At 38.1% G+C, this 45,213-nt stretch carries 48 protein-coding genes and 1 riboswitch (1 of these 49 cut by a window edge); of the genes, 32 read left to right on the forward strand and 16 right to left on the reverse strand.

What is annotated here, in order from left to right; genetic code table 11:
• The 3 genes in view from AC1D0Y_RS22575 to AC1D0Y_RS22585 are tightly spaced (at most 39 nt apart) and all read left to right on the forward strand, a layout consistent with a single transcriptional unit that may run on beyond the window.
• Positions 1-247: the 3' portion of a low molecular weight protein-tyrosine-phosphatase gene (locus AC1D0Y_RS22575; RefSeq protein WP_216143111.1), read on the forward strand. It extends 227 nt beyond the left edge of the window; 247 of the gene's 474 nt are visible here — the last part of the coding sequence; the start codon falls outside the window, past its left edge; it ends in the stop codon at positions 245-247.
• Positions 248-286: 39 nt separating this feature from the next.
• Positions 287-625, forward strand: coding sequence for a hypothetical protein (locus AC1D0Y_RS22580; RefSeq protein ID WP_028410141.1), 339 nt, complete (start codon positions 287-289; stop codon positions 623-625).
• Positions 626-639: 14 nt separating this feature from the next.
• Positions 640-1,479, forward strand: a complete 840-nt coding sequence (locus AC1D0Y_RS22585) for a YihY/virulence factor BrkB family protein (RefSeq protein ID WP_013055130.1) — start codon at positions 640-642, stop codon at positions 1,477-1,479.
• A 230-nt stretch (positions 1,480-1,709) separates the two neighbouring features.
• Here AC1D0Y_RS22585 and AC1D0Y_RS22590 read toward each other — a convergent pair whose 3' ends face one another.
• Complete coding sequence (locus AC1D0Y_RS22590) at positions 1,710-3,629, reverse strand: heavy metal translocating P-type ATPase (protein WP_060746124.1); 1,920 nt, start codon at positions 3,627-3,629, stop codon at positions 1,710-1,712.
• Between the two features lie 224 nt (positions 3,630-3,853).
• Positions 3,854-4,003 carry a BH0509 family protein gene (locus tag AC1D0Y_RS22595; protein WP_013055132.1) on the reverse strand — a complete coding sequence of 50 codons (150 nt, stop codon included), beginning with the start codon at positions 4,001-4,003 and terminating at the stop codon, positions 3,854-3,856.
• Positions 4,004-4,211: 208 nt separating this feature from the next.
• On the opposite strand from AC1D0Y_RS22595, the gene AC1D0Y_RS22600 reads away from it, so the two are divergent.
• Both AC1D0Y_RS22600 and AC1D0Y_RS22605 read left to right on the forward strand, forming a co-directional pair.
• The gene (locus AC1D0Y_RS22600) at positions 4,212-4,529 is read left to right on the forward strand and encodes an ArsR/SmtB family transcription factor (protein ID WP_013081523.1); all 318 of its coding nucleotides are present in this window, start codon (positions 4,212-4,214) and stop codon (positions 4,527-4,529) included.
• Positions 4,530-4,544: 15 nt separating this feature from the next.
• Complete coding sequence (locus AC1D0Y_RS22605; RefSeq protein ID WP_028410138.1) at positions 4,545-5,471, forward strand: cation diffusion facilitator family transporter; 927 nt, start codon at positions 4,545-4,547, stop codon at positions 5,469-5,471.
• Between the two features lie 14 nt (positions 5,472-5,485).
• Here AC1D0Y_RS22605 and AC1D0Y_RS22610 read toward each other — a convergent pair whose 3' ends face one another.
• Positions 5,486-6,670 (reverse strand): MFS transporter, encoded by a 1,185-nt coding sequence (locus AC1D0Y_RS22610; protein WP_013081525.1) that lies wholly within the window; start codon positions 6,668-6,670, stop codon positions 5,486-5,488.
• Positions 6,671-7,050: 380 nt separating this feature from the next.
• On the opposite strand from AC1D0Y_RS22610, the gene AC1D0Y_RS22615 reads away from it, so the two are divergent.
• Together AC1D0Y_RS22615 and AC1D0Y_RS22620 are read left to right on the forward strand one after the other, a co-directional pair.
• Positions 7,051-7,539, forward strand: a complete 489-nt coding sequence (locus AC1D0Y_RS22615) for a phenolic acid decarboxylase (protein WP_060746125.1) — start codon at positions 7,051-7,053, stop codon at positions 7,537-7,539.
• Positions 7,540-7,728: 189 nt separating this feature from the next.
• On the forward strand, positions 7,729-8,112 hold the full coding sequence (locus tag AC1D0Y_RS22620) for an OsmC family protein (RefSeq protein ID WP_028410135.1): 384 nt from the start codon (positions 7,729-7,731) through the stop codon (positions 8,110-8,112).
• Between the two features lie 145 nt (positions 8,113-8,257).
• On the opposite strand, the gene AC1D0Y_RS22625 is transcribed toward AC1D0Y_RS22620, so the two are convergent.
• A complete protein-coding gene (locus AC1D0Y_RS22625) occupies positions 8,258-8,674 on the reverse strand; it encodes a pyridoxamine 5'-phosphate oxidase family protein (protein WP_060746126.1) in 417 nt (138 codons plus the stop codon).
• 200 nt (positions 8,675-8,874) lie between these two features.
• On the opposite strand from AC1D0Y_RS22625, the gene cax reads away from it, so the two are divergent.
• The gene (gene cax / locus AC1D0Y_RS22630; protein WP_016762856.1) at positions 8,875-9,930 is read left to right on the forward strand and encodes a calcium/proton exchanger; all 1,056 of its coding nucleotides are present in this window, start codon (positions 8,875-8,877) and stop codon (positions 9,928-9,930) included.
• 178 nt (positions 9,931-10,108) lie between these two features.
• Positions 10,109-10,909, forward strand: coding sequence for a YfkD famly protein (locus AC1D0Y_RS22635; RefSeq protein ID WP_025752771.1), 801 nt, complete (start codon positions 10,109-10,111; stop codon positions 10,907-10,909).
• Positions 10,910-10,944: 35 nt separating this feature from the next.
• Here AC1D0Y_RS22635 and yfkAB read toward each other — a convergent pair whose 3' ends face one another.
• Complete coding sequence (gene yfkAB / locus AC1D0Y_RS22640; RefSeq protein ID WP_034263747.1) at positions 10,945-12,063, reverse strand: radical SAM/CxCxxxxC motif protein YfkAB; 1,119 nt, start codon at positions 12,061-12,063, stop codon at positions 10,945-10,947.
• Between the two features lie 203 nt (positions 12,064-12,266).
• Between yfkAB and AC1D0Y_RS22645 the strand changes: the two genes are divergently transcribed.
• The 7 genes from AC1D0Y_RS22645 (at position 12,267) to AC1D0Y_RS22675 (ending at position 22,563) form a co-directional block, all read left to right on the forward strand.
• Positions 12,267-12,452 carry an SE1561 family protein gene (locus tag AC1D0Y_RS22645; protein ID WP_013081532.1) on the forward strand — a complete coding sequence of 62 codons (186 nt, stop codon included), beginning with the start codon at positions 12,267-12,269 and terminating at the stop codon, positions 12,450-12,452.
• Between the two features lie 163 nt (positions 12,453-12,615).
• Complete coding sequence (locus AC1D0Y_RS22650; protein ID WP_286128294.1) at positions 12,616-14,157, forward strand: fumarate hydratase; 1,542 nt, start codon at positions 12,616-12,618, stop codon at positions 14,155-14,157.
• Between the two features lie 94 nt (positions 14,158-14,251).
• Positions 14,252-15,061 (forward strand): delta-lactam-biosynthetic de-N-acetylase, encoded by an 810-nt coding sequence (pdaA, locus tag AC1D0Y_RS22655; protein ID WP_060746130.1) that lies wholly within the window; start codon positions 14,252-14,254, stop codon positions 15,059-15,061.
• A gap of 162 nt (positions 15,062-15,223) precedes the next feature.
• Complete coding sequence (rlmD, locus tag AC1D0Y_RS22660) at positions 15,224-16,609, forward strand: 23S rRNA (uracil(1939)-C(5))-methyltransferase RlmD (RefSeq protein ID WP_060746131.1); 1,386 nt, start codon at positions 15,224-15,226, stop codon at positions 16,607-16,609.
• Between the two features lie 341 nt (positions 16,610-16,950).
• Positions 16,951-18,300 (forward strand): FAD-binding oxidoreductase, encoded by a 1,350-nt coding sequence (locus AC1D0Y_RS22665; protein WP_060746132.1) that lies wholly within the window; start codon positions 16,951-16,953, stop codon positions 18,298-18,300.
• Positions 18,301-18,499: 199 nt separating this feature from the next.
• Positions 18,500-18,580, forward strand: a riboswitch (glycine riboswitch).
• A gap of 158 nt (positions 18,581-18,738) precedes the next feature.
• The gene (locus AC1D0Y_RS22670; RefSeq protein ID WP_060746133.1) at positions 18,739-20,079 is read left to right on the forward strand and encodes an amino acid permease; all 1,341 of its coding nucleotides are present in this window, start codon (positions 18,739-18,741) and stop codon (positions 20,077-20,079) included.
• Between the two features lie 342 nt (positions 20,080-20,421).
• Complete coding sequence (locus tag AC1D0Y_RS22675; protein ID WP_477707933.1) at positions 20,422-22,563, forward strand: cache domain-containing protein; 2,142 nt, start codon at positions 20,422-20,424, stop codon at positions 22,561-22,563.
• Positions 22,564-22,987: 424 nt separating this feature from the next.
• Here AC1D0Y_RS22675 and AC1D0Y_RS22680 read toward each other — a convergent pair whose 3' ends face one another.
• The 4 genes from AC1D0Y_RS22680 to AC1D0Y_RS22695 form a co-directional block, all read right to left on the reverse strand.
• Complete coding sequence (locus AC1D0Y_RS22680) at positions 22,988-23,104, reverse strand: YfhE family protein (protein WP_013055148.1); 117 nt, start codon at positions 23,102-23,104, stop codon at positions 22,988-22,990.
• A 102-nt stretch (positions 23,105-23,206) separates the two neighbouring features.
• The gene (locus AC1D0Y_RS22685) at positions 23,207-23,767 is read right to left on the reverse strand and encodes a GNAT family N-acetyltransferase (RefSeq protein ID WP_013055149.1); all 561 of its coding nucleotides are present in this window, start codon (positions 23,765-23,767) and stop codon (positions 23,207-23,209) included.
• Between the two features lie 255 nt (positions 23,768-24,022).
• Positions 24,023-25,150: an amidohydrolase gene (locus AC1D0Y_RS22690; protein WP_028410125.1), complete on the reverse strand. Its 1,128-nt coding sequence runs from the start codon at positions 25,148-25,150 to the stop codon at positions 24,023-24,025.
• A gap of 61 nt (positions 25,151-25,211) precedes the next feature.
• Positions 25,212-26,114, reverse strand: a complete 903-nt coding sequence (locus AC1D0Y_RS22695; protein WP_050688500.1) for a TIGR01777 family oxidoreductase — start codon at positions 26,112-26,114, stop codon at positions 25,212-25,214.
• Positions 26,115-26,211: 97 nt separating this feature from the next.
• Here AC1D0Y_RS22695 and recX point away from each other — a divergent pair, with 97 nt between their 5' ends.
• The gene (gene recX / locus AC1D0Y_RS22700) at positions 26,212-27,021 is read left to right on the forward strand and encodes a recombination regulator RecX (protein WP_060746134.1); all 810 of its coding nucleotides are present in this window, start codon (positions 26,212-26,214) and stop codon (positions 27,019-27,021) included.
• A gap of 155 nt (positions 27,022-27,176) precedes the next feature.
• On the opposite strand, the gene AC1D0Y_RS22705 is transcribed toward recX, so the two are convergent.
• Positions 27,177-27,830 carry an SDR family NAD(P)-dependent oxidoreductase gene (locus tag AC1D0Y_RS22705; RefSeq protein WP_060746135.1) on the reverse strand — a complete coding sequence of 218 codons (654 nt, stop codon included), beginning with the start codon at positions 27,828-27,830 and terminating at the stop codon, positions 27,177-27,179.
• 82 nt (positions 27,831-27,912) lie between these two features.
• Between AC1D0Y_RS22705 and AC1D0Y_RS22710 the strand changes: the two genes are divergently transcribed.
• Positions 27,913-28,227, forward strand: a complete 315-nt coding sequence (locus AC1D0Y_RS22710; protein WP_028410121.1) for a YfhH family protein — start codon at positions 27,913-27,915, stop codon at positions 28,225-28,227.
• Between the two features lie 78 nt (positions 28,228-28,305).
• Here AC1D0Y_RS22710 and AC1D0Y_RS22715 read toward each other — a convergent pair whose 3' ends face one another.
• Positions 28,306-28,461 (reverse strand): small, acid-soluble spore protein K, encoded by a 156-nt coding sequence (locus AC1D0Y_RS22715; protein ID WP_016762865.1) that lies wholly within the window; start codon positions 28,459-28,461, stop codon positions 28,306-28,308.
• 135 nt (positions 28,462-28,596) lie between these two features.
• On the opposite strand from AC1D0Y_RS22715, the gene AC1D0Y_RS22720 reads away from it, so the two are divergent.
• The gene (locus AC1D0Y_RS22720) at positions 28,597-28,866 is read left to right on the forward strand and encodes a YfhJ family protein (protein WP_013055156.1); all 270 of its coding nucleotides are present in this window, start codon (positions 28,597-28,599) and stop codon (positions 28,864-28,866) included.
• Between the two features lie 63 nt (positions 28,867-28,929).
• Here the strand turns inward: AC1D0Y_RS22720 and AC1D0Y_RS22725 are convergent, their stop codons facing one another.
• Positions 28,930-29,910 carry a metal-dependent hydrolase gene (locus AC1D0Y_RS22725; RefSeq protein WP_477707934.1) on the reverse strand — a complete coding sequence of 327 codons (981 nt, stop codon included), beginning with the start codon at positions 29,908-29,910 and terminating at the stop codon, positions 28,930-28,932.
• Between the two features lie 239 nt (positions 29,911-30,149).
• On the opposite strand from AC1D0Y_RS22725, the gene mutY reads away from it, so the two are divergent.
• Complete coding sequence (gene mutY / locus AC1D0Y_RS22730; protein WP_028410119.1) at positions 30,150-31,244, forward strand: A/G-specific adenine glycosylase; 1,095 nt, start codon at positions 30,150-30,152, stop codon at positions 31,242-31,244.
• Between the two features lie 34 nt (positions 31,245-31,278).
• On the opposite strand, the gene AC1D0Y_RS22735 is transcribed toward mutY, so the two are convergent.
• Positions 31,279-31,503, reverse strand: a complete 225-nt coding sequence (locus AC1D0Y_RS22735; protein WP_014461827.1) for a hypothetical protein — start codon at positions 31,501-31,503, stop codon at positions 31,279-31,281.
• Positions 31,504-31,619: 116 nt separating this feature from the next.
• On the opposite strand from AC1D0Y_RS22735, the gene fabL reads away from it, so the two are divergent.
• The 5 genes from fabL (at position 31,620) to AC1D0Y_RS22760 (ending at position 35,863) form a co-directional block, all read left to right on the forward strand.
• Complete coding sequence (gene fabL, locus AC1D0Y_RS22740; protein ID WP_013055160.1) at positions 31,620-32,369, forward strand: enoyl-[acyl-carrier-protein] reductase FabL; 750 nt, start codon at positions 31,620-31,622, stop codon at positions 32,367-32,369.
• A gap of 97 nt (positions 32,370-32,466) precedes the next feature.
• A complete protein-coding gene (locus tag AC1D0Y_RS22745) occupies positions 32,467-32,760 on the forward strand; it encodes a gamma-type small acid-soluble spore protein (protein WP_013055161.1) in 294 nt (97 codons plus the stop codon).
• 189 nt (positions 32,761-32,949) lie between these two features.
• Complete coding sequence (locus AC1D0Y_RS22750; RefSeq protein WP_013081548.1) at positions 32,950-33,210, forward strand: YgaB family protein; 261 nt, start codon at positions 32,950-32,952, stop codon at positions 33,208-33,210.
• A 195-nt stretch (positions 33,211-33,405) separates the two neighbouring features.
• On the forward strand, positions 33,406-33,942 hold the full coding sequence (gene ntdP, locus AC1D0Y_RS22755; protein ID WP_028410117.1) for a nucleoside tri-diphosphate phosphatase: 537 nt from the start codon (positions 33,406-33,408) through the stop codon (positions 33,940-33,942).
• Between the two features lie 169 nt (positions 33,943-34,111).
• Positions 34,112-35,863, forward strand: a complete 1,752-nt coding sequence (locus tag AC1D0Y_RS22760) for an ABC transporter ATP-binding protein (protein WP_016762869.1) — start codon at positions 34,112-34,114, stop codon at positions 35,861-35,863.
• A 35-nt stretch (positions 35,864-35,898) separates the two neighbouring features.
• Here the strand turns inward: AC1D0Y_RS22760 and AC1D0Y_RS22765 are convergent, their stop codons facing one another.
• The gene (locus tag AC1D0Y_RS22765; RefSeq protein ID WP_013081550.1) at positions 35,899-36,987 is read right to left on the reverse strand and encodes an FUSC family protein; all 1,089 of its coding nucleotides are present in this window, start codon (positions 36,985-36,987) and stop codon (positions 35,899-35,901) included.
• Between the two features lie 549 nt (positions 36,988-37,536).
• Complete coding sequence (locus AC1D0Y_RS22770) at positions 37,537-38,835, reverse strand: glutamate-1-semialdehyde 2,1-aminomutase (RefSeq protein ID WP_028410116.1); 1,299 nt, start codon at positions 38,833-38,835, stop codon at positions 37,537-37,539.
• A gap of 202 nt (positions 38,836-39,037) precedes the next feature.
• Here AC1D0Y_RS22770 and AC1D0Y_RS22775 point away from each other — a divergent pair, with 202 nt between their 5' ends.
• The 6 genes from AC1D0Y_RS22775 (at position 39,038) to perR (ending at position 43,345) form a co-directional block, all read left to right on the forward strand.
• Positions 39,038-40,051 (forward strand): ABC transporter ATP-binding protein, encoded by a 1,014-nt coding sequence (locus tag AC1D0Y_RS22775; RefSeq protein ID WP_028410115.1) that lies wholly within the window; start codon positions 39,038-39,040, stop codon positions 40,049-40,051.
• Complete coding sequence (locus AC1D0Y_RS22780) at positions 40,044-40,835, forward strand: ABC transporter permease (RefSeq protein ID WP_028410114.1); 792 nt, start codon at positions 40,044-40,046, stop codon at positions 40,833-40,835. The genes AC1D0Y_RS22775 and AC1D0Y_RS22780 overlap by 8 nt, the downstream gene beginning before the upstream one ends.
• A 9-nt stretch (positions 40,836-40,844) precedes the next feature.
• The gene (locus AC1D0Y_RS22785) at positions 40,845-41,630 is read left to right on the forward strand and encodes an ABC transporter permease (RefSeq protein WP_028410113.1); all 786 of its coding nucleotides are present in this window, start codon (positions 40,845-40,847) and stop codon (positions 41,628-41,630) included.
• 92 nt (positions 41,631-41,722) lie between these two features.
• Positions 41,723-42,115, forward strand: coding sequence for an ion channel (locus tag AC1D0Y_RS22790; protein ID WP_028410112.1), 393 nt, complete (start codon positions 41,723-41,725; stop codon positions 42,113-42,115).
• A gap of 69 nt (positions 42,116-42,184) precedes the next feature.
• Positions 42,185-42,655: a thioredoxin-dependent thiol peroxidase gene (gene bcp, locus AC1D0Y_RS22795; RefSeq protein WP_060746136.1), complete on the forward strand. Its 471-nt coding sequence runs from the start codon at positions 42,185-42,187 to the stop codon at positions 42,653-42,655.
• 255 nt (positions 42,656-42,910) lie between these two features.
• Positions 42,911-43,345, forward strand: coding sequence for a peroxide-responsive transcriptional repressor PerR (gene perR, locus AC1D0Y_RS22800; RefSeq protein ID WP_013055172.1), 435 nt, complete (start codon positions 42,911-42,913; stop codon positions 43,343-43,345).
• Positions 43,346-43,367: 22 nt separating this feature from the next.
• Here the strand turns inward: perR and AC1D0Y_RS22805 are convergent, their stop codons facing one another.
• Positions 43,368-43,727, reverse strand: coding sequence for a YgzB family protein (locus AC1D0Y_RS22805; protein WP_014461817.1), 360 nt, complete (start codon positions 43,725-43,727; stop codon positions 43,368-43,370).
• A gap of 222 nt (positions 43,728-43,949) precedes the next feature.
• Here AC1D0Y_RS22805 and AC1D0Y_RS22810 point away from each other — a divergent pair, with 222 nt between their 5' ends.
• Positions 43,950-44,816, forward strand: a complete 867-nt coding sequence (locus AC1D0Y_RS22810) for a nucleotidyltransferase-like protein (protein WP_013055174.1) — start codon at positions 43,950-43,952, stop codon at positions 44,814-44,816.
• The last annotated feature ends 397 nt before the right edge of the window (positions 44,817-45,213 follow it).

Consider the following 45,213-nt stretch of genomic DNA (forward strand, 5'->3'; position numbering starts at 1 on the left):
AGAGGATGTAGCTAAATTTCATTATATTATTGGAATGGATGTCGAAAATGTAGGAAATCTGAGAAGGATGGCTGGACATACTAAAACAGGTTATATTGCAAGGCTTTTGGATTTTGTGCCCGATTTACATATTGAAGATGTGCCTGATCCTTATTTCACGGGAAATTTTGACGAAGTATATGACTTAGTTCAAGAAGGATGCAAGGCTCTTTTAGACGAAATTATAGAGAAGCATTTCTCGGAATAAGCGATACTTAAAAAATAAAAAACGGAGGAGAAACGACAAATGGGTAAACGCAATAAGCTAGTAGAAGGTATTGTCATTGGAGCAATTATAGGAGGAGCTATTTCTTTATTTGATAAAGAAACAAGAAGATCCGTCATTCAAGGAAGTAAAAAACTGAAAGACAAAACAACAAATCTTATTCAGCACCCTGAACTTGTAACGGATACTGTCAAAGAGAAATACGAAACCATTCGCACGACCATTGAGCAAGTTTCTGAAGATGTATCATTTGTAGCAGGAAAAGTAGAAAAGTTAAAAGAAACAACGCCTCAGGTGATGGAAATTGTAAACGATACAAAAGAAGCATTTGTGGAGAAGTATGGTGATGAACAAAAATAAATAAGGAGGCACATATGGCTGGAATGTACATGAATAACATCGTAAGGTTTGGCAAAGAACTGATGGGTCGCATTCATCGAGATGAGCTGCCCAGTTTATCAGCTGAATTGGCTTATTATTTGCTGCTCTCGCTATTTCCTTTTTTAATTTTCTTAATTACGCTGATTGGATTTTTGCCATTGGAATCAACAGACCTGCTTGACTTGGTCGAAAATGTAGCGCCACAGCAAACGCTGCACATGATTGAAAGCAACGTTTCCCATATCATTGGTTCTCATAATGAAAAGCTATTGTCCTTTGGTATCATTGCGACGATGTGGTCTGCTTCAAATGGAATTAATGCGATTGTAAGAGCATTTAACCGAGCGTATCACGTACAAGAAAATCGGCCTTTTTTAGTGGCGAGAGGTATGGCAGTTCTCCTTACTTTTGCGATGATATTTGTTATTATTGTAGCGCTTTTACTTCCGGTTTTCGGTCATATGATTGGTCTTTATTTATCGTCTACGTTTGGGTTTTCAGAAACCTTTCTCGCTTTATGGTCTGCTTCCCGCTGGATTATCAGCGGCCTCATTTTGTTTACTGTTTTTACGGGGTTGTATTACTTTGCTCCTAATAAAAAGCTGCTGATTCGAAATGTTGTAAAAGGAGCGGCTTTTGCTACGGTCGGATGGACAGTGGTATCGATGCTGTTTGCGTATTACGTAAATCATTTCAATAACTATACAGCTACATATGGAAGCTTGGGCGGAATTATTATCCTGCTTATTTGGCTGTACCTATCGGGGATGATTATCGTTATTGGAGGAGAAATTAACGCTATTTTCTACGACCGTCGAGTCAAATCTTCATAGTCACAAATTGGGATGAAATCATTCGCAAGATATGAGCATACTAACAAAGTGAAAGGGAGGTTTTACATCATGACAAAGCATACAAAAAAAGACGGAAGCAATACAAAGCAAAATAAAAAGAGCCAGCCAAAGCATAAAACAAGCAACAGCCAAAATGGACAAAACGGTTACCATTAAGGCATTGATTTCCATAATAAAAAGCCTAACAAATACGTTAGGCTTTTTTTGCGTTAAGATTTTAGCAAGCGAAGGCCGTTTAAGATAACTAAAATGGTGCTGCCTTCGTGACCTATAACACCAAATGGCATATCAAGCACTTGGAAAAAATTCGAACAAATTAATAAAAAGATGACGGCAATAGAAAAAATAACGTTTTGCTTCACAATTGAGTTCATTCGTCTGGAAAGAGCTACTGCATCCGAAATTTTTGATAGATCATTTTTCATTAAAACGATATCCGCTGTTTCAAGTGCCACATCCGTTCCTTCTCCCATGGCTACTCCAACGTTAGCAGTAGCCAGAGCAGGTGCATCGTTAATGCCATCTCCTACCATTGAAACGGTAGGGAATTTTTCTTTTAACGCTTTAATTTTATCTACTTTCGCTTCAGGCAAACATTCTGCAATGTATTCATCGACTGCACATTCTTTTGAAATGGCTTCGGCTGTTTTTTCGCTGTCTCCTGTAATCATGACGGTATGAATACCCTGCTCTTTAAGCGATTTAACAGCATCTACAGCTTCTGTTCGTACAACGTCTTTTAGCGCAAGCAATCCCACAATACCATGCTGGTCTTTTGCGTACACAATCGTTTTTCCTTCACTGGCAAGCGTAGATGAAATCCCATTTTCAAATTCACCTGCATCTTCTTTACCTACAAAATCTGCTTTTCCTATCTTCCACGTATCTCCTTGAAGAGACCCAATGACACCATATCCGGGAACGTCTTCAAGCGAATCTGGCTGAACGAGCATCAATTCCTGCTTGTTTTTCACAAAGTCAACAATGGATTGAGCAAGCGGATGATTGGACTGACGTTCAATTGATGCGATTTTAACAAGAAATTCCTGCTCGTTCATATCAGAACGGACAATGACATTTGTCACTTCGGGCTTTCCTTTTGTTAACGTTCCTGTTTTGTCAAAAGCGATTGCGCTTAAATGGCTTAACCTTTCCAAATGAACGCCGCCTTTGAACAAAATTCCTTTTTTTGCTCCGTTTGAAATAGCAGACAGCGAAGCAGGAGTGATAGATGCAACCAGAGCGCAAGGAGACGCTACAACTAAGAGAATCATTGCACGGTAAAATGTCTCGGTCCAGCTCCATCCAAGCACATAGTGTGGGAGAAATAGCATAACTGCCACAACCGATAGAACAATTTTTACGTATGTGCCTTCAAATCGTTCAATAAACAATTGAGAAGGCGACTTTTCACTTTGAGCCGTTTGAACAAGTTGAATGATCTTTTGAAACAGCGTCTCAGCGCTTGGCTTTGTCATTTTAATGGTAATGGCGCCTTTCACATTCACCGTGCCCGCGAATACTTCATCATCGAGCTGTTTTAGTACAGGAACAGATTCCCCTGTAATAGCAGCCTGATCAATCGTTGTTTGACCTGAGACAACAATCCCATCGGATGGCACTCGTTCACCCGGCTTAACTAACAGCAAGTCACCGATTTGTAAATCCGAAATGGATACAATTTCTTCTTGATCTCCAATCAGACGCGTTGCTTCTTGCGGCTGTAAATTCATCAAGGCGCTAATTTCTCGGTTGCTTTTATTCATGGTGTACGTTTCTAATGCACCGCTTAATGCAAAAATGAAAATAAGCATAGCGCCTTCTGTCCAGTAGCCAATTACAGCCGCTCCAACGGCTGCAATAATCATTAACATTTCGACATTCAATTCTTTATTTTCAATCGTTTCTTCAATGCCTTCTTTTGCTTTAGCAAATCCTCCTATCACGTAAGCTAATACAAAGAGCGTAATTGATACAGCAGTATCCTGCTGTTTTGACAGCAGCCAGCCGGCTAAAATCAGCACGCCGCTTAACAGTGCAGCAATGAGTTCACCATGTGTTTTTAATACGTTGACAGCAGAAGATGTTTGAGGCGTTTGTTCTTGTTTTTTAGGTAACGCATTTTCCATACAAATCCTCCTTGAACGATAATTGAGAAGAATAATCACAATCATTACCCCTAAAAAAACACGAAAGCTGCCATCTCAGCGATAGCAGCACATTTTTTCAGTTCTTCTCTTTTAAATTGGGATATTTAGTATAGTATAGCACGGAACAAGCAAGGAGGTAACGACTAACGCTTAAAAAATAAAAACAGAATGCAGCTGGACGTCTGCATTCTGTAAAAAACGTACTACATATCTAAATGTTCTTCATAATATTTATAAGCGGAAGTGTAAATGTGCTCGATATCGGCATCCGTCATGTACATTAAGGTTTCACGGTCAATCCCCTTCATTGTTTCAATAAATGTAATCATGTTTTTGCGTTCTTGTCTGCTCATTTATTATTCTCCTCTCCATCTGTTTTAATACAGTTTATTATATTTAATTGTATTATATAACAGAAAAAGTATTTTGTGTGGATTTTTTTTAAAAATAGGCAAAAAAATTTAGAAAGACGTAAATAATTGACTATATAGAAAAAGGTGTTTTATAATTTATATATGAACATATGCTCATATACTTGCATATAATGAACGGAGAGATGTTATGAAAAAAGATGAACATTCGTTTTTATCGCCTCAAACAGTAGAAGAAGCGTCAAGAATACTAAAAGCTATTTCAGATCCTACGAGAATGAAAATTCTTTATTTGCTATTTCAAGAAGAGTGTTCAGTCGGTCATATGGTTGAAGTGCTTGGTGTTTCACAATCAGCTATTTCACATCAGTTAACACATTTGCGTCATTTACGTTTAGTAAAATATCGCCGTGAAGGGAATACGTATTTCTATACGTACGATGATGAACACGTGGTTGGAATACTGCATCAAGTAATTCAGCACGTAGAATGCGCACATAACGAATAGAAGGAGGGGCTTTGCATGAGTCATGATCATCACCACCATCATCATGGTCACCATCACCATTTTGATACACAGCGTGAAGGCAACAAAAAAGGTCTGTTAATTGCACTCATTATCACAGCGGGTATTATGGTTCTTGAGTTTGTTGGAGGGCTTTTTACAAATAGTTTAGCGTTATTATCTGATAGCGGACACATGCTTTCTGATACAAGCTCACTTGCTCTTAGTCTTGTAGCGATATGGTTTGCTAATCGAGCTGCATCGGCTAAAAAAACGTACGGTTATTATCGTTTTGAAATATTAGCGGCTCTTTTTAACGGAGTGGCACTGTTTGTAATAGCAGGATTTATCATCTATGAAGCCTATCAGCGCGTATTAGAGCCGCAGTCTGTAGCAAGCGGCAGCATGATGCTGATTGCTACTGTTGGTTTACTCGCTAATTTAATCAGCGCCTGGTCACTTATGAGACAAGGCGATGTAAAAGGAAACGTAAATTTACGCAGCGCTTACTTACACGTATTGGGAGATGCTTTAGGATCTATTGGAGCTATTGTAGCGGGACTTCTTATGATGGTGTTTGGATGGTATATTGCTGATCCTATTATTTCTGTAGTTGTGTCTGTATTAATTTTAAAAAGCGCTTGGGGCGTGCTTGCTCATAGCGTTCATATTTTGATGGAAGGCTCTCCTGAAGGGGTAGATCACAGTGAAATAAAAAACCTTCTTGAAAACATTGAAGGAGTCAAAGATGTGCATGATTTACACATTTGGACCATTACTTCGGGACTGGACTCATTGAGCTGTCATATGCGCGTAGAAGATGAAAAAGATTGTCAGCAAATTTTGCAAAAAGCCATCGATTTAGTACATGATCACTGCGGCATTGAGCATACCACGATACAAATTGAAAAATCAGCTCTTCAGCATCGAACGCTAAAAGTTTAAAAACAAGCGAGAACCTATAGGTTCTCGCTTGTTTTTTGTTGCATAGGCATCTTTTGTCCGAATACAAAAAGAATAATAAAAATAAAGCCAAGCATCCCGCTAATAATATTAAAAAAGCTGATATGGTGAAAGAACTGAATAAACGTGCCGCCTATGTAAGGGCCGGCAAGGCTTCCGATACTAAAAGCAATGCCGCATAGTAAATTACCTGTAGGCAGTAGACGAGCAGGAATCAAATCCGTCATATAGCTGATTCCTAAACTAAACGTCGAGCCTACAACCATGCCAGCTATAAATAAACAAGCTACTAATGGAATAGCTGTCTCTTCCAAGAGGCTTGCTGTAAAAAACGTAACGGCTCCAATTGATAAAATCCATCCTAATACCAATTTCCGTCCAAATTTATCGCTCAGTATTCCGAGAGGAAGCTGAAATACAATAGCTCCAACTGCAAAGGAAGTCAAGAGGAGTGAAATAAACTCTACTTGCAAACCAATTCGTAAGCCATATACAGGAAAGCTTCCGTTCAGTGATGATTCTAAAAATCCATATCCAAAAGGCGGCAAAAAAGCAATCCAAGCATACTTAGCCGCCTTAGAAAATCGTTTAGCCGTTTCTTTTAATGAATTAACCTCCACTTCCTGTAGGGGAAATTCATTTTTTATCAAAAATAAAAACACCCACGTTATGAGGCAGAGAGCTGAAGAAATCATAAAAGGAAGCGCTTGATTAATTTCAATTAACGGCGTCATTAAAGGACCAACAGCAAAACCAATACCGAAAAAAAGCCCGTACAATGAAATGTTTCGACCTCGTTTATCAGCAGGTGAAGACGATGTAATCCACGTTTGAGTACCAAAGTGCAGCGCGTGGTCTCCTATTCCAATAAATAAACGGAGCACAAACCAAAAAACAACAGATTTCCACAAGGGAAACAAAGCTAAAGACACAATAACTAAAAGTCCGCCTGCTGCGATAATTGGTTTATATCCGTATCTGCGAAGCGGCCCTTCCATGAAAGGAGAAATAAATAAAATGCCTAGGTACAATCCCGTTGCGTTTAATCCGTTTATAGTAGAAGAAAGACCGTCTTTCTCAAAAATAATAGCAATTAAAGGCAGCAGCATACCTTGGCTGAATCCAGAAATGGCGACAAGGCTAACTAAAATCCAGAAACGTTGTTTATGAGTAGCACTCATAGCACTCAACCTCTTTTTATCAATATTTTGTCAATCCAACTGTTTAATCGTACAAGGAAAACGCTTTATTGACAAGGATGTAGACGTGTTGTGCTGTTAATTTGACATCTTTTTATAAGGGAAGTAGAATAAAACATGTAAATAGTTACATGTTTTAATTTACAATTAAAAAGCAGTCGCTAGAATACACACAGTGCTTAAGAAAATAGCGACATTCACAATCAATGTCGGTACAGCGATTGTCATTGGTCATACAGGAAGTGCGAAATACAAACGCTTACAAAACTGCGTTTTTCTAGGCACTGCTGTGAGACGCTTAGATCGGATCGCGTTGTGTCAGACATATACGAAGTGTTATAAATCAAAGGAGCGATATAAAAATGGAAAAATTTATTGGAAATCATATGATTTACACGTACGAAAACGGATGGGAATATGAAATTTATATCAAAAACGAAAATACAATCGATTATCGTATTCACAGCGGAATGGTGGCAGGACGATGGGTTCGCGACCAAAAAGTAGATATTGTGAAATTAACAGAAGGTGTATATAAAGTATCGTGGACTGAGCCGACTGGAACAGATGTATCTTTGAACTTTATGCCTGATGAAAAACGGATGCACGGCATTATTTTCTTCCCAAAATGGGTACATGAACATCCTGAAATTACCGTGTGCTATCAAAATGATCATCTTAATTTAATGCATGAATCCCGTGAAAAATACGAAACATATCCGAAATACGTTGTACCCGAATTTGCTGACATTACATTTATCAAAAATGTCGGAGCGAACAATGAGGAAGTTATCGCTCAAGCGCCTTACGAAGGAATGACAAATGATATTCGCGCCGGAAAATTAATTTAACACAGAGTCATAAAAAAGGCTGAGACAAAAGTAGTTTAGTTGAAGGAAGATCCGAACGATGAATCGAGATTCTTGATGGGGAATCAAATTCGTTCGGATTTTTTTATGGTGACGGTGTAACAAGTATCCGTATTGAGAGTAGTTGGTTATATAAAAAGCGGTTTATAATGAAGTAAAGGAGTGAAGGAAATGGAATTCAACATGAAAAAAGAGGCGGGATTTACAACAAATCTTCCTTATGGAGAGCTACATATCGCCGGAGATGAAGAGTATGGCTTTCGTCCGTATCAGCTCATGGTATCGTCCATTGCTGTTTGCAGCGGAGGCGTGTTAAGAAAGATTCTAGAGAAAAAAAGGATTGCTTTTTCCGATTTACGCATCCAAGCTGATGTGACGCGAAATGATGAAAAAGCGGGGCGAATCGAAAAAATTCATTTGCACTATATCATCACAGGAGAAGACCTTCCATTAGACAAAATTGAAAAATCAATTGAGCTAGCACGAAAAAATTGTTCGATGCTACAGTCGGTTATTGACAGTATTGAAGTGACAGAAACCTTCGAAATTAAATGAGGTTGGGACAAAAATATTTTAGTTGAAGAAGATCCGAACGATGAATCAAACTCGTTCGGATTTTTATGGTGTTGTTACAAGCGGTTCAGCTCTTTGCTCCCATTTGTTCGTCTTCAGATGGAATGGACTTAGCTACGTCTCAATCTCATATTTCCTTCGGTTTGCTGCCGGCTTTATCAAAATAGCGCATGCGTTCAGGAGTCAGCTGAAGAAGCAAATAACTTGGGTCATCTGGGCTTTTAATCCACTCTTTTAACTTTTCATTCCAAAATTTCTTTTTTAACTCTTCGTTTGTTTCTACATTTACTTTCGCTTCTACCTCTACATATGGATCACTCCAACCTTGCCCATCATAGCCCAACAAAATATGAACGTAAGGGTTTTTTTCTAGTTCTTCGACTTTATGGGTATCTTTATTGGTGGCGGTGTAGAGCACAAGGTCTTCATGAAAAAACATCATAAAGCGTGAATAAGGTTTTCCATCTTGAATTGTAGCTAACGTTCCAATTGTATAGTCATCCAGTACGGATAAAATTTGATTTTTCACATCATTATTGCTCATTTTTTCACTCCTTATTATATCTTTTTACCCTTGGTAGTTTGGCTGATTTTTAACTATCTTAATCAAAAATCAATTAAGGGTTTATCATTTATAAAAATAGGTTAAAAATACTAACATTGACGGTGAGTCTATACAAATTCCATTAATTTGATATGATTGATTTTGTTGTCAAAAAATGAATAAGGTAGGTGTACATATCGATGATCAATCGGATTTTTCTAATAGCGGTTATTCTTGGGGTGCCGCTATCTGTTATTGGGCACATGATGCACTGGTCAGATGTTCTTATGTTTATTATTTACTGTTTAACAATCATTGCCCTCGCAGCTTTTATGGGGAGAGCAACAGAGAGCTTAGCTGTTGTAGCTGGTCCTCGAATAGGCGGTCTATTAAATGCTACGTTTGGTAACGCTGTAGAATTAATTATTTCTATTTTTGCTCTAAAAGAAGGCCTTACAGCTGTGGTGCTTGCATCGTTAACCGGTTCTGTATTAGGAAATCTCCTTCTTGTAGGCGGTCTTTCATTCTTCATCGGGGGATTAAAATTTAAGCGCCAAGAATTTAATGTCTATGATGCAAGACATAATTCTGGATTATTGATCTTTGCCGTTATCGTTGCGTTTGTTATTCCTGAAGTGTTTGCTAGCGAAATGGACGAAGCGAAGACCATGTCCCTGAGTGTCGGAATCTCCATTATTCTCATCATCTTGTACTTAGCGGCGTTATTTTTTAAGCTGGTAACGCATCGAGGGGTGTATCAGCATAAAAGTGAAGAAGTGGAAGAACATGAAGAGCCAGAATGGTCAATGTGGAAAGCGATTACTGTTCTCTTTTTGTCTACGTTAGCTGTAGCTTACGTATCCGAAAGCTTGGTTAGTACAATCGAAATTGTATCCGAAAGTTTTGGGTGGAGTGAGCTGTTCATCGGGGTCATCATTGTAGCGATTGTTGGAAACGCAGCAGAGCACGCTTCCGCTATTATTATGGCTGTTAAAAACCGCATGGGTGTAGCTGTTGAAATTGCTGTTGGATCCACTTTACAAGTCGCGATGTTTGTAGCACCAATATTAGTGTTAGTTTCGCTGATGTTCGAAAACCAAATGTCTCTTGTCTTTACTTGGCCTGAGTTGATTGCGATGGTAACGGCCGTATTTTTAACTATTGCTATTTCTAATGACGGAGATACAAACTGGTTCGAAGGTGCAACTCTTTTAGGTGCTTATATTATTATGGGAATTGGTTTTTATCTTATTTAAAAAAGAAGAGGCTGGGACAAACATATTTTAGTTGAAGGAAGAATCCGAACGATTAATGGTTCGGATTCTTTTTGTGTAAGTAAATAGAAGAATTTCCCTTTTAGTATTCAGGATAAAACAGGAGATGTTTGAAAAAACTATGGTTGCATTCATTAACGATGTTGAAAGGAGTTTCTAGATGTTACGTAAATTGCTTTTATTTGTGTTTACCATCATTATTTCATTTTCATGTTCAACGAAGATCGCCATTGCGAAAACAGCTCAGCCTACCATCAACGTGCCTTCTTCAGCTTTAAATATTTCAAAAGAAAATACGTATCCAAATGCTAGTCAAGATACGCCATATTTGCAGCCGAGTGAGTTTACAAAAGAGCTCATTGAAACATCAAATGTGAAAATTGAAAACCCTGATTTAATTCGTATATTAAATGAATCAAACATTTCTAAAACTCCATGGGCAATTGGTTTTAGAGCAACTATCTTTTTAGGACAGTGGCCATTAAATTACGAATCAACAGAAACAAACGTTAACTGGCAGCACCAGCGAATCAATACAAATCATTATGATAACAGAGCAGGAAAAACTCAGTACAAAATGATGTACAGCCAGGAAAATCAAAGCCATATAAAAGGCGGATTAACAGCAAAAGTACCTCAGCCTGATCATGTGAAACAAATGATGCTAATTGAAGCAGCTAAAAAAACAAAGCTCACTTTATCATTTCAAACGTTTGTAGGTGCCGGAACGAAAAAAGACCAGGTCTATAACGTAGCTCCTAAAAAAGTAGGTTATCTGTATGCGTATACGCCCGCTGTAAGTGAAAAAGGAAAAGTAACATATGGAGAAGTGTATGTAACGGTAAAAGGAAGCAAGCGTTCGATTGTAGTGAGAAATGTAACGTCTCAAGGAATTGGAGCATGGATTCCAGTACAAGATTATGTTTCCTTAAGCTTTGGGGCTTACGATCAGCCGAGATAACAAAAAAGAGATTCCAGTGGTGGAATCTCTTTTTGTTATTTTGTGATATTCGCTTGGAGTTTGCTAAAATCAGTATCTTGATAATAGCTGTTTTTCACCAAAATATTAGGTCCCAAACAAGACACTGCTGAACAATGACAGCTAAGTTCTTTAGAAATCGTGCTTTGCTGCCACGTATCAAAAGCGTCTGTAAGCTTTGTATCTTGAATGTTGCCAAGAGGAGGTGTATCACCAAAATCGGTTACGATAATATCTCCGTCAAAAATATTTACATTTAGGCGAGAGCGCCCGTCTGGATCGTTTCGAACGGTTACATTTTTACTGCTATATAAGCGTTGTAAGAGCGTTAAGTCTTCCTCATTATTGCTGCATGCATAAAACGGCAGCGTGCCGAATAGCATCCACACATTTTCATCTCGAATATCAAGAAGGTGATGAATAGCTTGACGCATTTCAGGAAGAGATAATGTTTCTAGAGTGCTGGCAAAGTCACTTGGATACATAGGGTGTACTTCGTGACGCTGACAAAGCATTTCATCCACAATTTGACGATGAATCTTTTCCATATGAGGAAGCGTACGTTTATTTAACATCGTTTCAGCTGATACGGTTACACCTGCTTTTACAAGCGCGCGGCTGTTTTCAATCATACGGTCGAAATATTTGGCGCGCTGCTCATAAGTAGGCTTTCGCTCCATCATTGCAAAGCCAGCTTCCACAAAGTCATCCATCGTTCCCCAGTTGTGAGAAATATGTAAAACATCTAAATAAGGAATGATTTGTTCGTAACGAGCAAGATCTAATGTTAAATTTGAATTAATCTGTGTACGGACACCTCGTTCATGTGCATACTTTAATAAAGGCACCACATAATTTTTCACAGAAGATAGAGACATCATCGGCTCTCCGCCCGTAATGCTTAACGCTCGAAGAGTTGGAATTTCATCGAGACGTTTTAAAATTAAATCAAGCGGCAGTGCGTTTGGATCTTTTGGCTGCAGCGTATATCCAACTGCGCAGTGCTCACATCGCATATTACAAAGCGTCGTTGTGGTAAATTCAACGTTTGTAAGCGTGGGTTTGCCATATTGTTTCATATCTAAATACGCTTCCCACGGATCGAACTCCGGGGTAATTCGTTGTAAAGTGGCCATAAAAAAACTCCTTTTATTTTTCCGTAAAGTGAAATGATGATGAAAACATCTCACGGTCCGTCCTGCTAGACTAAATTATACGTCTCATTCAAAACGGACACCAGTGACTATTATGGATTTTATTGCTTTTAGTTGTCAAATATGAAAGTATTCGTTAGGATATAAAGAAATACGAATGAAAAGCTATATCAGGAGGGTTTAAAATGGGAAACGCCGTTCGAGATAAAGATTCACAAGTACGTTATTTAAAAGATCGTTTAAATATGTTTGTACACGTATTAGACTCTATGGAGCCTGAAAACACAGACCTAGAAGACATTGACCGTTTGATTACAATGATTGATGACCTCGAAGCAAAATGTGAGCAGTTTAAAAAAGATAAAGAATGAACAAAGGAAAAAGCGCTAGAAAAACTAGCGCTTTTTTGCTTGAAGTGGAAATCCTCCTATAAAGGTCTTTCGAAACAATTTTTGAAGGAGTATAATAAATTTTGAAAGTTGTACGACAGATAGATAAATACATACATTAGCGGGATATGGGAGGAATTAAGTGATGATTGAAGCTTTAAAACAAAGCATGTACGATTTAATTGTTGAAACATCTACAAAATTGCCAAAAGACGTTCGACGTGCTATCGCAAAGGCAAAAGCGCGTGAAAATGCAGGAACTCGTGCAGCAATGTCTTTAGCAACCATTACCAATAATATTAAAATGGCGGATGATAATTTATCACCAATTTGTCAAGATACAGGTATGCCAACATTTAAAATTAAAACCCCTGTAGGAGTGAATCAGCTTCAAATTAAAGAAGCGATTTATTGGGCAATTGAAGAAGCAACAAAGCACGGAAAGCTTCGCCCTAACTCCGTAGATTCGTTAACGGGAGAAAACAGCGGTAATAATTTAGGCGGCGGCACGCCGGTTATTAAGTTTGAACAGTGGGAAAATGACTATATTGATGCGCGTCTTATTTTAAAAGGCGGCGGCTGTGAAAATAAAAACATTCAGTACAGCCTGCCTTGTGAAGTAGAAGGTTTAGGTAGAGCTGGCCGTGATTTAGACGGAATTCGTAAATGTGTGATGCACTCTGTGTATCAAGCACAAGGTCAAGGCTGTAGTGCCGGCGTCATTGGTGTTGGAATCGGTGGCGACCGTACAACAGGCTATGAATTAGCAAAAGAGCAGCTGTTCCGAAACTTAGATGACGAAAATCCAAATGCTCAGCTGAAAGAATTAGAAGAGTATGTAATGGAAAATGCCAATAAGTTAGGAATTGGTACAATGGGCTTTGGCGGAGAAACGACATTACTTGGCTGTAAAGTCGGCGTTATTAATCGTATTCCTGCTAGCTTTTATGTGTCAGTTGCGTATAACTGCTGGGCTTACCGCCGTTTGGGCGTTAAAATCAATGCCGATACAGGAAGCGTTCAAGAGTGGCTATATCAAGAAGGCGAAGAAGTAGATTTTAATAAAAATGCAGGCGAAGAAGAGAAACAAAATGCGGATGAAACAAAAGAAGTTGTATTACAAGCACCTATTACAGAAGAGCAAATTCGTGAATTAAAAGTTGGCGACGTGGTGCGTATCAACGGTATGATGTACACAGGACGCGACGCTATTCATAAGTATTTAACAGATCACGATGCGCCAATTGATTTAAATGGACAAATCATTTATCACTGTGGTCCGGTTATGTTAAAAGATGAAGATGAAAAATGGCACGTAACCGCTGCAGGACCAACAACAAGTATCCGTGAAGAACCGTACCAAGGAGATATTATGAAGAAATTTGGTATCCGAGCGGTTATCGGTAAAGGCGGTATGGGTCCTAAAACGCTTGCTGCTCTTCAAGAGCACGGCGGCGTATACTTAAATGCAATCGGCGGAGCTGCACAGTACTATGCTGACTGTATCAAGAGTGTAGAAGGCGTTGATTTGATGCAGTTCGGTATTCCTGAAGCAATGTGGCATTTAAAAGTAGAAGGCTTTACAGCTGTAGTGACGATGGATTCACACGGAAACAGCTTGCATGCAGATGTAGACAAGTCTTCATTTGAAAAGCTTGAGCAATTTAAAGAACCGGTATTTAAATAAACATACGTCCGAAGCGTATGGTAAAAAGTAACGTTCATGAACGAGAAAATTGAGTGGATACTAAGCGTAAAATGACTTCCGAAAGGAGCTTCTTATGCGCCGGTTCACCTTTTTTCTCGTTTTTTTATTTGTGATGTCAACAGGCATAGCATCTGTTGAAGCACAAATGTATCCAAACACTCCGATCAGCTGGGGATTTCAAAAAAGCAAAAATCACAAGCCTGCATCCGCAGGTACAGCTTATGAACAAATTCTTGCTAAGTATGATGCTTTTTATCTCGGAGATACAACTAAAAAAAATATTTATTTAACATTTGATAACGGTTATGAAAATGGCTATACACCGCAGGTATTAGACGTCCTCAAAAAAAGAAAGGTTCCTGCGACGTTCTTTGTAACAGGACATTATTTAAAAGAAGAGCCTGAGCTAATTAAGCGAATGGTAAAAGAAGGGCATATTGTCGGCAATCATTCATGGCATCACCCTGACTTAACTCAAGTGGATGACAAACGTTTTAAAGAAGAACTGCAAAAAGTAAAAGATGAATACAAAAACATTACGGGTCGTGATGAAATGAAGTATCTTCGCTCACCTAGAGGCGTATTTAGTGAACGAACGCTAGCTCTTTCAAAGCAAGAGGGCTATACGAACGTATTTTGGTCACTTGCATTCGTTGACTGGAAAGTGAATGAACAAAAAGGCTGGCGCTACTCATATGACAATATGATGGCTCAAATACATCCAGGTGCGATCATGCTTTTGCATACTGTTTCAAAGGATAACGCAGATGCATTAGATCAAGCGATTGTAGATTTAAAAAAGAAGGGCTATACGTTTAAAAGCATTGATGATTTAATGAACGAACGCAAACAAATGAAGAAAAGTTCTTCTAAAACGAAATAAAGATAAAAACCGATGGGAATGTTTCTCCTGTCGGTTTTTTGCTGTTGAAGTGTTATAATATGCGTTGATGTCTTTTTTAAAGCGATACGGTCTACTAGGTTTTAAGCAGCTAAGGACCGTTAATAACTATACAAAGAATTTAAACTAATCGGAGTTGGTCTCATGAATAAACCAAAAACTGAAATGAAAGTTCAAAAAGGACAAACGTTTCCGTTAACGATAAAAAGGCTCGGTATTAATGGAGAAGGCGTAGGATATTTTAAGCGCCAAGTCGTCTTTGTGCCGGGAGCACTACCAAATGAAGAAGTGGTTGTAGAAGCAACAAACGTTCAGCGTAATTTTGCCGAGGGGAAAATCAAGCGAATTCGCAAAAAATCTCCTCATCGCGTAGAAGCACCCTGTCCTATTTACGAGCAGTGCGGAGGCTGTCAGCTTCAGCATTTATCGTATGAAGGTCAGCTAGAATCTAAGCGCGATATCGTTTTGCAGGCGTTCGAACGTCACAGTTCATTAAAAAAAGTAGAAGAGAAAACACGCCAAACGATTGGCATGGAAGATCCTTGGCGCTATCGTAATAAATCCCAGTTTCAAGTGGGTATGGACAAACAAAAAGTCATCGCTGGTTTGTACGGACTGAACTCTCACCGCTTGATTGATATTGAAAACTGTCCCATTCAGCATAAAGCTACAAATCACGTGACAAAAGAAATAAAACGAATTTTACAAGACCTTCAAATTCCTATTTACAATGAGCGCAAACGCCGTGGTATTGTACGTACTATCGTATCTCGAGTAGGATTTGAAACGGGTGAAGTGCAAATTGTCTTGATTACGGCTAAACAAGACATTCCGAAAAAAGAGCTGCTGATTAAAGAAATTCAGCGTCGCCTACCGGAAGTGAAATCGCTCGTACAAAACGTAAACGGCCAAAAAACATCGCTTATTTTTGGAGACGAAACGTTTACTCTTGCTGGAAAATCAGTGATTCAAGAAACGTTAGGGGACATTTCATTCGAACTTTCAGCTCGTGCATTCTTCCAGCTGAATCCTCTTCAAACCGTGAAGCTATATGACGAAGTAAAAAAAGCAGCTGCGTTAACAGGCAGTGAAAAAATTGTAGATGCTTACTGCGGAGTAGGGACAATTGGCTTATGGCTTGCTAAAGATGCCAAAGAAATTCGCGGAATGGATACGATTGAAGAATCGATTGCAGACGCAAGAAAAAATGCCCAAGATCATGGGTTTGAGCATGCTACGTACGTAACGGGTCCGGCTGAGAAATGGATGCCGCAGTGGGTAAAAGAAGGCTGGAAGCCAGACGTTATCGTCGTTGATCCGCCGCGAACAGGCTGTGATGACAAGCTTCTAAAAACGATTTTACAAGTGAAGCCAAAGAAAGTGGTTTACGTTTCTTGTAATCCATCCACATTAGCCAAAGATGTGCAGCAGCTGTCGAAGGCTTATCATGTTGATTACATTCAGCCTGTTGATATGTTTCCGCATACGGCGCACGTGGAGAATGTGGTGAGTTTGACGTTAAAAAAATGAATAGAAAAAGAGTAAAGGGCAGATTAGATTCTGCTCTTTTTTCTTTGAGCTGTACTCTTATTAAATGGAGAAAGTTGTTAAAATTCAACATCTGTTCTTTTAGTGTAAAAAAATATCTTAGTATAGTGAGATGAAATTCCCATAAAGTTTAGTCATGGAAAGTGTTACGTCGCTAAAGAGAAATTACATAAGAGGGTTAATGCCTTTAAGATAAACTATAGTGACGTCTTTTATACAAATAATAAACGCAAACTCTATCCCAAAACCCAAACCTTTAACCACATCGATAATACTATATTAATAAAACTACTAAAAAGTATGTACAAAGGGGAAGAGGTTAAATGGACTCAATGTTTTTAAAAGGACTTACGGGCGAAGTGGTAACGCCAAAAGACCCCATTTATGAGGAAGCTCGTCAGGAATGGAATCGCGCTATTGATAAATTTCCGCTTGTGATTGTGTACTGTGAAAAAAAGCAGGATGTTGTGAATGCGATCCACTGGGCGCGTAAGCATCGTGTTGAGATTCGCATTCGATCTGGCGGTCATCATTATGAAGGATATTCTACGGGTGACTGTGTATTAGTCATTGATATTAGTCGATTAAATGGGTTGAAATTAGATAGGAAACGGAACATTTTAAAGATGGAAGCAGGAGCGAAAAATACGGAAGTGTATGGTTTCATTGGTTCGAACGGATATGTTTTTCCAGGAGGAACGTGTCCGACTGTTGGGGTGTCTGGCTTTACGCTTGGTGGAGGCTGGGGACTTTCAAGCAGGCTTTACGGGTTAGGATGCGACAGCTTGATAGAGCTAGAGTTAGTCAATTATGAAGGAAAGCTCATCAAAGCAAACAAATCGTGTAACGCTGATCTTTTTTGGGCATGCCGCGGTGCCGGTGGCGGTAACTTTGGCGTTGTAGTAAGCATGACGTTTCAGCTTCCAAAGCCAACGAACAGCTCTGTGACGCTCGTTCGCTTCTTTTATGTAGGTACTACAAAGGAGAAGCAGAGACAAGTGATGAATATATGGCAAAACTGGCTGCCCGAACTGGACAAACGTATGACGCTAGTTGCAAGCTTTTATAATGCTGAAGGAGAAGGGTTAGGCATATTTGCAAACGGCTTCTTTTACGGCTCCCCAGAAAGAGCTCGGAAGATTTTGCAGCCTTTTGCAGAAGCAGAAGGGTTTCAAGTAGAGCTGGAATCATTACCTTTTCTTGAAGCGGTAAAAAAAATAGAGGAAACCTATCCTCCGTCTGAAAAATTTAAGTCAACGGGAAGATTTGTGCAAAGAACGTATTCACGTGTTGAGCTTGAAAATCTTACAGATCTCATCCAGCGTCCAGCAGAAGGTTCCGTGTATGCTGCGATTTCTTTTTATGCACTAGGAGGAGAAATTCGCCGTGTTGGTAAAAGAGAAACGGCTTTTTTCTACAGAAACGCCAGATATATTATGGGGTTTCAGTCTATATGGACAGACGATGCATATGCAAGAGTCAACAGAGATTGGCTTCGCAAGCGATTTGAATATATTAAAAGTATGACGATAGGCTCCTATGTGAATTTCCCTATCAGCAACCTTAGAAATTACGAACGTGAGTATTTTGGAGACAACGCAGAGAGATTAGAAAGAGTGAACAAAAAGTATGATCCGTTTAATGTGTTCAGGTTCCCGCAGGGACTCAGGTAGCGTGCGGAAAAGGATACTAAGTTGACGATTGAAACTGTTCCATTACCTTCTTTCGAAGAAGGTAAATAAATGAAAGTAATCTTTCTTGTTGACAAAGCATCCAACTGGTATTAGAATAAACAACTATTCGACAGTCATTCTATTGATTGAAAAATTTAATACGTAGAAAGCTATGATTGCTATGGATCACACTATAGCAGGAGCAGCTTCTGGAGAGATCGCGAGAGTTTCGCGACGCCGAAGGGTTCACAATCTCAGGCAAAAGGACAGAAGAGTACCGGATATTTATTTGGCGTGTTACTAATTGGTAGCCTGTGCCTTAATATTTGTTATTCTTATGACCATGAGATTGGAGCGCATCCAATCTCTTTTTTTATTGGACTTTATTTGTAGTCCGCACGATCGCATCAAAGGTTTTATTGTTAGGAGGAGTTAGAGTTGGAACAACGAGAATTAAAGAGGGATTTATCCAATCGTCATGTTCAGCTAATTGCGATTGGGGGAACCATTGGTACGGGCTTGTTTTTAGGTTCTGGTAAAGCCATACAGCTTGCGGGTCCCTCTATCATCTTTGCTTATTTAATTGTTGGTATTGCGCTTTTCTTTGTGATGAGAGCGTTAGGAGAACTACTGCTTTCTAAAGCAGGTTATCAATCACTAACAGATATTGCTGAAGAGTACCTTGGACCGTGGGCTTCATTTGTCACCGGATGGACGTACTGGTTTTGCTGGATCATGACAGCTATGGCTGATGTCATTGCCGTTGGTGTATATGTGAAATATTGGTTCAATATTCCTCAGTGGATTCCTGCACTTATTTGTGTAATCATTTTATTAGGGCTTAACTTATTAACCGTAAAATTATTTGGAGAATTAGAGTTTTGGTTTGCTTTAATAAAGGTTATTACGATTCTTGCGTTAATTATTATTGGCGTTATTTTGCTGGTAATGGGATTTAAAACAGACGCGGGATCCGTTACTGTTCAAAACATTTGGAATCACGGAGGACTGTTTCCAAATGGGGTTTCAGGTTTCTTACTTTCATTCCAAATGGTTATATTCGCATACGTCGGGGTTGAGTTGGTAGGGGTATCGGCAGCAGAAACATCAAATCCCCAAAAAAATATTCCATCGGCCATTAATAAAATTCCGCTGCGAATCTTATTTTTCTATGTTGGAGCGCTTATCGTTCTCTTATTTATTAACCCGTGGATGGAATTAAATGCAGCAGAAAGCCCATTTGTTAAAACCTTTAGTTTAGTCGGAATTCCTCTTGCTGCTGGAATTATTAATTTTGTTGTATTAACTTCAGCCGCTTCTGCTTGTAATAGCGGGATGTTTTCAACAAGCCGTATCTTATATAATTTAAGTAAAAATGACCAAGGGCCATCTAAGTTTGCAAAACTGAATAAAAATCACGTACCAAGCAACGGATTATTTGTATCTACGCTGGTCATCTCAGCGGGAGCTCTTTTAAGCAAGCTTATACCAGACCAAGCTTTTGGCATCGTAACGACCATTAGCGCTATTTGTTTTATTTGGGTGTGGAGTATCATTCTTATTTGCCATCTAAGGTATAAAAAGACGCGTCCGCAGCTGCATGCAGCATCAGCATTCAAAGCACCGTTAACACCATTTATAAACTATGTTGTATTAGCATTGTTTGCGGTGATTCTTGTTATTATGCTGTTTTCTGACGCGACGCGCCCAGCCTTATTGTTGACGCCTGTTTGGTTTATTCTCTTATTTATTTTTTACTGGACTAGAAGGGGAAAATAAATAAATCTTTAAAGGCTAGAAAATCAGCAGGAAACAACCATAATTTTTTATAAAAGAATATAGTAAACTTTTGACCTCATCACTCCGTGATGAGGTCTTTTTAGTGGAGATAAATAATTGATTTCTACTGCATGAATAAAATGCAGGAAGCAAAGTTTATAGAAGAAAACTAAAAGTTGTTCTAACAGAAAACACAGTGAGAAAGCTCATAGTTTTCTGTTAGGAATGTAGAACAAATTGCTTTTCTTCTATGTCTAAAGATGGAATTCCGTCATTTATATGGAAAAGTCTTCATTTTGGAGTACAATGAAGGTAGACTTCATTAGATTAAGGTGAACAAACATGAAATGGTTTAAATCTCATACGTTTTGGAAAATCTTCACGATTAACGTGCTTCTTATTTGTACCATATTAACGCTAATGTTTATTGTTTCAAGAGTGATGCTGCCTAATATTTCTCAAGATCAATATCGACAGGTAACTGATAAAACCGTCAAGAGAATGAAAGAGCAAATTAACGTCGTCATTAAAGATATTTGGAGCCTAGGCGACGAGGTACAGCAAGATCCTATTTTTTTATCGGATGATGAACAAGAAATAGACAAAGAATTGCAGAAAATAGTTAATATTTCACCGTATATCGATAGCGGAACCATTTTTAATGTAAAAGGGTATGTTGAGCATTATTACCCGAATGATTTAAAAAATATGAAACATGTGAACTTAAGTAAAAGAAAATATTTTCAAGAAGCGCTGCGAACCAAAAAAATATATTTAAGCGATGTCGTTTCAGCAGATACAAAGCACTACATTGTGGTGATGGCGATTCCTATTTTGGATGGGCAGCAAAATGTAAAAAAGGTTGTAAATTTAGCGCTGCGAATTGAAGAAAATAAAAGTTTTCAATCCATCTTTCAAACGTTTGATATAGGAGAGAACGGCTATACATTTATCGTAGACCGCAATGGTAGAATTATTTCCCACCCAGAGAAACAGAGAATCGGTGAAAATGCCAAGAAAAATGAAATCGTTCAGAAAACGATGAATCATAAATCAGGATATCAGCGCGTGGTGAACACCGAAGGTAAGTATTTCTTTGCGTCTTTCGAATATATTCCTGTCTTGGATTGGGGAATTGTCGCTGAATTACCCGTTGAAGAAATTTACAGGCCTTATGAAATGTTTGAAAAAACTCTTTGGATCGTTTCAGGCGTTACGATTTTACTGCTTTCTTTTTTTACTGCGTTATATGCAAGGCAAATTGTGAATCCTATTCATAAACTATATGAATTGGCGGGACAAGTAGCGCGCGGGAATTTTAATCAAAAAATTCCGGAACGAGAAATTGAGCGGGGCGAAATCGGTATTTTATCTAAACAATTTAATGAAATGATTAGCTATATACGCCATTCTAAAGCAAATTTACAGCAAAAAGAAAATCAGCTGCAGGAACAAAAAACGTTTTTAAGACAAGTTATTGACATTAATCCAAGCTATATTTATGCTATCAATCAAAAAAGGGAATTCATTCTCGTTAATGAATCTTTTGCGATGCTCTTAGATGAAAAATCTGATGACTTAATTGGACAATCAATTGATAAATATCAGTTCAACCTCCAATCAGATCTTTTATATAAAGGGGCGTTTTCAAACTGTACCCAAAAAGGGATGGTATTAGAAGAACAGTTTAAAGATTCGAAAGGAAACCGGCGCTGGGTCGAAACAGCAAAACTTCCTATTATGAATGAAAAACAGGAAGTGATTCAAATGCTGTGCGTATCGACAGATATTACGGAGCGTAAAAAGGCAGAAGAGAAGCTTAGAACTTCTGAGAAGCTTGCCGTGGTAGGAGAACTTGCAGCTGGAGTGGCTCATGAAATCAAAAATCCTTTAACTTCTTTAAAAGGCTTTGTTCACTTATTAAAAGAACAACATCCTAAAGATGCTTTGTATATAGATATTATGGAAACTGAATTAGAGCGAATGAATGGAATAGTAGAAGAATTTTTGATGTTAGGAAAACCTCAGGTAATGAAGGTTGAATCTTTGAATATGCAAGCGCTTGTTCAAGAAGTGTGCTCACTTCTTGAACCTGAAGCAGTAGAAAGGGAAGTAGCTTTCATATTTGAAAGAGACGACCAGTTACCAAGGGTGTATGGAGATAAAAATCAGTTAAAACAAGTATTTATTAATATTATTAAAAATTCTATCGAAGCAATGCCTGAAGGAGGAGCTATTCATATTACGACTAAGGTAAAAGAAAACCACCTTTGGCTGCAGCTTGCTGATGAAGGACAGGGTATTCCTCCTGAACGGTTAGCGAAGATAGGTGAGCCTTTTTATAGTACAAAAGAAAAAGGTACAGGTTTAGGACTGATGGTCAGCTATCGGATTATTAAAGCTCACCACGCGCAGATGACGTTTTCTAGTCAGTTAGATAAAGGAACAAGTGTGGATATATTGTTTCCAATCATAAAAAAGTAGGGGAAGTTCCCCTACTTTTTATTATTATACTTATAATATATCAAAAGCCTTGATGGTACTAAAATCAATGAAAGTACTAAAGAAGATATCCACAGGTTAACAAGCAGTTAACTGCTGAATTATATAGGATATTCACAACTTTATCCACACTATTAACATTTTTTCAGAAAATTTACATAAAAATTACCCACTGTTATTTCAAGTTATGAAAGCGGTAATATGCATATTCAATAAAGTTATACACATTATCCACATAATTGTGGGTAAACTTTGTGGATATAGTAGAGTATTAAAAAAACGTAAATCATACGCTTGAAATCTTCGTGTTATTATTTTTACATAATATAAAAACGTCCTTCCGATACAAACTGTACAGAAAGGACGTTGGGATGATCAAGCGTTGGATAGAGATGTTTTGCCTCACTTATTTTTTCGTGTAGCCGCCTGCACGGTCTGCTTTTTTAAACTCGCGGCCGTAATAGATTTCTTGAGCGCTACTTAACGTATTTTTTGCGTTTTCTTTTCGTTTTTTTTCAGACATAAAAAACCCTCCAATTAACGTTTTTCGATCATGCTACTTATTTTTTCCAGAATCTCTCGTTTTTAATCATAAAAAAAAGCTCTCCGTTACACGGAGAGACTCTTACGCTTCTTTAAGCTGGTGATCTTCTTGAACGTCTTGTTCGTGACGCAAGTAGTATAATGTATACAAGTCTTTTGGAATTTCGTATAAATCATATACGTCTTCATGTTGATTAATTTCATCGTATAAAGCTTTGTGTGTTTCATTCGCAAGTACTGCGTAAGGCAGTTTTTCTGCAGCCTTAATAGACCTGATATTGATTTTACGAATTCGCATAAAAATTCGCTCTATATTTAACTCAAAGAACAGTTCATTAAAGAACGCTTCTTTTGCAATTTGATTATATCCTTTTCCATGAAACGGTTTGCCAAGCCAAGTGCCTAAAAAACCAGCTTGGTCCTGTACATCAAATAAATTAATGGTGCCGATAGGGTTACCCCATTCGTCTAAAATCGTGCGAGAAATGATTTCTCCATGATCTTCTGCTTCCATCGTTTGTTTAGTCACAAATAAAAATTCTTCATAGGAATGGGCTTTATGACGAACAAAAGGGAAGACATCAGGATGTACCATGAGTTCGTATAGAGATTGACAGTCATTTAGGTCACGTTTTTTTAACATAACTTTTCCCTCCTGATCGAGGGTATATACAGACTCCAATCAAGTCCCCACCCTCGAAATTTTTTAATAATTAAAAAAATTTCGGGGTGGGAATCGAACCCACTAGAACCAGTTACCTGGTGGCGCACCATTTGCCTTCCCATTACAAGTCAACAAACATAAAAAGTCAACGTGTGATGTTTATGCTTTTGTGAAATTCACATGCTTCTAAACGTATCATACTAAAAAAAATAAAAAAAGAAAATAGGTAAAATGTTAATTTTTTTTAAATAATATTTTACCATTTATCATCGTAAAAATAGGCTTTGCTAAGTAGTGAAAAGGATGATGGCTCCATAGCACCAAATCAGCGTCTTTTCCTGCTTCGATACTTCCAATTCGCTGATCAATACGGAGATTCCGAGCAGCAGCAATCGTGATGCCTTCTAATGCTTTTTGTTCTTCGAGCCCTTCACGTACGGCAATGGATGCACAAATATTTAAGTACTGAATGGGCGTATAAGGATGGTCTGTTGTAATGGAAACTTCTACTCCTTCATTGCAGAGAGCTTGATAGGTTTTCCACGTTTTATTCTTCAGTTCAACCTTTGAGCGGCGTGTTAAAGTTGGTCCCACGCTTACTTTTAAGTTTCTTCCCCCTAGCTCTTTAGCAATTAAATGCCCTTCTGTGCAGTGTTCAATACGAACGTCTAAATTAAATTCATCTGCTAAGCGCAGAGCTGATAGAATATCATCGGCTCGGTGAGCATGAATTCGAACGGGAATCTCTCTATTCAGTGCTTGAATGAGTGGTTTGATTCGCAAATCATCTTTATTGTCACTGCTTTTTGCATGATAAAAGGCTTCTCTCAGCATCCCCATAATACCCATTCGTGTAATGGATTCTTTATTGCCATGGCTGTGGATTCGTTTTGGATTTTCTCCTAGCGCAATCTTAAGTCCAGCTGTCTCTTGAATCAACATCTGAGAAATACTTGTTCCGGCTGTTTTAATAACGGACGTTGTGCCTCCGATCACATTTGCACTTCCAGGCATAATGTGTACAGACGTAATACCCGCTTCAATGGCATCTTTAAACCCAGGATCTAAAGGATGTACGCTGTCAAAAGCTCGGATATGGGGAGTCATAGGCTCGATTGTTTCGTTAGCATCATTTCCGGCCCAGCCGGTTCCTTCATCATATAGTCCTAGATGTGTATGAACATCAATAAATCCAGGGAATAAATAGCGCTGTTTGCAGTCAATAACTTCTACTTGAAGAGGAGGCTGCAAGTTTGGCCCAATTAAAACAATTTTTCCATCTTGAATGAGCACATCACTATTATAAATAGGTTTTGACGTAATAGGATAGAGCGTTGCATTTTTCAAGAGAATGGTTTTCATAAAGGATGCTCCTATCTATCGGCAGCTTAGTCACCTGTTTTAGGTAAATATCAGAAAATAACTAGAGTAAATCTCGCAATGCATCTTCTAATACAGTATATGTAAAAATGTAATTCTGTTGAATCAATTTTTCAGGTAAAACGCGCTGTCCTTTCAAAATAATCATACTCATTTCTCCCATCAGCAGCTGAAGGCCAAAGCTAGGTACGGGCATCCAGTGAGGACGATTCAACACTTTTCCAATCGTCTTTCCAAACTCTTTCATTTGAACGGGGTTTGGAGCAGTTACATTAACAGGTCCTTCTATTTGTTCGGTATGAATGCAATAATCAATAATTTTGACGACGTCTTGAAGATGCACCCAAGACATCCACTGCTCTCCCGAACCAACTGTCCCTCCTGCAAATAATTTATAAGGAAGGGCAGTAGAAGGGAGTGCCCCGCCATCTTTGCCTAATATAACGCCGAACCTTGTTAAAACAGTACGAATATTGAGTTCCATCGCTTTTAGCGCTTCATTTTCCCATTTTTTTACCGTTTCAGCTAAAAAGTCCGTGCCGATGGATGGAGAAGCTTCTGTGAACGTTTCTGTAGTCGATGTCCCGTAATAACCAACTGCGCTTGCATTTACATAAAGGGAAGGTTTTTCGGGTAAGGCAGCCATAATACGAAGGATTTCTTGAGTAGAAGAAAGGCGACTTTCCACAATGGCTTTTTTGCGCTCGTCCGTCCAGCGGCCGCTGTTAAGTGAAACGCCAGCTAAATTGATAAAAACGTCTGCTCCTTCTACATGCTCTTCAGGTTGGCTGTTTTCTTGCATCCATTCTACATATTTAAGTTTCGGATCTCTTGCAGCTTTATCTGCATTGCGTGTTAAAATATATACATAATGTTTTTGTGTTAAAAAATGTTTTGTTAAAGCTTTACCTACGAATCCAGTTCCTCCAGCAATAACAATTTTCATACGAACTTCCTCCTTTGTTGAGATAAATAAAAATGTGTATGATACGTTTGGCGGTTCTTCAGCCATCAATTTAATAAGAAATATGAGGTGAAGGTGTATGCCTGTTGTCACAAAGATCACAACGCAAAAGAATAGCGGTGAACGTTATAATGTGTATTTAGATTACGGTAAAGGTGAAGAGTTTGGCTTTGGTGTTGACGAAAATGTCCTCATCAAATATGACTTGAAAAAAGGTCGTGAGCTTGATGAATTTGAATTAACGGAAATTCAATACGCAGATGATGAGAAGAAAGCTTATAATTTAGCGATCACTTACTTATCTTATCGAATGCGCTCTGAAAAAGAGGTACATGATTATTTAAAGAAAAAAGAAATCAACTCTACTATTATTCAACAAGTTATTCAGAAATTAGTCAGCCACCGTTATTTAAATGATGAAGAGTTTGCCAAAGCATTTGTGTTAACTCAGATGAACACGACATCAAAAGGGCCAAATGTGATTCAAAGAGAATTAAAAGAAAAGGGAATTTCTGATTCCATTATTACCCTTAGTTTATGTGAATACCCCGAAGAACAGCAAATTCAAACTGCTGTGAAATTAATTGAAAAGTTAAAAGGAAAGTATAAAAAATTATCTCAGGTAATGATGAAACAAAAAATGGAACAAGCATTGGCAGTGAAGGGCTATTCATTTTCTATTATTCAAGAAGCATTTCAGCGCACGAATACAGAAAAAGAAAGCGATGAGGCATGGGAAGCTCTGCAATACCAAGGAATGAAAGCTCATCGTCGTTTTTCAAAGTATGAAGGCTGGGAATATCAGCAAAAAATGAAGCAAGCTCTTTATAGAAAAGGATTCTCTATTGACCAAATTCAATTATTTCTAGATTCTATTGAAGAGGAATAAAGGCAGGACAAAAGTATGTTAGTTGAAGGGAAATCCGAACGATGAATCGAGATTCTTGATGGAGAATCCAACTCGTTCGGATTTTTTCATTGAGATGGCAAACGTAAACTTCATGTGTTTATCTTTAGATTAATGCAGTTATGTTTCACTCTTTTTTAAAACAAAATATCTTCTGAGTCATTCTGCTGTTTATAAATAATCTCAGCAATTTCTGAAGCCGAGCGCAATCGGCTTTTATCTTTAATGTGGTTGTTGTGATCCCAAAAAGGGGTATTCATGCCTCCCATGTAAGCTGCAATCACATGAAGGTTAGTATCTTGATACTCCACTTTTAAACTTTCTGTAAATCCCCTTACGCCAAACTTACTTGCCACATAGACGCTTTCATTAGCTTTCCCGCGAAGTCCTGCAGTTGAAATGATATTCATCACTTTAGGTTCAGGTCTCGTTAAGAGATGAGGCATAAGCGCTTGTGTTAAAAAAATAGTTCCTTTTACATTTGTATCGATGACTTCATCGATGGCTTGTTTTGTATAATCCGTCAAAGGACCAAAATGTCCAATGCCTGCATTGTTGATAAGGATATCTACTGAATGCTGCATCAGCAGTTTTTCTACAGATTTTCCTACTTCTTCATACTTTGTAATATCTACAGACATCGTATATACGTTGTCGCTTAGCTCATGCTGCGCCTCTTTTAATTTATGTTGATTGCGTCCAGCTAGAATGACGTTGTAGTCTTTTGCGTAAAGTTTAGCGAGTTCTTTTCCAAGACCCGTCGCACCGCCTGTGATTAGCACTGTTTTCATTCCCAAAACTCCCTTTTCATAGTCTCCCTTTAGTTATACCTTTTGTTATAATAAAATGAAAGCAAACAAGGGGGAAAACAGCATGTCTGAAAAACGTTACAGCGATATGACAACGTATGAACTTCAACAAGAAATTGGGTCTCTTCAAGAAAAAGCACGAAAAGCTGAACAGCTTGGCATGGTCAATGAGTATGCAGTATTAGAAAGAAAAGTAACAATGGCTAGGTCGTATTTATTGGATCCCGAAACGTTTAAAGCAGGGGAAGTATATGAAATTCAAGGAGATCCGGGTTCATATTTTAAAATTGATTATATGAACGGAGTTTTTGCGTGGGGATTTAGGCTTGGCTCACCGCATAACGAAGAGGCATTGCCTATTTCCATGTTGAAAAAATAACGGGATGAACAAGCAGCACGAAGTGTGCTGCTTGTTTGATTTCTATATTCACTCTATTTTTAAACGTAAAGCAAGCGGTTATTCTTCACGCTCATTAGAAGCATGCATACGTTCTTGAGGATGCGTGTTAATAGTTCCATTTGCACGTTTTGAAGCGTACTCAGCTTTTGCTCGAGGTTCGCCTTCAAGCTTAGTATGATGTTGGTTTGTAAAATCTTTTGCTTTATTGCGCATCGATACCTCTCCTTTTACAACAGAAAGCGTTGCGGTTATGATATAGTACATGAGGGAGTGAATAACTCCGCATTTATAGTGTAAGTTAAAAGTGCAAACATACTCATAAAGAATTTTGGTAATCGAGGTGTTCTTATGAACGATATATTTGAAAGATTAACGAATCAGCTCTTAAATAAAAACAGTTCGCTCTCATATGCTCAAGCACGCACGTGGGTTGAACTTTTCTGGGAAGATTTTGAGTCATCTTACGCAAAAGCCGGATATGATTATAAAGGGAAAGAAGCGACGGAAAAGGTTGTTACGATGTATATTAACAGCTACGGTGATAAGCTTCATGAAATCGCGGTCAAAAACCCTAAATATCAGCATTTGTTGAATAACGATGACTATTTAAAACATTAAATAAAAACGAACCGTCTTGAGCAGACGGTTCGTTTTTGGGTTTCATATTTGTTCTTGTTATGATTAGTGCGGGAGATAATCAAGCTTTTTACGCAATTTTTTCTCACTGAAAATCCAACCTGTGTACGAACAAATGATATTTAAATCATAATCAAGCTGGACCACGGCTACAAATGGATAGTAATCCTTGCTGCGGTAGCGTAAATCAATAAAGCGCACTTCAATGTGGTCGTTATATTCATCCAGTTCCCATCTATAAATAGGTGAAAATGAAAGAAAAGCAGATAAATTTTCATCTTTTTTCGCTACTTCAATTACGGCTGATTCGGGAATTGGAACTTTATCAAACGTATCATAAATAAAAATTTCTTCTCCGATTGCTCTTCCTACATGAAAATACTTTTGGGTCGTCACAGCTAAGTGCCAGTGAGTGAAACGCATTGTAGGAGAGATATTGAGCTTGATAACATCAGGAAACTGTTTTCGAAGCTTCTTGGCAATTTGGTGGCGCATATAAAAGCGCAATCCATAGTAAAACGCCAATAACACATACAGCGTAATAAATGTTGGTCCTGGCTCTGCTCCAATAAACCAGATTAAAATCGCGAGTACGTGAGCTGAGAAAATCACGTAATCAAACGTGTTGATTACGCCAAGCGCAATCCATTTATTTGTGAAAGGCCGTAAAGCTTGCGTACCATAAGCGTTAAAGATATCAACAAAAACGTGAATAATGACGCCTGCAAAGGTCCACATCCAGAGATGCAGCAAGTTAGCTCCTGGCAGCAGAAGCGAAAGAATGAGCACGATAAGCAAAGGCCATAAAATAACAGCCGGGATAGAATGTGTAATTCCACGGTGATTGCGGATATACTGTGCATTGTTTCGCAACTTTAAAACAGTGTCTAAATCAGGTGCTAATGACCCGGCCATTACGCCAATCATTACAGCATCCATTGTGGCTGTATTCGCAGATACAGTGGGGTCTAATGTTGCAAGGCCGCCTAAAGCGATTCCCATTGCAATGTGTGTACCAGTATCCAGAGCGAACTCCTCCTTTGTAAAATGACAATCTTAGAGTATCCTAATTCAGCATGGAAGCTTAATTTAGGGCGAAAAATTTCGCTTTATTACTAACGCAGCAAATTAGCTGTTTTTATTCATTATTTGAACAATTCATTTTACTATTCATATTTGTAGTTGTTATAAGGTTATCATAAAGTTACTAAGATTCAAAAAGCAACACATTGTATATGTATAGTTAATACCTCGGAGGCTATGACGTGAAACAAAGTAAAGATATTGTACAAAATTTCGATATTCGAGCATTTCAAGATGACTTAATCTCTTGGTTTGAACAGGAACAGCGCATTTTACCTTGGCGTCAAGATCAGGACCCTTATAAAGTGTGGGTATCTGAAATTATGCTTCAACAAACGAGAGTAGATACGGTCATTCCGTATTTTAATAATTTTATTAGTAAATTTCCCACTATCAAAGATTTAGCTTATGCGAATGAAGATGATGTGTTAAAAGCATGGGAAGGGTTAGGCTATTATTCCCGTGCCCGTAATTTACAAACCGCCGTTCGAGAAGTTCACGAACAATACGGGGGAGAAGTTCCAAATACGCCAGCAGAAATCTCCAAACTAAAAGGAGTAGGCCCTTATACAACAGGAGCCATTTTAAGTATTGCATACGGAGTGCCGCAGCCTGCTGTAGATGGAAATGTCATGCGTGTACTATCGCGCATTTTATCCGTTTGGGATGATATTGCAAAACCGAAAACAAGAAAGCTGTTTGAAGATATCGTGCATGAAATTATTTCAAAAGATAATCCTTCCTATTTCAATCAGGGCATGATGGAACTTGGTGCCATTGTCTGTACACCAACTTCTCCTTCCTGTTTGTTATGTCCAGTTCGCGAACACTGCCGCGCGTTTGAAGAAGGAGTGCAGAATGAGCTTCCTGTCAAATCAAAGAAAAAAGCGCCGCGTGCTCTTCAGCTTGCTGCAGCGGTGATTAGAGACGAGGAAGGAAATTATCTGATTCATAAACGTCCAAGCAAAGGACTTTTAGCTAACCTATGGGAATTTCCAAATATAGAAGTAGATCTTAGTATAGCGCCAGATCATCAGCAGCTTCAGGCATTTATTCAAAATGAGTACGGAGCCGATATTAAAATTCATGCGCCGTTTACCACAATTCAGCACGTGTTTTCTCATATCGTCTGGAACATCACAGTATATGAAGCAGAGCTTGCAAGTGATATCAGTGCATTAAAAAATTTGAAAGTGGTTTCTGAAAAAGATTTAGAACAATATGCATTTCCTGTTTCCCATCAAAAAATCTTAAAAGAATATGTACTTGTTAAATAAAAGAAGCGTGGATAAACTCCGCGCTTCTTTTTATTTAATCATATGATACATGCGTGCCGTGTGTATAATCTGCTTCGTGGCGCTGTAGCCCGCCCCGTGCTTCAATTTCTTTAATAATTTGCTGATGAATACTTTGTCCTTCAGCATTTAAATACGGCGTCATTTGCTGTAAAGAGTGATGGAAAAACGCAAGCTCGCTGTCTTTCCACTCGCTTTTAGAAATCATTGAAAGAGCCGTCATGTCTCTACCTACATACATTCTATTCACCTCATTCATTTCATCAAGTTTTATCTATTTTCTCTATATTACTTGTTTCTTATGCGATAAAATCAGTACAATGTAAAGATAATACGATACATAAGGGAGATGACATCATGTCACAAAAGGTAGCACTAGTTACGGGAAGCAGCAGAGGTATTGGTAAAGAAATTGCCTTACGTCTGGCTAAAGAAGGATACGATATTGTATTAAACTATGCACGAAGCAAAAGTGCAGCGCAGGAAGTAGCAGAAGAAATCAAAGCGCTAGGCAGAGAAGCATTAGTTGTTAAAGCAAACGTAGGAAAAGTAGAAAAAATTAAAGAAATGTTTGAGCAAATTGATGAAGTATTCGGTCGCTTAGACGTATTTGTAAGTAATGCAGCGTCAGGAGTTCTACGTCCTATTATGGAATTGGAAGAAACTCACTGGAACTGGACAATGGATATTAACAGCAAAGGATATTTATTCTGTGCACAAGAAGCGGCTAAACGTATGGAAAAAGTAGGCGGAGGAAAGATTGTTACCATCAGTTCGCTTGGGTCTATTCGCTACTTAGAAAATTATACAACAGTAGGCGTGTCAAAAGCTGCTGTAGAAGCGTTGACACGCTATTTAGCAGTGGAGCTGGCTCCAAAGAATATTGTGGTAAATGCTGTCTCTGGAGGGGCTGTGGATACAGAGGCATTAAAACATTTCCCAAATCGCGATGAGCTTCTAGATGATGCACGCAAGCATACTCCAGCTGGTCGTATGGTGGAGCCAAAAGACATGGTAGATGCAGTTATGTTCTTAGTGTCCGATCAAGCAAATATGATTTGCGGTCAAACGCTTATTATTGACGGAGGGCGTTCACTTTTAATGTAAGGTAAATGTGTTTTGTGCTCGCGCCTTAAAATACTGAAAAAAGTTTGCATACCCTATTTACCTCCCGGGCATATTAATTTTCGTGGAGGTGATTACAATGGCAAAACAAACAAACAAAACAGCATCTGGTACAAGCACACAACACGTGAAACAACAAAATGCTCAAGCATCTAAAAACAACTTCGGTACTGAATTTGGTAGCGAAACAAATGTACAAGAAGTGAAACAACAAAATGCTCAAGCAGCGGCAAACAAAAGCCAAAATGCTCAAGCATCTAAAAACAACTTCGGTACTGAATTTGCTAGCGAAACAAGTGCTCAAGAAGTGAGACAACAAAACGCACAAGCTCAAGCAAAGAAAAACCAAAACTCTGGTAAATACCAAGGTTAATACCAAAAGCGAACTTAACGTCTTTCATACGGCGATGTTAAGTTCGCTTTTTCTTATATAAAAAGCAACAAAGTATGACAAAACTTCTTGAAACTTTACACAACTCGTCAAAGGAATCTGTCTCACCTAAACAGAATGTTAACAGAAGTGCCGCGTGTATGGTTAAGGCAAATAGGGAGGAGCTATCGTATGAAAAAATTTGATCAGCTAGTGACTCAACAATTGGAGACCATGGATCAACTTCTGTTTTTGCAGTCTGAGATTGAGCGCTGTCAGGAAATCGAAGGTGAACTAATAAAACTTCATGAAGAAGCAAAACTTCATTCTGTGCAAGATGAAATTAGTGAAATGAAGCTAAAATTAAAAGAGATTCAATTGACGTTTGAAGCACAAACCGAAGACATTATTCGTACATATAAAAGTGAAGGGGCTTGCTCTACACTTGCTTAATGAACATTGATGTGTCACTTCCTCTCTTTTTTAAGGCTGCCAAGCAAAGGAAAAGTAGGGGGAGTGGCTTTTTTGAACTCAAGAAGGTTAGCACATTTGTGTTAAAATGAGAGAGAAACCGTTATAATAAACATAAGACAAATGGAGACGTTATATGAATTTTTTTAAGTGCTAAAATGAAAGTAGGTATTGGAGATGGGAATTCCGGTGGAAGGAGAAACAATTCAAATACACAGCTACAAGCATAATGGACATATTCATCGCGTGTGGGATCGGACAACCGTATTAAAAGCAACCAATAACTTAGTGATTGGAGGAAATGATCGTACGATCGTTACAGAATCAGATGGACGAACATGGGTCACAAGAGAGCCTGCAATTTGTTATTTTCATGCTCAGCAGTGGTTTAACGTCATTGGGATGATCCGTGAAGATGGAATTTATTATTACTGCAATATCAGTTCGCCGTTCATTTATGATGACAATGAAGCGCTCAAATATATTGATTATGATTTAGATATCAAAGTCTATCCAGATATGACATACACCCTTCTTGATGAAGATGAATATGAGAAGCATCGAAAAGAAATGAATTATCCAGAAGTGATTGACCGTATTTTACATAATCACGTCGAGGAGTTAAAAGGTTGGATTCGACAGCGAAAAGGCCCGTTTGCTCCAGATTTCATTGACATTTGGTATGAGCGTTTTTTAACATATCGGCATTCTTGATGAATGATCTAGAGAACATTATGTTAGGCCGTCTAAAGCTGACTGTTTGATATAATGTTCTTTTTGGCGTTATGCTCACCATCTTTTAGAAGAGATAAAAGCACTAAAAAATCGACGGGTGTACATATACTAAGAAAGCTTGCCCTCATAGATAGAAAGGGGAGATTTTATGGGAAGTATAAGACGCTACATGAAGTTTGTACAGCCATACAAATGGCAAATTGTCGGCACTGTATTAATTGGTATTATTAAATTTGCTATTCCTTTATTAATTCCGCTGCTTTTGAAATATGTTTTGGACGATATCGTAAATGGACATGGCATGTCCTCCTCTGAAAAAGTTCATAAAATGGTGACGATTATGGGGATTTCGTTTGTTGTATTTTTAGTGTTAAGACCTCCCATTGAATATTACAGGCAGTATTATGCTCAGTGGGTATCGAGCAAAGTACTATATGATATACGGGATCAGCTGTTTAGCCATATTCAAAAGCTTAGCTTGCGTTATTATGCAAATACGCGAGCGGGTGAAGTGATTTCACGAGTCATTAATGATGTAGAGCAAACAAAAAACTTTGTTATCACAGGTTTAATGAACGTATGGCTTGATATGATGACGATTGTAATAGCCATTGTGATTATGTTTACGATGAATGTACCTTTAACACTGGTGTCGATTATTTTGCTGCCGGTTTATGCGTTCTCTGTAAAATATTTTTACAGTCGTCTTCGCCATTTAACACGAGTCCGTTCGCAGGCTTTAGCGGAAGTGCAGGGGCATTTACATGAAAGGGTTCAAGGGATCTCTGTTATTCGCAGCTTTGCTATTGAGCCTCATGAGCAGAAGCAATTTGATAAGCAAAATTCAAATTTTCTACAAAAAGCAATCAATCATACGAATTGGAATGCAAAAACATTTGCAGTAGTGAATACCATTACCGATTTGGCACCTTTAATCGTGATTACATTTGCTGGATATCAAGTCATCACAGAAAGTCTTAGCGTAGGAACGATGGTAGCATTTGTGGCCTATATTGACCGCTTGTATAATCCGCTTCGCCGCTTGGTCAATTCATCGACTACGCTCACGCAGTCTGTTGCATCTATGGACCGGGTGTTTGAGTTCATTGATGAAGAATACGATATTACAGACAAGAAAGATGCAAAAGAATGCACTGAGCTTCATGGAAAGGTGCAGTTTGAGCACGTTTCATTTGCTTATGAAGAAGAAGAAAAACCTGTGATTCATGATATTAATTTAGATGTAGAAAAAGGAAAATCCGTTGCGTTTGTTGGAATGAGCGGAGGAGGGAAATCCACGCTTATCAGCTTAATTCCGCGCTTTTATGATGTGACGGAGGGTAAAATTCTCATTGATGACATTGATATCAAAACCTATAAAGTACGCAGCCTGCGAGATAAGATTGGAATCGTCCTGCAGGATACGGTGTTGTTTAGTGACACGGTTAAAAACAATATACTGCTTGGAAAGCCAGGAGCGACAGATGAAGAAGTAATTGCTGCGGCAAAAGCCGCAAATGCCCACGATTTTATTATGAATTTGCCCGAAGGATATGATACAAAAGTGGGAGAGCGGGGAATGAAGCTATCAGGGGGACAGAAGCAGCGTATTTCCATTTCGCGCGTATTTTTAAAAAATCCAGCTATTCTTATTTTTGATGAAGCCACTTCAGCTCTAGATTTGGAAAGTGAGCACTATATTCAAGAAGCATTAGCTGAACTAGCAAAAGACCGTACGACTTTCATTGTAGCCCATCGTTTATCTACAATTACTCATGTTGATGAAATTGTACTTTTAGAAAATGGAAGAGTAGTCGAACGAGGTTCTCATGAGGAGTTAATTAAGAAAAAAGGTCATTACTATCAGCTCTTTAACGTTCAGCAACTTGATACAATTTAAAAACACCACCTATTGTCTAACAATAGGTGGTGTTTTTAATCTTCTTGTCGCTGATGATTAATATCAAATGAGTTAGCATCTTTGTGATAGTTTTGGAACGTATCAATCAGCTTATCAAGATGCTCTAACTCTTCACTATACTCAATGATGACAGAAATTAAAGGGAAGATATGATAAATAACCTTATTCTCTTCATCATTATCGTATATTTTGTACTGCATAAATTTATCGATTAAAGCTCGTTTTCCAACGCAGGCTTCGTTTGGTACAGTAGTGGTTGGCTGTACGCGTAATTTCCCAATGAATTTTAATAATACTTGCTCATGATACATTAACAGGCACTCAACTTCAGATTTGATTAAATCTTGAAATTGCTGCGGCATGACTTGAAGATCATTTTCTACTCGGTGAAGTAGTTTCAAGGTTGTAAGAGCTCGTGTTGTTACGGTAATCATTTGACGAAATAAAACGAGCTTGCGTGACTTAACAAAACGTTTTTTGGTTGAATAAGTGCGTTCTTCTTTGTAAAAATCAAAGATTTGATTCATTTTAGCCACATTGTCTTTCATTTTTTCAATGTCTTCTTTTAACAATGTGTGCTCAGATGCGTGATAAAGATTCATACGAATCCATTTAATAATTTCTTCCGTTGTGCTTACAATTTTATAATACAATCTTGTTTCATACTTTGGCGGAATAAAAATAAGATTGACAATAAATGCTGAGAATACCCCAAGTAACACTGTACCAAAGCGTATAAGTGCATATTCAACGAAATTATCTCCTGGATTTTCCATGATTGCAATTACTGTCACAAGCGCAAGCCCAATTGTATTATTAATACGTAATTTTAAGTTGACTGCAATGACAACAACAGCGGTAAAACCAATAATGATGGGATGGGTACCAAAAATAAGTCCAAAACAAACTGCAGAAGCAGCTCCAATCACATTCGCCTGTATTTGCTCCAATATTGTTAAGTAAGATCTGTAAATAGACGGTTGAATTGCAAAAACTGCCGCAATTGCCGCAAATATTGGAGATGGTAAACTTAGAAATTCACCTAATAACAATGAAAGTGTAATGGCAATTCCCGTTTTTAAGATGCGGGCACCAAGTTTCATGTGCGTTCGTAGTTCCTTTCTGTAAAAAAGTTTTTTCGTTATGAAGAATGTTCCCCAAAACAAATGATAAATTGCAAAAATCAATCCTTCTTTATTACATAACCTGTTGGAAATAATATAAACAATAACATACTATACAAGGTTTAAGAATGGATATCAAGAGAAAACAAGCAGAAAAATCAGGGTATTTCTCGGGATTTTTCGACAGGCTGACAAAAAGGAGATGACGCGTAAGAAATGGTTATGAAAGGTGGGAATGTTCTATAAGGAAACCCAAAGGTAAAACGAAAAAGAGGTCGAGACATAACGAAATAAATCCAATCCAAAGACGAACAAATGGGATACATGAGCTGAATGGCTTGTGACACAGCAGTTGATTTCCGCAGGAGTCTTCGACTTGCCCTCCAATCAGCTGCTAGAAAGACCTATACACATGAAACCTACGTTTACCCTAACAAAAAAAACGAACCACTAATCAAACATCTTGATCAATGGTTCGTTTTTCACTTCGTCTAAAATCCTTTTATCGCAGCCTTTTTAGAATAAGAATTAGCGTTCTTCACTTAATTGTTTAAATGCTTTTTCGACTGCTTCTAATGTGTCGGTAATATCTTGTTCTGTATGAGCTGTAGTAAGGAACCATGCTTCATATTTCGAAGGAGCTAAGTTGACACCTTGGTGGAGCATTAGTTTAAAGAAGCGTGCAAATAATTCGCCGTCTGTATTTTCTGCTTGTTCATAGTTTTTGACCGTTTCTGTTGTAAAGTAGACAGTAAGAGCGCCTTTCAATCGATTGATAGTGATAGGCATGTTATATGTACGAGCATGTTTTAAAATACCTTCTTCGAGCATCGCCCCTAGCTTATCCAACTGTTCATAAACACCTTCTTGCTTTAGTACTTCCAGGCAAGCAATCCCAGAAAGAATAGAAGCTGGGTTTCCTGCCATTGTACCTGCTTGATAAGCTGGTCCAAGCGGCGCTACTTTTTCCATGATTTCTTTTTTACCGCCGTAAGCCCCGATTGGAAGGCCGCCGCCGATGATTTTTCCAAATGCAGTGAGATCAGGTTTTACACCAAGTAAATCTTGAGCTCCACCGTACATAAAGCGAAACGCTGTAATAACTTCGTCGTAAATAACAAGTGCTCCAGCTTCGTGAGTTAATTCATTAACTTGTTCTAAAAAGCCAGGTTCCGGCTCAACAATTCCGAAGTTTCCAACGATTGGTTCTACTAAAACAGCCGCAATTTGATCGCCCCATTTTTCTAATGCTTCCTTGTAAGGCTCGATGTCGTTAAAAGGAACTGTGATGACTTCGTTAGCAATACTTTTTGGTACACCAGCAGAGTCAGGAGTGCCGAGTGTAGAAGGACCAGATCCAGCTGCTACTAACACAAGGTCAGAATGGCCGTGGTAGCAACCTGCAAATTTAATAATTTTATCGCGTCCAGTATAAGCGCGCGCTACACGGATCGTTGTCATAACGGCTTCTGTCCCAGAGTTGACGAAGCGCACTTTATCTAATGCGGGCATCGCTTCTTTGAGCATTTTAGCAAATGTGACTTCATGAGCAGTTGGAGTACCGTAAAGAACACCTGTTTCAGCTGCTTTTGTAATAGCTTTCGTGATATGAGGATGAGCGTGTCCTGTAATAATAGGACCATAAGCTGCTAAATAGTCAATATATTTATTTCCATCAACGTCCCAGAAATAAGCTCCGCTTGCCTTCTCCATTGCAACAGGCGCTCCGCCTCCTACGGCTTTATATGAACGTGAAGGGCTGTTAACGCCGCCTACAATATGTTCGAGCGCTTCAGCGTGTAATTGTTCTGATTTTGTGAATTGCATAGTATGCCTCCTAATGAAAAGTTCAACTTCTTTATTCTATCAAACTTATTTGTTTCTTGAAAAACATTCGAGAACGTGTATGATAGAAATTTGTGAGCTAACTGCTAGAAAATAGTTCTTCGTCTCTTGGAGGAGTTGCTAGCAAGGGCGCCGGAAGCAATAAAAGAAACCACTAATACGTCGACGTAACGGAGGGAATACAATGAAAAATGCTATTGAGGTGAATCAACTTCGGAAAGAATTTAAAGCCTATTCTAGCCGCTCTGGCCTTAAAGGGGCATTCCGGGATTTATTTACCCGTAATTATAGAGTCATGAAAGCTGTGAACGATATTTCGTTTACCGTAAAACAAGGGGAAATGGTAGGGTATATAGGAGAAAACGGAGCGGGGAAATCAACCACAATCAAAATGCTAACAGGGATCTTAACTCCAACTGCAGGCGACATTACCGTAAATGGAATGAACCCTCATAAAGAAAGAGAAAAGTTTGCCCAAACGATTGGGGTAGTTTTTGGTCAACGCTCTCAGCTGTGGTGGGATATTGCCGTACAAGAATCTTTTCGCCTGTTAAAAAAAGTATACAAAGTGTCAGATGAAGATTATAACGCTCATATGGAGCACGTTATTCAAACGTTAGATATCGGGCCGCTGCTAGATAAGCCGGTGCGAAAGCTTTCTTTAGGTCAAAGAATGCGCTGTGAGCTGGCTGCTGCTCTCATTCATAATCCGCCGCTTCTATTTTTAGATGAACCGACGATTGGTTTAGATGTACTAGTTAAATTAAAAATCCGCCAATTTTTAAAAGAAATTAATGAAAAATACAACACGACGATTTTGCTTACAACACATGATTTAGCAGATATTGAAGCTTTATGTGAACGCGTTGTAATGCTGGATGAAGGCAGTATTATTTATGATGGATCGCTGCAAAAGCTGCGTTCGAACTGGGGCGACCTTAAGCAGATTACGTTTGAATTTGGGACTGCGCCAAATAAAGAGCAGTTGAAGCTATTGACGCAAGGAATGCCTGTTAACTGGATTGAAGGTGATCAAAAATATTTGTGGACAGCGCAGCTTCAAAATAAAGGAGACTTAATGTCGCAGCTGATTGCTAAAGTGGTGGCAAAGCATGAAATCAGCGATATTAACATTGAAGAAATTTCAACAGAAGAAATTATCCGCAACATTTATGAAGAAGGTGTTGTGAATGGATAAATATATAGAGATGATACGCATTCGCTTTTTAATGATGCTGGCGTATCGGACGAATTATTACAGCGGAATATTGATTTATGCAATTAATATTGGTGCTTACTATTTTTTATGGTCGGCTATTTATGGAGGAAAAGAGAATATTCAAGGTTTATCCATTACTCAAATGACAACGTATGTAGCCGTTTCATGGATGGCCAGAGCCTTTTACTTTAATAACATTGACCGTGAAATGGCAACGGAAATTAAAGATGGCAAAGTGGCTGTAGAGTTAATTAAACCATACAGCTACCTTGGTATGAAAACGATGCAAGGACTGGGAGAAGGGATTTTTCGAGTGCTGTTTTTCTCAGTGCCCGGCATGATTATTGTCGCGTTTTTATTTCCAGTACAGTTCTCAGCAAATGCAGCAACATGGCTTTATTTTGGACTGTCTTTAATTTTTAGTTTCATTATCAATACACAAATTAATTTATTAACGGGTATTACGACTTTCTTTCTCTTTAACAATGATGGACTCATTCGAGCGAAGCGCGTTGTTATTGATTTGTTTTCAGGACTTCTTCTGCCCATCAGTTTCTATCCTTTCTGGGCGCAACATATTATGAGCTATTTCCCTTTTCAAGCCATTAGTTATATTCCGAGCATGATTTTCACAAATGGATTTAAAGGGCAGGAAGTAATAAATGCTCTTATCACCCAAGCAGTTTGGTCAGGACTTCTATTTATCCCTATTGCATGTTTGTGGAACATAGCGAAGAAAAAAATGGTTATTCAAGGAGGGTAGTCTATGAAAATGTTTTATTTTTCGATTTTCTTTCAGTACATTGGTCAATATATGAAAACAAGGCTTCAGTATCGTACCGACATGGTAGTTGAAATCATATCGGACTTATTATTTCAAGCGGTTAACTTAATTTTTATTTTAGTTGTATTTGGTCATACTCAGTCGCTGCACGGATGGTCACGAGAGGAAATTATCTTTATTTATGGTTTCTTTTTAGTTCCTTTTGCTATTTTTTCGTCTTTCTTTAACATTTGGGATTTCAATGAGCGCTACATTGTTAAGGGAGAAATGGACCGAATTTTAACGCGGCCGATTCATAGTTTGTTTCAAGTTATTTTGGAGCGAATGGAGCTAGAATCATTGTTTGGTGGTGTCACAGGGATTGCCGTAATGGCTTACGCTGCGTCTTCTTTACATCTTCATTTCCAGTGGTATGATGTTTTTATTTTTCTATTATTTATTTTGGGAGGAGCGCTTGTATACGCAGGAATTTTCATCGCCTTAGCAAGCATAGGCTTCTGGTCGGATGCAAGAACTTCTATTATGCCCACTATTTATAATATTGGAAACTACGGAAGGTATCCTGTAGATATTTACAATAATGTCATCCGCTATGTTTTAACGTGGATTCTTCCTTTTGCATTTGTAGGCGTATATCCAGCTGCTTATTTCCTAGGAAGAGCTGAATGGTACGGATATGCATTTTTAACTCCAGTAATGGGAATCATCTTTTTTACAATCTCTATCTTCTTATGGAATACAGGTGTCAAAAAATACAGAGGAGCAGGCAATTAAATGCCTGCTCTTTTTCGTGGCTTGGGAGTAGTAATGAATGGACAAGAACGCGCGTATAGTGGTAGTAGAGTATAAATTAAAGGAGTAGAATGATGGTTATTTTTCTAATCCTCGTTATCGTTGTTTTTGTAATTGGTAGTATGAAGTTTCTCTTTGAAAAAGAACTTGGAGAATTTCATTTTTTCTCAATTGGTCACTTCTTTGTCTTGTTTTATTCATATATTACAGTTTTATTGGGATTTAGCCTTATTTATACAGTGTGTGAGATGGGGAGTATTCCAGTGTTAAGCGGAGGGTTTGAACATGAAGGTCATTATTTTTATACGCTGTTTAACAGCATGTATTTCAGCGCAGCAACGTTATTTTCAGTAGGATACGGAGATATGTATCCGGTTGGAATTGGGAAATTATTTGCAACTTTTGAAGCGTTTATCGGCTATATTATGCCTGCAATCTTCGTGATGCGAACTGTTACCCGCACTTAAACTTGTCATCTTATCTAATATTGGGTACGCTATTCAAAGAAAATGAAAAGCGTAAAGGAGAAGATAAATATGACAGCTGTAGTTGGAGAAAAAGCACCTGATTTTGTATTGATGTCTACAAATGGAGAGCAAGTATCACTAGCGTCGATGAAAGGCAAAAATGTTGTGCTGTATTTTTATCCGAAAGATATGACGCCAGGCTGTACAACAGAAGCCTGTGATTTCAGAGATCAGCATGAAAATTTTGAAGAGCTAGATGCGGTGATTCTAGGAGTGAGCCCAGATCCAATCGACAAACACTATAAGTTTATTGATAAGCACGGCCTTCCATTCTTACTTTTAGCTGATGAAGATCACAGCGTAGCTGAAGAGTACGGAGTATGGACACTGAAAAAAAACTTTGGGAAAGAATATATGGGCATTGAACGCTCCACTTTTATCATTGATAAAGAAGGAATGCTCGTAAAAGAGTATCGCAAGGTTCGAGTGAAAGGGCATGTGGAAGAAGCTTTATCATTTATTAAAGAAAAAATGGCATAAAAACAGGCAGATAACCAGAGCAGTTTTAGTCTTTGAACATACAATATCAGTGTAGGGCATACCTCCTCAGATGTTAATATATTTAAAAGTGTGGATTGATTTCCACACTTCTTTTTTTTACATAAAATATATGAAAAACTTCTACTTATTACATAAAATAGGAATAGGCATCAAGTTGACAAAACGTGGGTAAAACATGTAGACTAATTATAAGAATTATAAAGTAATAATACTTACAGAAGAGGGGTGCATGACGTGTCAAATCATTTACAAGAAGCCCTTGAAACGTTAAAAGGTACTGGCGTTCGTATTACACCACAACGTCATGCTATTTTAGAGTATTTAATCAATTCCATGACACATCCAACAGCAGATGATATTTATAAAGCGCTGGAAGGTAAGTTTCCAAATATGAGTGTAGCAACCGTTTACAATAATTTAAGAGTATTTCGCGAAGTAGGTATTGTAAAGGAACTAACATACGGTGATGCATCAAGCCGGTTTGATTATGTTACAACAGAGCATTATCATGTGATTTGCGAAAGCTGCGGAAAAATTGTGGATTTTCATTATCCTGGTTTAGACGAAGTAGAAAAGCTGGCTGCTCATATTACTGACTTTGATATTAGTCACCACCGAATGGAAATTTACGGAACGTGTCCTGATTGTACGGCTAAAAAAGCGCATTAATAAGCTGATAGTAGTGATACTATCAGCTTTCTTTTTGTTTTTTTCTATTATACTTTTCATCGAATTGTTTTCCTTCAAGAGACCGGTCAAGCGTAAGCGGCTCGTTGCAATACATACACATATCTACGCGCCCTAGCATTTTTGTTTGCTTTTGACATGTAGGGCAGGTTACTTGAACCGCTTTTGTAGAAAGCATGCCAATCCAGAAATAAACGCCGGTACTGGCTACGATGCACAGCAACCCCAAAAGCATAAAAATAGTCATTAGCCAGACTGAAGACCGAAAGAAAATTCCCCCATACATAACAATGAAACCAACAAAGATCAGACTGAGTGCAAACGTGCGAATCTTGTTAATTTTATTTGAATACTTTATCCCCATCAGTATCCCCCCTGTTACCAATATATCATAGAGTGAGACAGTGAATGATGATAAAAATTGAATCTTCGGAAAATTATCGTTGGTTTTTGAGCTTTCTGAATGATTTCCATAATTCTGAGTGGGATATCCGTTATACATCGTATATAATAAAAAAAGAAATCTTAGTCCATAGCCTTTAAAATTTTGAAAAATATTTGTTTATTACAGTTAGGAGAGCTCAAAATGGAAGATGTTTTACGGCCAATATATCAAGAAAGAGCTAGCAATAAAGACACACTAGGTATTTTACTGATTGAAAAAAAGAAATCAGAATCTCCAGTGACGGATAATTTGGATGCTATCTTATTTATTGTGACCAAAACTACAGAAACTTCTCTTTTTATTAAACAATACGAATATGAAAATGAGCGTGCGGCACTTTATATGGCTTCTGAACAGCAAATGAGTGAATGGATTATGAATGGGACGAACCGCCGTATTATTGATTGGATCTTAAATGGTAAAGTGCTATTTGATCGAAACGAATATATGGAAAACTTAAAGAAACGCTTAATTGATTTTCCTAGAGAAGATCGGACAAAGAGAATAGGTGTCGAGTTTGCTAAATTGATTCGGCGATTTAAAGAAGGAAAAGACTTTTATGCGTCTAATCATTATTTAGATGCATTTAATCATGTCATTCATGCTCTTCATCATTTAGCACGACTGTCTGTGTTAGAAAATGGATTTCACCCAGAAGTGACAGTATGGAACCAAGTGAAAAAAATAGAACCTGAAATTCATCGTCTTTACGAAGAGCTAATTATTAGCCAAGAAGAGGTTAGCAAGCGTTTAGAGCTGCTTTTCTTAGCGAGTGAATTTCTAGTAAATAAAAAAACTGAATTGGGTGCCAAGCATCTTGTTCATATTATGAAAAGTGAAAAGCAGGAATGGACGTTTAATGAACTGGTTCATCATCCCGAAATACGCCCTTATGCTATTGATTTAGGAATACTTCTTGAGTTTTTAATTGAAAAAGATATCATTATGGTAAAAAAAGTAGAAACCAAAGGAAAGAGTTTGTACCATAGACACTATGTGGCGAAATGATAGAGAGGATAAAGGGTATCTGATACGGTGCGGTTATGACGTTTAGATACCCTGACATATGACTTTATAGCCTGGATAAAAGGTTTTTCTAAAAAAACCCGATTTATTTTAAAAAATCTATTGACGCTTTAAAATATCCGTGGTAAATTTATATACGTCGCCAATGAGCGATACTAAATTTATCAAGAACTTGAAAAAACTTCTTAAAAAAAGTTGTTGACAAGAAAGAGATGAACTGGTAAGATTAAAAAGTCGCTTAAGAGCGGCGGTTGAACTTTGAAAACTGAACAAAGCGACAAACGTCAACGTTAATTTTTATTTTTTAAATTGAGCAAGTCAAACATTTCTTCGGAGAGTTTGATCCTGGCTCAGGATGAACGCTGGCGGCGTGCCTAAT

Source organism: Priestia sp. P1_B12_1, from assembly GCF_056406695.1.

Coding starts and splice junctions, on each gene's coding strand:
- AC1D0Y_RS22615 (WP_060746125.1), top strand. CDS start 7,051: ATGGAAAAATTTATTGGAAATCATATGATTTACACGTACGAAAACGGA.
- AC1D0Y_RS22600 (WP_013081523.1), top strand. CDS start 4,212: ATGAAAAAAGATGAACATTCGTTTTTATCGCCTCAAACAGTAGAAGAA.
- cax (WP_016762856.1), top strand. CDS start 8,875: ATGATCAATCGGATTTTTCTAATAGCGGTTATTCTTGGGGTGCCGCTA.
- AC1D0Y_RS22790 (WP_028410112.1), top strand. CDS start 41,723: ATGGTTATTTTTCTAATCCTCGTTATCGTTGTTTTTGTAATTGGTAGT.
- AC1D0Y_RS22690 (WP_028410125.1), bottom strand. CDS start 25,150: ATGAAAACCATTCTCTTGAAAAATGCAACGCTCTATCCTATTACGTCA.
- AC1D0Y_RS22770 (WP_028410116.1), bottom strand. CDS start 38,835: ATGCAATTCACAAAATCAGAACAATTACACGCTGAAGCGCTCGAACAT.
- AC1D0Y_RS22775 (WP_028410115.1), top strand. CDS start 39,038: ATGAAAAATGCTATTGAGGTGAATCAACTTCGGAAAGAATTTAAAGCC.
- AC1D0Y_RS22580 (WP_028410141.1), top strand. CDS start 287: ATGGGTAAACGCAATAAGCTAGTAGAAGGTATTGTCATTGGAGCAATT.
- AC1D0Y_RS22785 (WP_028410113.1), top strand. CDS start 40,845: ATGTTTTATTTTTCGATTTTCTTTCAGTACATTGGTCAATATATGAAA.
- AC1D0Y_RS22635 (WP_025752771.1), top strand. CDS start 10,109: ATGTTACGTAAATTGCTTTTATTTGTGTTTACCATCATTATTTCATTT.
- ntdP (WP_028410117.1), top strand. CDS start 33,406: ATGGGAATTCCGGTGGAAGGAGAAACAATTCAAATACACAGCTACAAG.
- AC1D0Y_RS22710 (WP_028410121.1), top strand. CDS start 27,913: ATGTCTGAAAAACGTTACAGCGATATGACAACGTATGAACTTCAACAA.
- fabL (WP_013055160.1), top strand. CDS start 31,620: ATGTCACAAAAGGTAGCACTAGTTACGGGAAGCAGCAGAGGTATTGGT.
- AC1D0Y_RS22810 (WP_013055174.1), top strand. CDS start 43,950: ATGGAAGATGTTTTACGGCCAATATATCAAGAAAGAGCTAGCAATAAA.
- AC1D0Y_RS22665 (WP_060746132.1), top strand. CDS start 16,951: ATGGACTCAATGTTTTTAAAAGGACTTACGGGCGAAGTGGTAACGCCA.
- AC1D0Y_RS22750 (WP_013081548.1), top strand. CDS start 32,950: ATGAAAAAATTTGATCAGCTAGTGACTCAACAATTGGAGACCATGGAT.
- AC1D0Y_RS22805 (WP_014461817.1), bottom strand. CDS start 43,727: ATGGGGATAAAGTATTCAAATAAAATTAACAAGATTCGCACGTTTGCA.
- AC1D0Y_RS22760 (WP_016762869.1), top strand. CDS start 34,112: ATGGGAAGTATAAGACGCTACATGAAGTTTGTACAGCCATACAAATGG.
- AC1D0Y_RS22685 (WP_013055149.1), bottom strand. CDS start 23,767: ATGTTAAAAAAACGTGACCTAAATGACTGTCAATCTCTATACGAACTC.
- AC1D0Y_RS22735 (WP_014461827.1), bottom strand. CDS start 31,503: ATGTATGTAGGTAGAGACATGACGGCTCTTTCAATGATTTCTAAAAGC.
- AC1D0Y_RS22745 (WP_013055161.1), top strand. CDS start 32,467: ATGGCAAAACAAACAAACAAAACAGCATCTGGTACAAGCACACAACAC.
- AC1D0Y_RS22695 (WP_050688500.1), bottom strand. CDS start 26,114: ATGAAAATTGTTATTGCTGGAGGAACTGGATTCGTAGGTAAAGCTTTA.
- pdaA (WP_060746130.1), top strand. CDS start 14,252: ATGCGCCGGTTCACCTTTTTTCTCGTTTTTTTATTTGTGATGTCAACA.
- AC1D0Y_RS22585 (WP_013055130.1), top strand. CDS start 640: ATGGCTGGAATGTACATGAATAACATCGTAAGGTTTGGCAAAGAACTG.
- AC1D0Y_RS22680 (WP_013055148.1), bottom strand. CDS start 23,104: ATGTCTGAAAAAAAACGAAAAGAAAACGCAAAAAATACGTTAAGTAGC.
- AC1D0Y_RS22715 (WP_016762865.1), bottom strand. CDS start 28,461: ATGCGCAATAAAGCAAAAGATTTTACAAACCAACATCATACTAAGCTT.
- AC1D0Y_RS22675 (WP_477707933.1), top strand. CDS start 20,422: ATGAAATGGTTTAAATCTCATACGTTTTGGAAAATCTTCACGATTAAC.
- AC1D0Y_RS22610 (WP_013081525.1), bottom strand. CDS start 6,670: ATGAGTGCTACTCATAAACAACGTTTCTGGATTTTAGTTAGCCTTGTC.
- AC1D0Y_RS22620 (WP_028410135.1), top strand. CDS start 7,729: ATGGAATTCAACATGAAAAAAGAGGCGGGATTTACAACAAATCTTCCT.
- recX (WP_060746134.1), top strand. CDS start 26,212: ATGCCTGTTGTCACAAAGATCACAACGCAAAAGAATAGCGGTGAACGT.
- AC1D0Y_RS22650 (WP_286128294.1), top strand. CDS start 12,616: ATGATTGAAGCTTTAAAACAAAGCATGTACGATTTAATTGTTGAAACA.
- AC1D0Y_RS22705 (WP_060746135.1), bottom strand. CDS start 27,830: ATGAAAACAGTGCTAATCACAGGCGGTGCGACGGGTCTTGGAAAAGAA.
- AC1D0Y_RS22590 (WP_060746124.1), bottom strand. CDS start 3,629: ATGGAAAATGCGTTACCTAAAAAACAAGAACAAACGCCTCAAACATCT.
- yfkAB (WP_034263747.1), bottom strand. CDS start 12,063: ATGGCCACTTTACAACGAATTACCCCGGAGTTCGATCCGTGGGAAGCG.
- AC1D0Y_RS22720 (WP_013055156.1), top strand. CDS start 28,597: ATGAACGATATATTTGAAAGATTAACGAATCAGCTCTTAAATAAAAAC.
- rlmD (WP_060746131.1), top strand. CDS start 15,224: ATGAATAAACCAAAAACTGAAATGAAAGTTCAAAAAGGACAAACGTTT.
- AC1D0Y_RS22765 (WP_013081550.1), bottom strand. CDS start 36,987: ATGAAACTTGGTGCCCGCATCTTAAAAACGGGAATTGCCATTACACTT.
- AC1D0Y_RS22625 (WP_060746126.1), bottom strand. CDS start 8,674: ATGAGCAATAATGATGTGAAAAATCAAATTTTATCCGTACTGGATGAC.
- bcp (WP_060746136.1), top strand. CDS start 42,185: ATGACAGCTGTAGTTGGAGAAAAAGCACCTGATTTTGTATTGATGTCT.
- AC1D0Y_RS22645 (WP_013081532.1), top strand. CDS start 12,267: ATGGGAAACGCCGTTCGAGATAAAGATTCACAAGTACGTTATTTAAAA.
- AC1D0Y_RS22780 (WP_028410114.1), top strand. CDS start 40,044: ATGGATAAATATATAGAGATGATACGCATTCGCTTTTTAATGATGCTG.
- AC1D0Y_RS22605 (WP_028410138.1), top strand. CDS start 4,545: ATGAGTCATGATCATCACCACCATCATCATGGTCACCATCACCATTTT.
- AC1D0Y_RS22595 (WP_013055132.1), bottom strand. CDS start 4,003: ATGAGCAGACAAGAACGCAAAAACATGATTACATTTATTGAAACAATG.